We start from the raw sequence: 56,554 nt of genomic DNA on the forward strand, positions 1-56,554 counted from the left end.
CTCTTTAAATGGAAAATAAATTTATGTACAATTAGATAATTAAAGTCAGATTCTAAAGGAGCACTATATGAAGCAGGCATTAATTATCGTGGATATGCAGGAAGCATTCTTTTTGGATAGTGAAAACTATTTATTTGATTATGAAAAAGTGTTAGATAATATTAATATGTTAATAACTTGGGGACGTAATAGTGAAGTTCCTATTATTTTCATCCAACATACGGATTCAAATAAGGATGACGAATTTGCATTTGGTAAGCCAGGCTGGGATCTATATCATGGGCTTCTGCGACAAACTGAAGATAAAGTGATTCAAAAAACAACTTGGGATGCATTCTATCAAACGGAATTAGCGCAATACTTACAAGAACAACAAATTGAGCAGCTTATTTTCGCTGGTGCTCAAACAGAATTTTGCCTTGATACGACCATTCGCAATGCTTACAGCCATGGATACCATCATAATATTTTAGTTGAAGGTGCACATACCACACTACATAGTCGTGTATTAAATGCAGAGCAAATTATTAAGCACCACGAGTCCGTATGGCACAATCGATTCGTGAAAATTCAGCCAATTACTTTTTTTAAAACTACGTAAAAGAGGTTTCAATAATGCTCATAAACAGTCAAAAATTTATTGTCAATGAACTTCATTATATTATTAGATCTGCCAATCTCGAAGATGCCCAAGCATTATCAGCTTTAAGGCTACAACTTGATGGAGAAACGGAAAACTTCGATAGAGAACAAGGGGAAGGCTTTATCGATACGATAGGTTTTGAAGCGATTATTAAGGAAGACACTGAAAGTCCAAGAAATTTGTGTTTAGTGGCAGTAGTCGATAATCGCATTGTCGGATTTTCAAGATGTGCGGGATCACCATTAAAAAGAATTGCTCATAAAGTAGAATTTGGTGTAGGTGTATTGAAGGAGTTTTGGCGCTATGGAATAGGCAAAAATTTTTTAAATATTTCGATAGAATGGGCTGACGCTAATGATATTAAAAAAATGTCTTTACATGTTATAGAGACAAATGACAAAGCAATTTTGCTCTATAAGAAACTTGGCTTTGAAGTTGAAGGCGTTTTAAAAAATGATAAACTCCTTTCAGATGGCAACTATTATAATACGATTGTCATGGGAAGAATTAAGGCATAATTATACTATAAACTCAGCTAAGCAAATAGGTGCTTAGCTGTTTTTTTTTACAACAAAAACAATTTGCTATGGCAAGATGAAAGGCAGTCTAAATGGTGGTCTTCAGAAGAGAACTAAAAATAGTTTGATTAGCATAAATAATACTTAGAGTAGAAAACATTATATATTTTTTGCTGAAAATAACTTATCTATAAAAATGCCGTTATTTACAATCACTTCACTGAATTTTCTGATTATAATTAAAGAGAACAAATTATAAGGGGTTGATACAATGTCAGTAAAGGTTAATCCAAACGTTGAGCTAAGCCACCCATTATCACCATTATCTGAAATAGAAATTGAAAAAGCTGTTCAAATAGTCAAGGAACAGCAACAGTTGTCTGAACATGTACGATTTATGTCGGTGATGTTACATGAACCTAAAAAATCAGAAGTACTAAATTACAAACCAGGTAATACTGTAGATCGCCGAGTATTTTTAGTGATTTTAGATGATAAAGAATTGAAAACATTTGAAGCAGTTGTAAATTTAACTTCAGAAAAAGTTGATTCCTACGAATATATTCCTGGTGTACAACCAAATGTAGCCTTAGAGGAGTTTGAGCAATGTGAAGAATTAGTAAAGAGCCACCCTGATTTTGTAGCAGCTTTACAGAAACGTGGCATTGACAATCCTGATTTAATTATGGTGGATCCGTGGTCAGCAGGGAATTTTGGTGTTCAGGAACATGAAGGTAAACGTTTACTTCGTGCGATTTGTTGGCAAAAACAATCACTAGAAGATAACGGATATGCTTACCCTTTAACAGGTATTGTAACGTATGTAGACCTAAACAAAATGGAAGTTTACAAAGTAGAAGATCACGGGGTACGTCCAATTCCAACGACATCAGGTAATTACCATCCTGAAGTTGATGAATCAATAGTGTTTAGAAATGACTTAAAACCATTGGAAATCATTCAACCTGAAGGTCCAAGCTTTACAATTGAAGGTAATTTGATCAAATGGCAAAAGTGGAGTTTCCGCTATGGATTTACACCACGTGAAGGCCTTGTATTATACACAATTAATTACCATGACAAAGGCAAGGATCGTCCGGTTCTTTATCGTGCAGCTTTATCAGAAATGGTTGTCCCTTATGGTGAACCAACATTTTCGCATAACACACAAAATGCCTTTGATGCTGGTGAATATGGAATGGGTCAATTAGCCAATTCGTTAGAGCTTGGTTGCGACTGCTTAGGCGAAATTCAATACTTTGATGGCGTTGTAGCTGATGTTAAAGGAAATGCGCGCACGATCAAAAATGCGATTTGCTTACACGAAGAAGATTACGGGATTGGTTGGAAACATACAGATTGGCGTACAGGCCATGTAGAGGTAAGGCGTTCACGTCGACTAGTGATTTCATTCTTCTGTACAGTTGGAAATTATGATTACGGCTTCTATTGGAGTTTCTACCAAGACGGTACGATTGAAGCTGAAGTCAAGCTAACAGGTATTTTAAGCACTGGTACATGTGAAAATGGCATCCAAACGAAATATGGATCTGAGATTTCTCCAGGATTAAACGCATCACATCATCAACACTTCTTTAATTTCCGACTTGATACGATGTTAGACGGTGAAAATAATTCAGTAGTTGAAACAGAAACAGTATCAGAAACATTGGGGGAACACAATCCGAATAGTAATGGTTTCTATCCTCTTTCACGTATCTTTAAAACGGAGAAGGAAGCGTTACGTAATTTAGATTTAAAAACACAGCGTACTTGGAAAATTATTAATAAAAACTCACTTAATCGAGTGAATCAACCTGTTGGATATAAAATTTTGCCTGGTGAAAACTGCTTCCCATTTGCTCATGAAGAATCAAGTGTTATGAAACGTGCTGGTTTCCTTAAACACCATTTACACGTTACGCAATTTGATGAAAATGAAAAATATGCAACAGGTATGTATCCAAATCAACATGCTGGAGGAGATGGACTTCCAAAATACGTTGAGAAAAACCGTTCAATTGATGATGAAGATATCGTCGTTTGGTACACAATGGGCCATCATCATATTCCGCGCCCTGAAGATTGGCCTGTAATGCCAACTGCATATATCAACTTCCAATTAAAACCGGTTGGATTCTTTGATCGAAACCCGGCAATAGACGTTCCTAGACCGGACAAGAAGTGTCACACAACTTCGTCTTGTCATATACAATAAAACTCTTAAAGGAGTGTTTATATGCTACCATTCCTAAGCATGTTGGTGATTGTTACTTTTACGGTAATCACGAACCGTTTACTAAAGCAGCGTTTTGCTGATCAGGCATGGCCAAGTGCTGTATAATGCTGATTTCTATGACAATGAGTACTGCTGTTGGGATGAATATGGCTACCTGGCTTCCCGATATGGTACTAGGTGCAATAGCATCTATTATTATTTCTATTGCTTTAGGCTATTTGCTGTCAATAGGCTTACCAATGCATCTATTCATGGAAAGTGTAGCATCTAGTTTTATGGGAGCAATGATGGGCGCGATGCTAACATTAATGACTACCCAATATTTAACGTTAAGCATTATTTTCTTTACAATGATGTTTATTGTAAGTGCTATCATTTCTATCGGTGTATGGAATCGTGAGATGTTTCCTATCTTTATAAAAGCCATTCCAAAGCATATTTACATTGTGGCTGGTTTAATGATTTGTGTATTAGTAGTAAGTAGTTTTGATATTCAAAAAGAGGTACCTGTAAAAGAAGAACAGCAGCATCATAATCATCATTAAAGGGGTCGATAATTATGGTAAAGGTAAATGTTAAACCGAATATTGAAGAATCTGGCATTCAATTCAAAAAGAAATATGACAATTTTATCGGTGGTGAATGGGTAGCGCCTGTAAATGGAGAGTATTTCGATAATAGTACGCCTATCACGAAAGAAGTATTTACACGTGTAGCTCGATCATCAAAAGAAGATGTAGAGTTAGCATTAGATGCCGCTCATGAAGCCCAAAAAACTTGGGGGAAAACACCCGTAGCAGAACGGGCACGTATTTTACTAGCCATTGCTGATCGTATGGAAGAAAACCTTGAAAAAATTGCAAAGGTAGAAACTTGGGATAATGGGAAAGCGATTCGTGAAACTATGTATGCTGATATTCCATTGGCAATTGATAATTTCCGCTATTTTGCAAGTGCCATTCGCGCCCAACAAGGGCAAATGACACCTTTTGATGAGGATACGGTAGCTTATCATTACCAAGAACCTATTGGTGTAGTAGGCCAAATCATCCCATGGAACTTTCCTATTCTAATGGCGGCTTGGAAATTGGCGCCAGCACTTGCTGCTGGAAATAGTGTTGTATTAAAATTAGCAGAACAAACGCCGGTATCATTCTTATACGTAGTTGAGCTTATTCAAGACCTATTACCAAAAGGTGTACTAAATATCATTAATGGTTTTGGTGTAGAGGCTGGGAAAGAGTTAGCTTCAAGTCCACGTATTGCGAAAGTGGCCTTTACGGGTTCTACAGCTGTCGGCAAACTAATTATGAAATATGCATCTGAGAATCTAATCCCTGTTACACTAGAGTTAGGTGGAAAATCTCCTAATATCTTCTTTGAAGATGTCATGGATGCTGATGACGGATATCTAGATAAGGCGATTGAAGGATTAGTTATGTTTGCTTTAAATCAAGGTGAAGTTTGCACTTGTCCATCTAGAGCCTTGATCCATGAGTCTATTTATGATCGTTTCATGGAAAAAGCTATTGAACGAGTAAAGCAAATTAAAGTTGGTGATCCATTCGATCTTGAAACAATGATGGGTGCACAGGCTTCAGAAGAACAACATAAAAAAATTATTTCTTATTTTGGAATTGCCAAACAAGATGGCGCAGAATGTTTAATCGGTGGCGCCGAAAATCGCCTTGATAATTTAGATGGGTATTTTATTAAACCAACTATTTTTAAAGGCAATAACAAAATGCGTATTTTCCAAGAAGAAATTTTCGGTCCTGTATTGGCAGTGACTACGTTTAAAACCTTCGAGGAGGCAATTGAAATTGCAAATGATACTATGTATGGGTTAGGGGCAGCTGTATGGTCACGTAATACAAACGTTACCTATAAAGCAAGTCGAGAGATCCAAGCGGGACGTGTTTTTATAAATACGTATCATCAATACCCTGCTGGTGCAGCATTTGGAGGCTACAAAAAGTCAGGCTTCGGTCGAGAAAATCATTTAAAAGCTTTAGAATCGTATCAATCGACTAAATGTGTTTTAGCTAGTTACAATGAACAGGCGCAAGGATTCTTTTAATTTTACCTAAGAGTGAAGTGAGGGGGCGGCTTATTGAGTAGCTATTATCCAATACAACCTGAATTGGTCCAAAAAACGTATTCTTATAGAGAACTGACTCCAAACAGTAAGTTAAACCAGGATATACTATTTTATTATGAGTTTGAACCAATAGACAGTAATAGTGATATTCATGTCATTCCTGATGCTTGCCAAGATTTAATGTTTTACATGGGAAAAGATCAAAAGGTTGTCTTAGGGAATACCCCGACTACACGTGAAATTTATTCATTTACCCCAAAAGGTAAATATTTTGGTGTTCGTCTAAATCCAAAACAAACAGTTATTCAATACAATTGCGCATTAAAACAAATTATTCAACAACCGTTTGTTAATGTTGAATTAGGCTGCACACTAGACTCTAAATTTATAAAAGCTGTTTTTGAAGCAGGAGATTTCGAACAAAGAGTGCAGATTTGTAATGAGTATTTTGGCTCTCGGAAAAAGGAAAAAAGCTTGGGTGATGAAATATTCGCTACTTGTTTTGATTCTATTATTGAAAATTATGGACTGTTCTTACCAGATGTAATTCAACATAAAACAGGTTATTCTGAGCGATATATCCGAGACCTTTTCTACAAAAAAACAGGTTTTGGACCAAAAAAATTAAGCAAATTCATACGTATCCAACTCTTACTTCAACATTTTTCTTTTGAAGAGACACCTGTAAACATTGACCAATATGGTTACTATGATCCTTCACATTATTACAAAGAATTTAAAAGCTTACTTGTCATAACACCTGCTGAATATATAAAAGAATTTTTAGGTTGGAAAAATCTAAAACGAAAGTTACTATCTTATTAGCCCCTCCAAGCTTTCACTCTTTCTTATAAAAAACAACTTTGTGATTTGACCCAAAACATATTTAGTTAAGTAACTTCTAAGACCTGAGTTCGGTACTCCACCGGGCGTAGGTCTTTTTTTAGTTTTTGTTTGTGAATGTAATAGTGAAAATACAACCCCATATTTGGAGATGAACAAAACAAATGACCTTACATAATATAAAAATAAGAACTATTTATCTTTATTCAAATAAACACCTACTGAATAGAGGAACTCAGTCTAAGAACACCACGTCCTGTGGCAATTTATCTGTGCGAAATATCGGAGCGACAGCAACAAATGTTTTCTGTGCGAAAGCGGAGCGACAGCAACAAATGTTTTCTGTGCGAAAGCGAAGCGACAGCAACAATTACGGCAAGGCGAAATGATAAAAAAAGGAGGATGTATTATTTCTATAGTAAAAGTAAAAACCGGTACCCTTCCTAGCGGAGGAATACAAGACGGCTTGGAAGATGTTGTTTGGGACATTGATCGTTGGGAAAATGACGGCGGTAGAAGTATTGGCACGAGGCGGGGGTTTGGATAAGTGCCCTATATTAAATGTTGATGAAGTGGGAGGCAAGCTTGTCTCCCATTAAATATTTAGAAGGACAAGTTTCTAAAAATATTTCTATTGCCTGCCACAATCTTATGTGTGGGGCTTTTTTCAGCATGATTAAGCCTAATCCATTTCTCTGCTTTTTCATTTGGTTTACCTTCAGTTTTACAAAATTAATAAACTTGTAAGGATTGAGTAAGAAAAAAGAGACAAACGATGCGTACAATTAAAGTACGAACTGAAAGGGACTGATCTAAATGATAAAAAATAGAGGAACCGATCTTATAGCTAAAAATTTTACTGAAGAAGATATTCCATTACTTAAACAAAAGTTACGTGAAATCTGTGCACAGAGTTGGAAAGCGAAAGGGTACAAATTAACTAGCATTGCTACTCTAACTAAAGAGGTTGGCATATCAACGGAAACTTTTTTTAGGCTATATAAATCAAAAGAAGAGCTATTCCTTGAGGTGCTATCAATGATTCAAAATCAATTGAAAAAACAATGGTACTCTATGGTACAAAGTAACTCCGGTATTGAAGGGTTTAAAAAAGCTATGAACTGGCTTTTTGAAGAGTATGTAAAGCATCCTACATTATATAATTTCAATAATCCAGATTATCAATTGTTTATTATAGGGCTATCTAAAGGGGAAATTGAAGATCTAATAGAAAATGATAAGCATTTTTTTGATGAAGTTTTAGAGCATTTAAATTTAAAAATGAGAATCCCAAAAGAAAAAGCATACGGAATTTTAAGTACATTATTATATACTGCAGCGATGAAAAAAGATTCAATTTATAACAAATGCGAAATATTCAACTTTCTACTTGAGAACTCTCTATATCAAATTTTTGCAAGTTCATCTTCTTTAGCAAGCAAAAATGCAATGAAGAATCATGGTATCAATTAGCAAAACAAGGTTAAGATTGGAGGAGATACTATGGAAAATTTAATATTCAGCTACCTATCAATTGGACTTGCACTTGTTGTATTTATTATTGGATGGTATTATATTTTAAAAAAGAGAAAATATGGCATATATGTATTAGCTTCTAGCTTTTTGCTGTTAGTTAATCCAGCTATTAATATTTTATTAAAATAAATCTAACGGAGGTAAATTAAAATGATTAAACAATTAGATGCTGCTTTGAATAAGGTGAATAAGATGGTTGGGGTAAATGTGAAAACGCCAAAAGTAACAAAATCTAGATTGAAATATAGTAGGTATTTAACAACGGTTATAGGAGTAGGAGGATTAACATGGGGGATTATGAGTTCTTCGAAGTCGTTAATAGTTCTAGGAACAATAGGTATTTTAAGTGCTATTGCAACATCTATTGAAATTAGAAAAATTTAGAATGCTAAACTGCGCCAGATCAAGAGGAATAATAAACATGTATGAAGCGGCTTGAGACCTGAATTCTATAGGACTCAAGTCGTTTACTCATTTCTGGTAGCGATAGTGATTTTGGGAATGGATATAGTCATTAATCGCATAAAATGGCTTCTTGAGCTTTGTTTGTAAAGGGATTTCAATAAAAGCATAATTCTTTGAACGAAAAATTGAAACTTTTTTCCTTTTTTGTCGTATTTATTAAGAGGAATAGTAGGAGGTGAAATTTTGGAAGAAAAAGTACAGGGAAAACTAAAAAATGAGTTAATCGAATGGATAAAGGCGATTGGTTTCGCTATATTGGTGGCGTTTGTTATCAAACAGTTTTTATTTACGCCAGTACTCGTAAAAGGTGCTTCAATGATGCCGACACTGGAAGACAAAGACCGTGTTATTATTAACAAAATCGGTCCGAAATTTAAGTCGCTTGATCGATTTGACGTTGTTGTTGTTGAACATGTTCTTCTAAACAAAAACGAAGAAAAAAATATTATTAAACGCATTATAGGCCTACCAGGAGATAAAATCGAGTATAAGGATGATCAATTATACATAAACGGAGAGAAGGTCAGTGAACCTTATTTAGACCAATTCAAGAAGGAATTAAAAGGTTCTGGATCACTCACTTATGATTTTACGCTAGACCAACTTTTAGGTGAAACTACAGTACCTGAAGGACATTACTTTGTATTAGGTGATAATCGTCCTGTAAGTAATGATAGTAGAAATCCTGAGGTAGGATTCATCCCTAAAGATAAAATAATGGGTACAACAAGTATCGTCTGTTGGCCGCTTAAGCATATTGACCTTAACTTTAACTAGAATTGAACAAGACTTATCAAACATGACCACTCCAATGAGTGGTTATTTGTATTGTCTTTGCTAAATCAACCTCTGCAGAAAACAGACACACAAAATGTAAAACGTTAAATAAAACCTTCATTGAAAAGAAATGGCATAGCAAATTGAACTTTAAATATGCTATGCCATTTAAATTTATCTATCCTTTATTATTTCAAATCTATATTTCCAGACTTCGTTACAATTTGCATCTTATGATCACCACTACCTGAAATACCTTGCAACTCCTTTTTTGTCTTTGAATTGCCGTTTAAAGTTAAGTCAATTGATTGTCTACCACTGTTTGTCTTGATATCTAATTGTAAATTAGGCTGCTCTTCATCAAAATCCACTGATACTTTACCACTTGTCGTTGTTATCTTTACATCATTGTTCAATTCTATAAAATGAAGTTTAACATTACCGCTACTTGAGCGTATTTCGATGTCATTTTGAATTAATTCCTTTCCGATGATATTACCAGAAGATCCATCAAGAATTAATTTACCTTTGAATTGCATAGGTACTTTAACTTCTAAAGTCGGTTTTTTACTAAGATTAAATAATCGTGTAATATCAGTATCCAATTTAATTGATATCTGTTTTGAAGATTTCTCTACTATTGCACCCGGTCCGTCATCATTAACCGTCAAATTTGCTTCTATTTCATTTGTTTCACTTGGAGAAAATACAACATCAGTACTTGCAAAATTTATCAAAATCTCCTCAATATTTTCTACAGATTCTTTATTGACGACGACTTCTTCCTCCCTTGACGAACATCCTGCAAGCATAATTAGTACTAAAAATAAACGAATGGTTGTTTGTTTCATCATTTTCCACCCCCCTTAAAATTGATTTTATTAGATGACGTAAGGTCATTTTCAAATTTTATACAACAGAATGTGACTTGAAAGTGACGTTACGTCATCTTTTATACTGTTAGTAGAGCTCTTACTTTAAATTAACTTAAAAGGAGAATCCTGTTATGAAGAAAGACGATATTATTATTTATGCTTGCGTTATTATTGGAGCAGGAGTCGGTTTATTGATTGATAATGCTATTCCGGGGGTATTAATCGGCTTAGGAATTGGTTACCTATTAAAAACTATGTTTTTTAATAAAACAAATGAATAAGAAAGTAGGGATATTAACTTGTTTCATATTAACGAATTTAAAAAACTGAGTGGTGTATCTGTTAGAACCTTTAGATATTATGACAAAATTGGCCTTCTGAAACCTGTCTCAAAAACGGAAGGAGGTCATCGATTATACTCATACTCTGAGTTAAAAAAACTTCAGCAAATACAATTTTTAAAAACTATAGGATTTCAATTAAGTGAGATCAAAATGATGTTAGAGTCCGAAGAATGGGATTGGTCGAATAGTTTAATGAAACAACTATCTTATGTTATTAGTGAACAGGACCGTCTTTCAAAGATAGAAATTAGTTTAAGGGGACTAATAAACGGTATAACGATTGATGGGGAAGAATTTAGGATTAAAAAAATTATGGATTTATATAATAATCAGGATTCTAAAGAAGTATTAAAAAATAATCGAGATACATTAAATTTTAAAAACATGGAAGCGCTAGAAAAACTTCCGAAAATGGGTAGTAGCGATCCAGACTCTTTAGAGTGGATTGCTTTAGTAGGGCAATTAAAAAAACATATACACCTTGGTTATAGTAATACACGAATACAAAATATTATTAAGAGAATGGATGTAAAAAAAGGTGAAGACTTTAATGACGAAGATGCTTTTTTAGATAAGCTTTGGGACATTAGAATGTCACCTGAGGAATCCGAAAAATATAATTTATATCCAATGGATCAGGAAATCCTTAACTTTATGGAAAAGGCTTATATATATTATCTCGAAAATAATAGTGTACCTGGAATGTCATTTACTGAATTACAAGAAGCAGCCGCATTAGCGGATATTTTAAAAAATGGAGTTGAATAAAGATGAAATTTGGAAAAACGTTAGAACAAGTAATTGCTACAAATTTAAAAAATGGTGTGTTGGATATACATCCTTTAAAAGCAAGTATTGAAAATATCGTAGTTGCACATATTCAAAGCGCAGAGGAGTCACAACGAAAGGCCTTGAATGCTCAAAATGAAGCAGAACAAGCACTTTCTAATTTCTTTCAAGAAGAGCAACTAATCAAAGAGCAAGCGCAGCGTAGCATCCAACAAAAAATGCAAGAAATATTTGAATTGAAGCGTCAGCAAGAAATCAAAGCAAGGGAATTAGCGAAGGCTGAATTATCGGGCGATCTTAACAAGGTAGAACAATTAAAGTACGCAGTTAAAGAATTAACTGATCAATTGACTAATGAGCAAGCTTTATTACAAGGATATGATATTTCTCAAGAAGGATATTTATCATATGACCAACGTCAGGAATTGAAACAATTAATCACAGCTTATGAGAATCATTATCCCACAACATATTCAGATTTACGGAATCTTAAAGGGTCATTGGATAAACTGATTGACTTTTTACAAGATCAATCGGAGCGGTTACGGGTCCAACAATTCCAGCACACTATCCGTGATAAAAAAGCGCAAGATACTGAACGAATTTGTACACCTGAAGAAATGTTAAAAGAAGATATACTCGGCTACTGTAAAAAAGCTCAAAATAACGTTAATCTAACAGAAATGTATATGAAGTGGTTAGATGTACGTGCAGACATATCTTTTAATGAATTTACGAGTCAACAAATTGAAGCGAAAAAAGAGAGTATTCGTAAATTTCATGAGGAAGAGGCCCAACGAGAGTATGACCGTAAACAATCCATGTACGAAAGGAACACAAGAGCTACGGAAAGTGCTGAACAAAGAAGAAATCAAAAGATATAAAATTCTTCCAAGTATGTGATTGCTGGTGAATAATAATTCTGATTAGCTTGCACTGGCCACTCTTTATGAGTGGTCTTTTCAAATGGTTAAGTGTGCCAAGGTTTATAAATGAAGTTTATATATGGGTTTTTAATGAGCAAGAAGCCCGTACAACGTTTTTAATGATGAAAAGGTATAAAATATAAGCTTAATTGTCAAAAAGGCTGAAATGAAGCTCAAAACAGGTAAAAATAAATGTAGATATTCAAGTACCAGCTTCAATTGTTAGTTTTAAATACAACATGTATGTAGGTACTACACGACTTGATTGAGTAACTACACAGATGACGAAAAGAAAGTGCTTCATGAAATCTATCGTATAGCATCTAAGAAATTTCATCCAGATGTGTCTGGGGATGATGGAAGACAAATGAAGTTTCTGACTAAATTAAAAGAGCAATGGAATCTGTGAAAATGACGGACCTAATTGTATTTAATCATATAATTATCAATGACCAGCAAAGCTAATTTAGCTGAGCTGGTCATAATAAAATAATTAAAACTTGAATTTGAATTTACTATTAGATTCAGGGATTCTAATCATTAAATATTCATTACTATGACCCTGTTTTCCATAATTTTTAAACTTGTACTGTTCATAGTATTTCACTAAGCTTTCAGTTTCAGTATAAAGTACAAGTGGAAGTTGTATATCTCTAGACAATTTAATGAATTCGCTGATTATTTTGGAGCCTGAACCTTTAATTTTTGAATGTAATTGTACAATTTCTATAGCTTCTTTGTATATTTTTAACAGTCTCTCTGTGGCTTCTGTTAAAGTGGAGCAATATCTAAAATAAACCATACTTCCAAAATCTCTATTTGTTAAAGTAAAGACGCCACCTGAAATTGGTACTGACTGCAGATAATATTCTTTTTCTGACATTTGAATTGCCCATTTTACAAAAGATGCTACTTTTTTATTTATGACTGCTTTATTTTTCGTTATGTCTTCTTTTAATTGCCGACTATAAATAGGTGCATTTTCTCTAACAAATTTCATGTAATTCTGATCTTCTGTCAATTGTATAAAAACCTGATGTTCTTTATCTATTTTAGCCATTATTAAATAAATACCTCCCTAATGTTTTCAAAATTTTAAACAACTTAAAAGTGGTAAAAATAACCTTATGTATTAACCGGATGCTTTTACTTCATCATTTACCATTTTAGGTAAATGGGAGTAAAAAGTACATGCAAAAAAACAGACAACTGTGATTAGTTATCTGTCTCATCAATAGTCTTTGATTGATTGGCTTTTTCAATTACCTCCTCAAAGGCTGCTTTAATTTTCCTCGAGCGTATAATCAGCTTCCAGTAATTCTTGGGTTGTTTGTTCTAATTTGTTCATTTTGATGTCCTCATTTAAATTTTATCTATCACGAACATTAATAATATTGAAACTAGTTAGAAATATCAAAAGAGCCGTGTTTATAGAGGTATATAGCAAGGCTATAGAGCATTTAGCATAAATCATCATTTATAGAAGAAACAGTGCATAGAATGCGCTCTGTGCCGTTGTATAACGCGTGTCGATCGTACACAAATAAATAGTAGACCTAATTCAGAAAATTGGATGAAATGGTAATTATTGATGCGAATATTAAATGTGTATATAATTATTGAAAACAATTCTTTTTAGGAGGCTTTTCATGAAACTTGAAATTTCACATGATAACAATAAAATTTGTTTTAAAAATAGTGAGATAGGTTTCTATGGATATACTACATTTAACCAAGATTTATTCGAAAAAATAAATTCAGTAGGTTGGAGTGTTAATGATAAAAAATTTTTAAATAAAGAAAAAACTTATATAAAAACAGGATCGAAAAAATTAGGGAAATACCAATATCTGCATCAAATTGTTATGATTCATTGGTATGGTCTTGATAAATTCGAAGAGGCTAATCGCAAAAAGTTTATTGTAGAACATCATGATAATGATGGTTTTAATTGTCTCATAGAAAATTTATCGTTTGCGCCGGACAATGTGAATAAAGCAAAGGGATTAACATACGATCAAGAGAGACCTAATGCGTTACCAATTGTTGCTATTAATTTTTTCAAAGACTTTGATACGAAAAAATATCAAATTACTTTAGGCTTTAATATAGATTTTAGTATTAGGGAAGACGGCAAATTAAAATCAATTACGGCTTTATATTTAGTGTATGAAGACGATTTTAGGATAGTTATTAATGATGCTTCAAACTTACTTTATAATTTAATAGAATATAAAGAGTTTGATTTAAGTAAATTGCAATTAATTGATTACAAGTATACAGAGACAATTTATACTCAAAAATATGAGGATATGCCTCCTCTCATCGAAGTTGATGGGGAAATGGCGCTTGTACTAGATGAAAGGACAAGGTTAGTTTCAGTTGCACCAGACTCAGAATTGTACAAATGAAGAATAGTGATGGAAAAAGATCATTCCGTGATGAAAGGCAATAAAATAGTTTTTTTAAACACTTATCTCGGTAGGTGTTTTTTTAATTGTTAGATATTGATATATAATAATAGTAAGTGGATAGGGAGGGATATAAATGAATTATTCTCATTTTATTAATGTCACAAAAAAAGTGTATCAACTCGCTTGTAATAGACAGACCAGTAACAGTGTTGAAGCTATTCAACAATTAGAAAATTATATGTATCAACTAACATTTGATGAAATAAAGTTTATTCAAACAATAATGTATTTAGGAAGAGATACAACAGATGAAGAACGTTTGAAATATTCTAATAGGGAATTATTTGAGAGCCAAAAACGTTATCTTGAAAGGAAATCTTGGAGTAAAAGAGAGCTAGAAGCTGATCATATTATCGCAAAAACCCCTTTAGATGAGTATCTTCAAAAAGGCTTAGAAATAGTAAAAAATCTTGATACTCAATTAAGTTGTGATAATAACAATTTAAACATTGAAAATGAACAAACACATGTAAAAAACCAAAAGGAGGCTAATTTTATGTCACAATACTATAAAATCGAAGTGGTTAGTGCGAGATTTGTAAACTCATATTTAGAAAAAGGATGGGTACTCATAGATACAACTAGGGAATTATCAAGTTATGGAGAGATATCCGTTTCATATCATATGGGATACCCTATTAATTCTTATATCGCTGATTTAAAGGGGATAATAGATAAATATGAGGAATTAGAATTATTTGAAGAACTTAAGAAGCGACTGTGTGAAAAAGAAGGATTAGATCCACAAGGTTTAAGGGAAGAATCGTTTTATTTGGGGAATCACCCCAAAAATGAAACAGTAAATTTTTTAAATAATTATGTAAATGTATTAAAGAATAAAAATGGCAACTATATATATGTTGATCCTTCAAGCGAGAAAAAAGAAGAATCTAACATCAAAGAAACTGCTGTAACAGTAGATGAAGATGATTTACCATTCTAAATCTAAAGCTGCATCTAACATGGTGTAGCTTTTTATTATGTGTTTGTAATTAAAGAAAAATGTTTTTATGTATTTTGTTAATTAAACCGTATGACAATGCTTTTTCCTTTAGCATTGCCACCTTCTTAACTAGAAGAAGATTTTTTCAAGTACAAAGAAAACCAAAAGTAATTCAGAACAAGTGAGCTTTAATTCAACTTTCATATTCTCACCACCTTTTTATTCAGTTAAAAACTATTCTATGCGGTGGGGCTAAATTCTATTCTAACTAAGAAAATAATCGCGGAGGGATGCACAATGGTTGAACAAATGGAATAAAACGATTAACAGAAGTCTTTGTTTATTGGTCTTGGGTAGAGAAAATCAATTCCGGAACTATGACAAGTGGCGACTTTGCAATTTTAAACTTTTCGTTATTGTTAATAGTAAATAAAAATGTTTAATTTCCTTCTATCCATTTATAAAAGTACACACTGTGCTATATTTAAGAAAAGGCTAATTTATTTCTTTTAATGAGGGGGAGAATAATGGCTGATTATATTAAGGCTGCGAAAATAGCTACAAATATTGTATTTCCTACTTATGGCATAACTAATTTATTGACAGAATCGATGATTCAAGCAATTTCAAAATCGAATACAGTTAGTGAAAAGGGAGATATTAATGAATTAGAAAATGAAATGAGAATCCAAGAAATTGAGAACAGAATTTCTGAATTCCAAGCAAGAGTGGCACAAGAGCTAGCTATTGCAAGAAGAATTGAACACGCTGCAGAGGTTGAAATAGAAGAATTTTATGATGTTACAGGAAGTGGTGGAGTTGGATTACAAGCTTCTGAAGGTTCTTTCAATTTAGGAGCAAACGGAAATGGTAGGAAAATAAATAAGAGAGTTTATCGATTTAAAGGATGGATTGATACACAGGATCATGATAAAGCTGAAGAAAATGATAGTAAAGACATTTAATATGGAAAAAACACTTTAGACCAAGATAGCTTAATTGCCGTCTTGGTCTTTTTTTACTCATCATATAACAAATGGATACCTAATTCTTTTGCATTTTTGTACCAATCATCAAACAATAGTTCATCTCTACCTACATATTTGAACGGTATATTTATTTCTGTATTTTCTAAATATAATATTGCTTTCTGGAACAATTTAATTTCACTTCTGAAAGCATTTAATTGTTTAATGCTCTCAACAAATTTATCCGATTCGCTATCTAAAATTAGTGAAACTTCTTTTGAATTAAATGTTTTTGAAGTACCACTTATTTCAAAAGAAAAAACTTTATTAGAAATATCAATTAATTCAAAGCGAATAAATTCAAAAGTTTCAAGTTTAGTAAACATACAATCTCCCTCTTTGCTATGAATATAATGCTAATGAGTACCTGGTCTTTTTATATATTGAGATCACTCTCAGATAGGGTAATTGAAATCATAACATATCCAAAATTCTGTTCAATTTGATTGTTTATTACTTTATACAAATCAAATAATATATCTTCATTTATCGGTATAGGTGTATCCTTACTGTCTTGGGGTAATATGGCCCTTGTATACATAATTAAAAAATCATCGCAATCATGATATTTTGTGAGATAAATTTCAATATCATCTTTTGATAATACATACTTGAATCCCTGCGAAGTTGTTGTGGAGAGTTTCCAAGGCTTTAAATCATTCTGCAAACTTTCCATTTCTTCTTTTGGTCCAGAAAAAAATAAATTTCTTTTATCAGTAACAGTCAAATAAATTCTCTCCTCTCGCTTGTCTATTGTAAATGTTCCAATTTGTACATAATAAAAAGTAGACAACCTTATTAGTTATCTGCTTAAAATAGTTTTTTAATTGTTCGTTTTAATGATGGTTTGCGTTTTTTCATAATCAATGGCTTTGGTCTTAAATCTTTATAGGTTTAGCTCCAGTGGCGTGATACAATGCCTTTTTAGCTTGTTTTGAGTTGTTGCTTTTTTCTACTAAACAGTGGTTTAAACATGGTTAGTCCTACGCGATCTCAAAACCAACCATCTAGTTTTTTTAATCTTTTAAGGTCTAAACAAGCAATTTACAGGAAGTATATAATAATGCTCATGCTGAAAAAGGTGCTTGTAAGGAATACATGAGCGAGTACCATGTGATGCTGATCGATTTCATGAATAACTTGCCTTTAGCAGATAACTTGAAAAATGAATTGCATAAATGCGTTCTGGCTAGTCAGGTTCAAAATGCACCTGACTTCATTAAAGCTAAGAACGTTCTATTCAAAAATGAAATGGATATTAATGAAGGTGTACAACGGTTACTAGTAAATTAAAAGCTGTATTTGTAGGAGCATATAGTAAGGTTGTAGAGCGTTTAAGTATTAAATTGACTACTCTCTTCATCTGTGGAGGACAATGCGCACAGAGAGAGTCCAGTGCCTTTCTATAATTAGTTACGTTTTAGTTAAAATAAAATTGATTTATAGGTAAATGTTACCGAATGTTGTAGTAATGAGTTAATATTAGAAGATAATGTAATATTTTATTGAATATATTGGAGGAATTATGAGTTATAAAGATTATGAAATATTTAAAAGTATTGGTAAGGGTGGGAATGGCAAAGTATTTTTAGTTAAAGACTCTACAGGAAAAGAGTTTGCTTTAAAACGACTAAAAATAAAAGTATCAAAAAATGAATTTGAACGTACAAGAATAGAAAGATTTAAAACTGAAGCCATTAAGACAAATCAACTTTATAATGAAGGGCAAGAAGGTATTATACCTGTTTTAAATTATGAATTACCGTGTACAGAGACTGGATACTATTATTTTACAATGCCTGAAGCAATTCCATTAGAAAAAAAAATTACTGGAAGTGAAGATATTTATGAATTAGTAGATATCTTTAAAGATCTAGCTTCAACTTTAAAAGAATTACATTATAAAAATATTACTCATAGGGATATAAAACCTGAAAATATCTTATATTACAATGGCTCATATTGTTTTGGAGATTTTGGGTTAATAGATTTTCCTGAAAAAGAAGATCTGACTAGGGTAAAAGAATCACTAGGTAATAGAAAGACTATGGCTCCTGAAATGAGAACGCCGATAAATGTTGAGGATTCTCGACCAGCAGATGTTTATTCATTTGCTAAAACACTATGGATTGTTCTTACAAAAGAAGAGTTTGCATTTGATGGACAATATAATTACTTTGAGAATGGAAAGTTACAGCAAAAATATCCTAAACAACACTTAGTGGAACTGAATAAATTGCTAAGGGATGCTACTGCTGAAAGTCCGTCAAAAAGACCTACTATAAATCAATTTCTAGATAGGTTGAGTGAATGGGAAAAAATAGCGAAAGATGGTTTGCATGCATCAAAAAGTTTGTGGGAGTTTATAGAGGAGTCTGTGACACAACAGTTTCAACCTAGCACAGTAATGTGGACTAAGGAAGATCAAGTAATAGCGATACTTCAAAAATTAACAGCTTTTAATTTTAATCATACTTTTATTCATGATTCAGGAGGAATGGATTTAAAAAAAATCTTTAAAGTTGATTGGGTTAAAGAAAAAAATGTATTGGGAATAGATTTTGATTACGGTTTAATTCATTTATTTAAACTAAAACGATTAGTTTGGGAAATACCTAATAACGATGCGAGATTTAGTTATTTTCGTTTGGAGTTTGGAAAACTAAATCCTATTTTCAATAAAGAGGAAAATATTGAAAAAGAATATTTATTTATAAATAATGAAGGAGAATACGAAAAGTACGATGATAAAAGTTACAAAGAAATTTGTAGATGGACTGATGGTATATTTTTAATAGTTCCTAAACCTTCAATTTATAATTCAATTAGTGCAACATATGATGGTAGACATGGTAAATTAAGTACTGAAGAATTTAGTATGTATATGGAAATGTTGAGTGTAATTTATGACCATCATATCCTTAAAGAACATTTTAGTGAAATTGCAAATCTTGATCCAAGTGAGAACAATAACTTCGATTTCATGAAAAATTTGATTGAAACGGATGGTGAGTTATTAAAAAAATATATTAAACCCCGTATTTAATTTAATAAGACCACTCCTAATGGGTGGTAATAATAGTTAATATGCAATTAGTGTCCCATCGCAATGTCCTACCGTTGAAATACTGAAAATCATTGTGGAAGTAAGCATAAACCTATAAATTTTGAAACTTAATCATTTATTCTTTTAATCTTTTAATCTTTTAAAACATGCTCTTAATAATTAATATATATAATCAAGCAGCTGCAGAAATGTGGTTGCTTTTTATATTGGCCAAAAGAAAAACACTTTCAGCTGCTAAAGCCGAGAGTGTTTTTTTGTTTACTCTTTTTAATCAGGGGTGAATTCCAATAGTTCAGATAGCTTACAATCAAAAACCTCGCATAGTGTGATAAGCGTTTTTAAGTTTGTTGACTTCATTTCTTCATCAGTTCCCTTGTATAACCGATTAATAGCATTTCTACTAAGCCCCGACTTCTCCATTAATTCTGAAATTCCATCAATACGATGTTCAGCCATTAAAATTCTTAAATTTGATTTTATAACCATTTATAAACCCCTTTCTAAGGTTAATTATAACACTTTTGATGATAAATAGTTTTAAAAAATATAAAAAAGTGACCTTGTAAGGTTAAAAATTAACTTTACATTAACTTTTCGAAGTGATATATTAACCTTGTAGAGTTAATCGTGATAAAAAAGCAGTGTGGATTTAACCACCAAAGGTTAGTCGGTGAATGGACAAGAAATAGCCGACATGCTGCAGGGAAGAGAGGTGAAACACTTGCCATACTTTGGTTTTACAATTACGCGTAAAGATGAAGCAAATTTTCCTCATTTCTCGGATGTAACAGATGCTCGTGAGTATTTTCAAAAACGCTATGGAGACAGTTATAACCTTGGAAGTAGGGAAAGACAATTTGATGGTTACTGGGGTGGTTATATTTATTTCGATGATGTAGATGGCCAACCAGTTCAAATTGGTGAAGATGGATCCGTACATGTAGTTTATTAATTAATTTGGTAATAAAAAGCGAGGTGAAAACGATGGCATTTGAATACTTAGCAACGTACACAACATTTGAAACAGTAGCTGATATGGATCAGCATGTGGAAGAGCATATCCAGCAGCATTTTTATGAGTTAACAGAAACAGAACGTGCCATCGTTTTCAAGCTTGCTAGTCACAGCTTAGAGTATCCAGGGGCATGTCATTTGAAAGCTGCCACAATTGCTGCAGCATTGGAGATCAGCACAAAGACAGTTTATCGAGCTATTTCAAAACTGGAATCGCTAGGGATAATCAAGAAACATGAAACTACGAAGGTAAAGGGAGGTCGTGGTGCAAATATATATACTATTTTGCCCAGTCAATCTGAAACATGTGAAGATACTGACGAGCCTTTTGAGGAATGTGAGGTTGTTCCATTACAAGAAGTATATAATAACGCTCACGCTGAAAAGAAAAGAGGGTATATGAATGAGTACCAGGTGATGTTATACGATTTCATGTACTCGTTGCCTATACGTGACGAATTAAAAGACCAGCTACATAAATGTATACTGGCTACAAAAATGAACGATATACGTGATTTTGTGAACGCTAAAGACGTTTTAGCTAACATAATCCTAGATATTGCGAACGGTACGTTAACGATTGCTAGTACATTAAGAGCCATATTTGTAGGTGCATATAGCAAGGCTGTAGAGCGTTTAAATAAGAAGCCTAATAAATCATCATTTGTGGAGGACAAAGCGCATAAAGAACGTCCTGTACCTTTCTATGATTGGTTAAAAGAACGTGAAAACTACCCACAATCTGTGGGTAGTTGACCTAACTTAGAAAACCGGCTAACCGATAGAGATGGACCAACAGAAATATTTTAATAAGAAAGGAAGTGAATGCAAATGAAAGTAAAGGTTAAAGAATGGCGCGTAATGTCTGATCGTAACAAACAATTACTTTTGAGCGCAGTCGCAACTAAATAAAACATAGATGAAAAGAGGAATGAGAACATGCAGCAACAAGTACAACACACATTAAGAACAATCGCACATGAAAACAACAGCAATGCAAGTAATTTATTCGCACAATTGATTCAATTAAAAACTGTACAGAATGAAGTAGCTCGTTTACTAAATAAAATTGATGAAATAACGGAGAAAGGTTGGCATAAAGATCGTGGAATGGCTTATATGTCAATTCTAGAAATACAAGATACTGTACGTTTGATTGATATGGCATTCTTTCCGTTACTCAAGGATATGTCAGAAGAAGTTGATACTCTTAATATTCATGCACAAGAATTGTATGAGACAGTGGTTAAAAGTGAATCAGAGCAATCGGTTGATACAGCGATTAAACCAGATATCAACAGTAAGGAAGGTTGGAACGCTTTTGCTATGGAAGGCAACATAAAAACATTCACTAAAAAATTTAGGAGAGAACCTGAAAGCTTTGAGGAAGTGTAAACGTATATAACGGAAACAGTAGCGAAAGTGGTAGATACAAGCAAGGGAAATAAAAAAGTCGATGCGCTAACATCGACTAATGAAAATATTGCAAATTGACTATATCAAAGATTGTGAGCGGCTTAAAACTATTTTTGTGGCCACTTCTTACTTTTAAATCATACATACTTACGTAAGAAACAGTAATTACAGATTGTTAAATAGATACAGTTTTTGTTTTACATTATTTTCTATGAAGTGTTACTCTATTTTATGAGTAGTAACTTTAAAGGAGAGAAAAAGATGCAAGGATATTACATAGATAAAAAAGAATATAAAGCTTTGGAAGCTAAGAAATTTAGCCAATTAGATACTCTGTATAAAAAGTTTACTAAGGATTTTGGATATAAATTAGATTCTAAGTATATGGAACTGGTAAAAAATTTATACCTAAGAATCCAGGGAGCAGCTAAACCAAACATTTCAATTGGAGATAAAGAATACTTCCGCAAATACTTCTATTTTGGTGAACAATGTAACAATGATTTTTATTGTATTATTTGGGATATTGAATTTACTAAACAAATTATTACGTCTTGGAATATGAAACCTCAAAAAATAAAAATAAAAGATTTGATGGAATTTGTAGATGTTGAAAATATAGATAAATCGAAATTACAAGAAGTTAGGAAGTTGGAAAAATATGACCCAGTTATTCTAGTATCTTATAATATCTTAAATACTCCAATACTTATTGATGGGAATCATAGAGTTTATTCGAAAAAGAATCAACCTGATTTATACTTAGATGCCTACTTTTTAGATGACTTCTTATCGATAGAGTGTATGGCGGGTGATGTATTTAGATATTTATATGCCTTACATTATAATATTACCAAACTAATTAATTATGACATTGGTAATATAACGAAAGATGAATTAGATAAAATGTTAATAGACGTTAAATAGATATTTGAGCACTTATTACTTTTGTTAAGTGCTTTTTTGTTTTAAAAATCATACAACATTAATAGAAATCAAAGAGGATTGAAGCATATTAGCCTCAATCCTACTTACTCACGCATTCCTGTACACACGCTCGCCGTATTTTATTAGCCCCAATCTAGCCCCACTTAGCCCCAAAAACAAGCTTTAATATACATTAACTTGCTAGGTACACAGAGGAGCTCATTATCTAAAGCGTTGATATACCAACGTTTTGTCGGCTTTATGTGTTCAACTTACGTTCGTTTTACTTTACATTCGGATAAATCATTGTCGCAGGGTCCACATATTCATCGAACTGTTCGTCCGTTAATAAACCTGATGCAACCGCTGCTTCTTTTAATGTTGTGCCTTCTTTATGGGCTTTCTTCGCGATTTTAGCCGCATTTTCATAACCGATGTAAGGGTTTAAGGCAGTTACAAGCATTAATGAGTTTTGTAAGTTATGGTCAAGCACTTCTTTGTTTGGCTCAATTCCTACAGCACAATGATCATTAAATGATTTCATTGTATCTGCTAGTAGGCGAGTCGATTGTAAGAAGTTATAAATAATGACTGGCTTGAAGACGTTTAGCTCGAAATTACCTTGGGAAGCGGCAAAGGCAATTGTTGCATCATTGCCAACGACTTGTGTGACAACCATCGTCATCGCTTCACTTTGTGTTGGGTTTACTTTACCAGGCATAATCGATGAGCCCGGCTCGTTTTCTGGAATCGTAATTTCACCGATACCTGAACGAGGACCACTTGCTAACCAGCGAACATCATTGGCAATTTTCATTAAGTCAGCTGCAAGAGCCTTTAATGCGCCATGTGCGACAACGGCTTCATCATGACTTGTTAGTGCATGGAATTTGTTTGCGGCTGAAGTGAAATGTTTGTCAGTGATGTCACTAATTTCAGCTGCTACACGCTCACCAAATTCAGGATGTGCGTTAATACCAGTACCAACTGCTGTTCCACCAATCGCTAGTTCTTTCATATATTCAATATTTTGGACGATCATATGCTCAGATTTAGCAAGCATTGCGGCCCAGCCACTAATTTCTTGTCCTAAAGTAAGCGGAGTTGCGTCTTGTAAATGCGTACGACCAATTTTAATAATATCTTTGAATTTCTCTGCTTTTTCATCCAATGTTGCTTTTAGTAAGCGTAGGCGAGGTAGTAAATAATCTTCTACCTTTAGCACTGCTGCAATATGCAAAGCTGTTGGGAAAGTATCATTTGAGCTTTGAGATTTGTTGACATCATCATTAGGATGAATACGATCAGCTTCACCAGCATTTTGTAAAATTTGGTTTGCTCGGTGCGCAATTACTTCGTTAACGTTCATATTAGACTGAGTACCACTACCAGTCTGCCAAACTACAAGAGGGAATTGATCGTCCCATTGACCATTTAAAATTTCGTCAGCTGCTTGCACAATCGCATTTGCTTTAATATCTGAAAGCTTACCTAGTTTATTATTAGCGATCGCAGCACTTTTCTTTAAAATGGCCATTGCTTGAATTAGCTCAATTGGCATTTTTTCTGTACCGATTTGGAAATTTTCTTTACTGCGTTGCGTTTGAGCACCCCAAATTTTATCTGCAGGTACTTTAATTTCACCCATAGTGTCTTTTTCAATACGATAATCCATGTAAAACAGCTCCTTTATTTATGTAAATCTGTCCATTAATAATCATTAATTATGCATTGGCATAATTGTTTCCGATTCGGCTTTGTGCATGCACAAAAAAGTTAAAAAACGGATATTCTTAGTCTGATGTAAGAATATCCGTTTGATACATGCTTATTTCAAAAAAATAGGGGGGATTCTGAATTAAGCATGTCGGAGAAAAGAAATAATCTACCGATAATGATAATCGTTATCAATTAAAAAGTCAAATATTTAATTTTGAAATAATTATACTCATTGAGAACAATTTGCAATGGAAGTTTTGTAGAGTTCGATTCCTGCTTTTAAAAAGTTAAAACGCTACCATGAAACGATAGCGTCAGCACAATAAAAGGGAAGAGCTATCTCTTTTTCTTCCCAATTTCTTTTAGTGGTTGTTTTTTAGCTACTTTTTCAAAAATGATACTCACGTGATAGTTGTGGTCGTCTATTTGAGTAATCTGAACAATTTTTGCTTTACGTCCTTTAATTTTAATGTTTTCTTCGACAGTAGGAAGATTTACTAGTAGCTGGCTTAAAACGGACATCTTGTTTTCGTAAAAATGAGTTACAAACATAATCTCTTCTCCTTATAACTTTTTTTATTTTACGCAGAAAAAACGTTATTTGTACCTTCCTTTTAAACACCACATTGTACTTATGGAATGAAGAGAGACAGATTTTTTTAGGGGGTATTTGCAGGTAGAAGGTTTTACACAATGTATGAGAAGAGTTTGAAATATAGAACATTTCAAAAGGGTAGTAATGCTTTTAGAACTCCTAAGATACTACAGTTTTTTTAGCTCGTTTTTATGGATTGTTGAGGGCATGAGTGAACTAGTTGCAAGTAAGAATGTTATTAGTGAAATTGGCAATTTAGTTATTGATAAGGAAACAAACTAAAACAAACTATTTCGTTAAAGGTGAGAAGATTAAACAATCTAAAATAGATAATTAGCGAAAACATTTTTACTCGAAAAAATTTGATTCTGTTTCAATCGTAAATGGCGAATTAAAGCTATTTACAATAGCTTTTGATATATTCTGAATTATCGTCATTTTAATAATATTTTATATTTTCAATATTTTACCTTTATTTTTCCTGATATTTCTATTAAACTACAAATAGATTAAATCAAAAGGAGGAATAAAATGAAAAAAATTACTTTTAAGTTATTCTTTATGCTTATGTTTTTGTTAGTTCCTATGAATGTTTTTGCTGCGGAGTCTTTAGGTGAATTTTCATTTGACCCAAGTAAGGTATCTCATCCTTATGACATGGTAAACTCGAAAGGTGAAGTCATTAAGTATGAAGAGTTTAATGACAGTAATTCGCAATTAATTAACGAAATACCAAGCGTTCAAGGAACGGGAGAAATTTCACCCGTTCAGATTGATTCCATAATGGAAGGACACTCGTTTATCGACATCACACCACCTCCAGTCGTTATTAATGATTCTACTGCTAGAGGACCATTACAAATATCACCACGGATTGTCATCGGTGACGATAGTAGAAAAAAAGTAGAGAATACTAAAGAAATGCCATATAGTGCAATTACGTACATTGAAATAAATTGGCCTGATGGAAAAGGTGGTTCTTGTACAGGCTCTTTAATTGGGAAAAATAAAGTCCTAACAAATGGGCATTGTGTTATAAATCCAGAAACAAAAGAAACTATAACTAGTGCAAAGGTTTACCCTGGTGTAAGTAATAGTGTTGGATTATTTGGTTCTTATAATGTTAATGATTATTATGTAGCTGCAAATTGGGCTTCAACTGGTTCGAGCACTGAAGACTTCGCTATTCTAGTTTTAGATGTATCAAAAGACAATAAACAGGCGGGAGATGTTGCAGGTACTTTTGGAATCAAACAGGTGAATAATCTTCTTAATCAAAATATCGGTATTTATGGTTATCCAGGAGACTTAATGGAGGCAAGTGGTGAGATTTCTCAATTTGGTACGAGAGGAAATATTACAAGAGAGGATGCATCTGTAGCCTTTTATACAATTGATACAGCACCAGGACAATCAGGTTCAGCATTATTAAATACTGACAATCAAATTGTAGGTGTTCATAGAGGTTCGTTCGTTATTAATGGGAACCCTATGAATGGAGGACCTAAGATGAACTCTTATATGTTTAAATTTGTTTCCAAAGCTTTAGAGTAAAATTACTAATATTGTAGACAAACTGAGAATTTCAGTTTGTCTATTTTTTTGAATTGAAAAATAAGAGTAGATGGTAATAGCCATCCTAAACTAACAATAAGAATGTACTATTTATTTGGGAAATTGAAATAGAAAGCATTCAATTAAATGGTCTTGTATAAATCCAATGTTTTACACCGACGGATGGGAAATTGTAATAAAGATTCGTAAACAATAAAAACGAATCAATAGGGAGCTTTTTCCGAGATTAACTAGTGATTGTTATAGGTACATTTATTGTAAGTACATTAATATTAGCGGGAAATAGCAGTTCAAAGTGGGCTGTTCTTTGAATGTTTTAAGATGAAATAGACAGTTTATGCTACTACAACGATTTTTGTTAATCGCTATTTTATGGCATAATTTTATCATTTTACGTTGTAACTTTCGACATATTTTTTATTTATTTCTCAGGAAATATTTCATAGGAAATTGTAGGTTGTAGCAGTTTGTTTTATGATTTTTTATATAGTTTTTATAGTTAGGGATTAGGTTTGGTTATAGGGTAAGAAAAATGATGATTTTATGATTTGTTCTAATGGATTGATTTTTCGCGACCTATCGCCTTTTTTATAGTCATTGATATCGTAGCTTATATTTGGAAAAAAGCATAAGCGGGTTATAATAGTAGTAAGGGAGGAAACAAAATGTATTTAAAATCATGTAAGGTATTACAGGGTGATATTGAAGATAAAGACCAGTATCCCTTTAATATACCAAGTTTGCAGGATTTACAAGAGCTAGAGTTTCCTACGAATGTGACCTTCTTTGTTGGGGAAAATGGCTCTGGGAAATCAACACTGCTGGAGGCAATTGCGGATCGCTGTGATTTTAATACAGCGGGTGGTGGTCGTCAAAATTTATATGAAGTACATAAGGCGGAATCTTCACTAGGGGAATATATCCGTTTGTCATGGATGCCGAAAGTGACGAATGGTTTTTTCCTACGATCGGAAACATTTTATCAATTTGCAAGTCATATTGATTTGTTAGAAGATCCAAGAAAATATACCGCTTTTGGTGGTAAGTCGTTACATCATCAATCACATGGTGAGTCCTTTTTATCGCTATTTATGCATCGCTTTAAGGGGAAAGCTATTTATTTATTGGATGAGCCTGAAGCGGCGTTATCACCTACTAGACAGCTTAGTCTCCTTAAAATTATGAAGGATTTGGAGCATGAGGCCCAATTTATTATCGCCACTCATTCACCTATTTTGCTTGGCTATCCAAATGCGACAATCTATAGTTTTGATAATGGGAACATTGAGTCTATTCGCTATGAGGATACCATTCATTACATTGTCACGAAGCGCTTTTTAAATGCACCGGAATCCATTTTTTCAGAGTTATTTGATGAGGAGAGAGAATCATGAATCAACGTAAAGGCTTAGTCATGCGCGAAATAAGATTAGATGAAATGGCACAGTCTATCGATTTGCTTAATTATGTTTTTCAAATGTCCATGTCCATTCACAAGGATCGTCGCTTTGTAAATGCCAAAAGTAAGCAATTTAATGAGGGGCATGCCATTGGTTGGTTCGATGGTTCGCATCTTGTATCTCAAATTTTAAGCCTACCTTTTGAGGTAAATGTTCATGGTAGGATCTATGAAATGGGAGGCATTACTGCGGTCGGAACGTACCCGGAATATTCTGGGCATGGTTTGATGGAGAGCCTTATTATTGAGAGCCTGGAGCGGATGCGCAATGAAGGGCAAAGTATATCCTATTTATTTCCATATTCGATCCCGTATTACCGGAAAAAGGGTTGGGAAATTATGAGTGATATTGTGGAATTTCAGATTAAGGATACGCAGCTTCCTCACCATAAAGGCTTAAACGGTAAAATCCGCCGTGTAGATCCGAAGCATGAAGATGTTGTGAACATTTATGCACGCTATGCCAAGAAAACACACGGTGTCATGGTACGAAATAGCATTGCTTGGAATGAAAAGTTTCAAGAAGATTTCTGGGAAGAAAAATTTATAGATAGTGATGTGAACCTTCAGGCAGCCGTATATTATGATGAGGATGATCTGCCACAGGGGTATATGTTTTACCGCATTATGGAGGAAAATTACTACATCGATGAGATTGTCTATTTGCAGGAAGAGGCGCGTAAAGGCTTATGGAATTTTGTCTCAGCTCATAGCTCGATGATTTATAATGTCTATGGTAAAACAACTGGCAATGAAGCCGTTGCCTTTTTACTAGAAGATAGTGAAATTATTCAAAAGGTGTCCCCTTATTTTATGGCACGAATTGTCGATGTAAAAGAATTTCTGTTACGCTATCCATTCACGGGAAATGATTTTCAGCTTCGACTCGCTGTAACTGATCGCATTGTGGCTTGGAATAATGGCACATTTGTCATCACAAAGCAAGATGGAAAAGTCTCGGTCGAAATGGTGAGTGAGGTACAGTCTGAAAATGCTGTTCAGCTAACGGTCCAAACTCTTGCCACGATGTTACTAGGTTATAAACGACCGAGCTATTTAGAAAAAATTGAGCGTTTACAAGGCAATGCCATTGAAATTGCATTACTAGAGACCATACTACCAATTGGCATTCCAACGTTTATTGATTATTTTTAACTTATTTATTGGGATTTGTGCAGAGACAGACTGTGCAGATCCTTTTTTTTAAGGATTCAGGAGGGAATTGATCGGGTAAGCGAAAGAACTGCTTTGGAGAACTTTATTGCCTTATTAAGGAAACATCTAATTCGCTAAAATCGTTTCTTATATAAACAGATTGGGGGATATCGATGAACGAATCCGAGAAGATGCAACGCAAGAAAGTATACAAACAAACTTTTCTAGTGCTACTTATTTGGATTTTATTTTTTGTTAGTATTATAGGGTACGGTATTTATTGGTTATTTTTTGATTGGTCTAGATTTAAATAAGATTTGATTGCTGAATCTACATCACCACAAGGAACCTATACGGTGAAAGCTTATGTTTCAGATGCTGGGGCGACGACTTCTTATGCGGTATTGGGAGAATTAAGCTTAACTTCTTTCAGCAGAAGTCAACTACCTTTATCGTGATGGTGAGATGAATACAGTATTAAGTCACTTTTCAGGGGGACATACATCCGCTGAAAGAAGTTAAGGCCTCTGGCGGATGTCACGGAATCAGAAAAGGAGTTCTTTATGCATGCACAAAGCCGATTCCGGACGCAATTATGCCAAGGCATAATTGAATCATGAGAAAAGAAAATCTAAGAAGATATATTGGCAATATCGAAAAAATGAAGCTTACATTCAATGGAGCGACGATGATACGGTCAGTATTAACGGAGTGACATTGAATGTGCCAGATGAAACATATGATTATCGAGAAAATGAGTAGCCATAACGATTGCAGTTATGGCTTATTATTTTGTAATCCAAGCTTTTTTTAGTTGTTGCACACCGAGGATAAGTTCTTCCATTTTTAACTTACTAAAGCCTAATTGAATAATTGGCGCTGAACTTATCTGTTGTAGAAAATAGGGGCTCGTAGGGTAGACCTTTACTCCGTATTGTTGAGCGTTTTGGATGAGCTGTTCTTCTGAAAATTGGGTATGCACCTTGACCAAAATATAAAGTCCAGATTGCTCTCCAAGAATCGTAATTTTTTCTCCAAATTGCTTGGTAAGTTCCTCTACAAGTGTATTTATTTTATGTTTATAGGTGATACGCATTCTTTTAATATGTCGTGTCCATTCACCTTGTTCCATGAATTTCGCCATTGTTAATTGATGTAAGGACGAGGCGTTTTGTTCAAAATGAGCAAATCGTTTTTTATATGGCTGAACGAGTGCTTTTGGTAGCACCATATAACTTAAACGAATAGCTGGTAAAAATGATTTTGAAAATGTCCCCATGTAAATAACTCGTGACTTGTCGATGGAGGCGAGAGCAGGAAACGGCTGTTGCGTGTAACGGAATTCACCATCATAATCATCCTCAAGTATATAGCCATCGACGTTTTTGGCCCACTGAATTAAAGCTTGTCGCTGCTGAATGCTCATGGAAACCCCATATGGGAAATGGTGAGAAGGGGTGACATAGAGTAAACGCGAATGTAAATGCGCTAAATGCTCAAGCTGCGCACCGCTTTCCAACACAGGTAATGTCTCAATATGAAAGTCATGTAGCTTGAACGCTTCTCGTGCGCCGTTGTAGCCAGGATCTTCTAAAATAACACTTTGGAAATCTTGCTTAAATAGAAAGCCTAGATAAATTAACATTTGTTGCGTGCTACTTCCGATAATAATGTCTTCTTCGTTTACATGAACCCCACGAGCTTGAAGTAAATAATGTACAAGCTGTTCCTTTAAAAGGGGCTCGCCGAAAGGGTCGCCATATTGATAGCACTCGTTTAAAGGTAACACTTGATTAGCCATTTGACGCCATATTTTTAAAGGGAAATGCTGTTGATCGACAGCGCCAGCGCGAAAGTCAATGATGATATCTTCACGCTTATTTTTCGTATTTTGAGTAAGGCTTGGTCGTTCCTCCTGTAGAAACACTTGTTCAAATTCATTGACGAAATAGCCCTTTCGACCTTCACCACGTATGTATCCTTCCGCTATTAGCTGCTCATAGGCAGTTAACGTTGTATTTCGACTGACATGTAAAGTTTCGGTTAGCCTTCGAATAGAAGGAAGAGAATCATTTGTTTTCAATGTCCCTTGTTCGATTAACCATTTGACCTGCTGATAAATTTGTTTATACTTTGCTTCTTCTTCAGTGAATAAGAAAATAAAATCCTCCATAAAGCCCCTCCTTGACATGGCAAATGTCTAGAACTGTTTCTTTTTGAATGTCAGTTTGTTAATTATCATAATACATGAATGACATATAAAAAAGGAATGGGGAGATAAGTGAATGGAGGTTTGTTCAGTAACTTTAGCAACGGTTGGAGAGGTCGTGCCATTATTTAATGCCTATCGGGAGTTTTACGGTCAACAATCTGACTTAGAGCAGGCTAACCAGTTTCTATTAGAGCGTTTAAATAAGGAAGAGTCGGTCATTTTTCTAGCTTATATAAATGCGCAGCCAGTTGGTTTTGTTCAGCTCTATCCTACTTTTTCATCTGTTGCAATGAAAAAGGCATTTATTTTAAACGATCTATTTGTGGCTGAGCATGCTAGGAAACAAGGGGTAGCACAGGCCCTAATTGAACAGTGCTATTCGTATTGTGTACAAAACGATGCGCGTTATTTAGGTTTAGAAACAGCGACAGACAACGTGCGTGCTAAAAAATTATATGAAAAGCTCGGGATGAGAATTGATAATGGCGTATTTCATTATATTAAATATTGGTAAAAGGAGGTTTGAATAATGACCGTAACCATCAAGCAATTAACAACTCAGCAAGAGTGGATGGAAGCATATGCTGTTATGATGCAGCTCCGTACGGAATTAACAGTAGAAAAGTATCTCCTACTATTAAAGGAAATGATGCAAGATGGCTATATGTTATTTGCTTTATATGAAAATATGAACATGGTGGCAGTCGCCGGATTAAGTTGGAGAGTCAATTTTTACAGTGAACGCCATATTTTTGTTTATGATTTAGTAACGGATGAGCAGTATCGTTCAAGGGGCTATGGTGAGAAATTATTGCATTATCTTCACCAATGGGGCAAAGAAAATGGGGCGCACTATATTGCTTTAGAGTCTGGTATTCAAAGGATTAATGCACATCGCTTTTATGAGGGTCGATTAGGGTATGAAAAATGGTGCTATTCTTTTCGAAAAGCATTGTGACTCAGAAGGAATATGATTTTTTAAACTTCACACACTAATGGAAACATGAAGGAGGTTTATATGAAAGTAACGTTCAAAAAGCTTTTTCTAATAAGCATATTTATGATGAGCTTTACATCAATTGGTTATGCAAATAATGTAATTCAACAACATGCAAATGGTGAGGAGGGACAGGTTGTATACCATGTAAAGTACGATTATGCTGCTATTTGTAAAGTTCTTGGGATTACGAAAGAAGTATATGATCAATATTGGAAAGAAGGACTTTCGATTGTCGATATGGCAAAAAGGGAAGGTATTGACCAACGTGAAATAATAAATTATTTTGTGACATTTCACTATCAAGAAATGCAAAAGTGGCGAAAGAAGGGGGCGATGAACGAACATCATTATTTTGATTTAGTTTATGAATTAAAAGATGAAATTACAGATTTTATTGAGAGAAATCCGAATAAAGAATGAAAACGACTAGTGTTTTTCTAGTCGTGTTTTTTTATGGGTAAATACTGATTAGTATTTAATATTTAGTTATAAAAGATAATTATTTAATGATTATCATTAAATTTATCTTGATTTTAACGCAGCTGTTTAATATGCTTAATATGAAGAAGGACAGCTATAGAATAACGGCGGATTTCTCCATCCTAGAGGAACCTTTCACCATCGCTTGTCATTCTTCATGTAAAACACTATGAACAGGGGGAAATAATGGTTTTGCAAAGTGTAATAGATGCAGTTTTTCAGGTCTTTTTATTGTCGGCTATACCATTTGCTTGGTGGTTTTTCTCAGCAAAAAAGGAACAATCATTTTTTACATGGCTAGGCCTCCAAAAGCCTATCATTGAAAATAAAGGTAATTATATTGTGTGGTTCTTATTCATTGTTGTTTTAATAGTCGTATCACTTACTACAATTACCTATTTCTTCCTTGATAGCTCAACCTTAGCGTCAAATCGCTTTGCAGGGCTTGGTTTTTCAGCATTCATTCCTGCACTGCTCCATGCTTTTGTACAAACAGGATTGTCAGAGGAGCTGTTTTTCAGAGGCTTTTTACTGAAAAGATTCATGCATAAGTTTGGTTTTCAAATTGGAAATATCCTGCAAAGTTTACTGTTTGGCATATTACATGGATTGATGATGTTTTCTTTTATTCCTTTTGGTGTTGTAGTGTTGGTTGTTTTAGCAACCGGTTTTGCAGGATATTTAATGGGGTGGATCAATGAACGAAAATCCAATGGCTCCATTATCACAAGCTGGGGCATACATGGCATTGGCAATTTGTTGGCCGCCTTCGTGGCAATGTTTAATATGCTCTAAAGACCTAGCTCATTTGCATTTCATCATTTTCCCTTGCATAATAAAGCGGAGAGGTGATTGAAATGCAATTCATCGAGCAAGTAGTAAAAGGATGCTTGATTATCGGTTTAATATTAATGGGAGGGCGTATTATCACTTCAATATGCCGCTATTATAATATAGCATTTACGACTTTTTTCGTTGATTATCATGTCGCCTCACTAGCTATACTCTTAATAGGTATTATAGGAACAGAGATACTGAATAGACGAAAAAGGAAGGGACGAGCATAGATGACGGAATGGCCAAAGGGTGTAGCGAAGCCTGCTATACGTGCATTAAATGCGGCAGGATTTACACGATTAGAGCAATTGGAAAAGGTTGATTTATCGACGTTAAAAAAATTACACGGGATGGGGCCTAAAGCGTTAGCGGCCATTGAAGCAGCACTGAATGAAAGTAGGGAAAACAGTGAATAAACTAACATTATTATTACTGGCAATGGTGGTTTATTATATTCTTGTTGTTCTCGTAATCAGCAAGTTGTTTATTATTCCTCTCATGAAATTTATGGCGCTTATATTCTTCCTTGGAGCAGGCTTTATTTTTTCTCGAAAGATGCGAAGGAAATTACAATAGGTGGAATTATGAAAATTACAAAACTAGCCATATTTTATTTAGCCATATTTATGTTGGCACTATTACTATCACTAGCTGGAGTTAGCCAATCCATTTCACTTGGCATCATTATCCTTATCGTGATTGCAATGATTTATAGACATATACATATTGTATTCTGGACTAATAATATGAAATTGGTAGATAAGTTAGTAAAAGATCGTAAGAAGCATCCTTTTTTTGCCTACCTATATGCAGTTGCTTATGGTACAAAGCATGACCAGTTACACTCATTTGAAACAGCAATTGGAAAGTATAAGCAGCCAGCAATGAAGTATAACTGTAAATTTATTAAGGGGATCTTGGAAGAGAATTTAGAGGAAGCAAAGGATGCGGCAAATAAAATAAATAAAGAGCCTTTAACTAGCTATGCAAAATGTTATATCGCTGCACTTGAGGACGAACAACAGACATGCGAAGCGATCAACTTACAAAGCCGTGGATGCAGCCGGCAATTGAAGCAGTTTATGCGCACAAGATGAAGAATGAAGCCGCGTTTGATCAGTATCAGAAAGAAAGTATTGCCTTTGCGCGCGGCGTACAAAAATATGTGTTAATACATACCTACGAACAGATGAAAATGGATCTGTAAAAAATATAGGCTACTTGATGCTAATTGGTGTCAAGTAGCTTATTTTTTAGTATAGAAAATTCATATTAAACATACAAATCTTGTTTACTCATTCGTCTAATAAAGTAAGAGAGGTGAGAAGATGGAGTTTGATGAGCTTTATGAACAATATTTTCAACGCATTTATCAATTTATTTACTATATGGTCTCGGATCCAAGTTTAGCGGAGGATTTAACGCAGGAAACATTTATTCGGGTTTATAAAGGACAGTTTAGAAACGAGGCTGCTATGGGCACTTACATAAGGAGAATTGCACGAAACCTTGTCTACGACACCTATAGAAAAAAAGCACTTATTAAATGGCTACCATTTCAAAAAGAACATGAAAAACGGGAGACACAATATGTACCACATGATTGGATCATGCAATCTGAGGAGCGGCGACTATTATATGAAGCAATTCAATTATTGAAGCCTGAATATCGAGAGGTTCTTATTTATAGAAAAATAGAGGAGCTGAATTTAGCCGAAACTAGTGAAATTTTAGGATGGTCTACAGTAAAAATAGCGAATACACAGCGAAATGCTATAAAGGCTTTAGAGAAAATACTTGGAGGTGATGAATTTGGATTTAAACAATCGACTGAAGGAACTCAATAAATTACCGGAGGATCGTGCTGTAAAAACCCGTATTTATGAACGTATTCATCATAAGAGGAAAAAAGACTTACCGCTATGGAAAGAGAGTGTTCTACTATTAACGATTGCAATGATTGCTCTATTTTTTATTATGACACCACAAAATCCTTCACCTCCTCAAACTGCTGACCATTCCATCCAAGCAATATATAAGCATTTCGGAGGAAAAGAAGCGAAATTTTTTGCGAGAAGTTCGAGTTTATATATATCTACGGAAAAGGTTGAAGATACAATTGTGTATAACTTTTTTGAAGACTTAACAAAGTATGTTGAAGAGGCTGATGGAAAGTTGGGTAACCATATTGCAGATGTAATCGTTGTTAGAGATCGCGAAGAAGAGCACTATCAGATTTCAGATACAGGTATGCTAAATGTAGATTCTGGCCAGTTTTTTGCTGGGAATTCTGTAACGTATGATATAGTATTTCATAGATTATACTCTGTAACAACAAAACCTTGGATTTTTATCCTTCCACTTATCGTGATAGCTGTAAATATAATCTCTATGAACTATTATAAACGTCATAATCTACAAGGATCTAAACCATCTAAACATGTATGGTGGCTGTTAGTACTTGTGCTTGCGATGCTTTCTAGCATATTTGCTTGGGCAACCTGGGTCGGTCCATTGTATAAGCCTTTAATGATTACGTTTGCGCTTTTATATGGTTTCATTTTTTGGTATTTCATAATACGAGAGGTACGGACTTATGCCATATATAAAGTAGAAACAATTAAAATAAGCATTATTAGTGCAACACTTGTTTTAATTATTATTCTTTATTAACGAATTTAAATAAAACCACCTTTACTTTCACAAAAGACTATTGCGAAGGTATTCGGTGGTTTAATTATTTTTCAACGCATTATGGAGGCGAGTTGTACCTTATTCCTTTTTATTCAATAAAATCCCACGCACAATCCCCATTATAAATATTGTACCTAGTACAAATAAAAATACATAAGCATGCCACTGCTGTAAAATACGTTCATGTCCTAAAGCAACTGTTAAATCATTGAATAGTGAGTATGTAAAGTATAAGAGTATACTATTTTTGATGAGACAAAAGGTAATGATTCCATTTTGTCGCTGGATATGAGATAAGGTTGGCTTATTTTTACGTAGGATAGGATAAGCTGCTTTCATCTCTAAGTATTGTAAAAGTAAAAATAGCATTAAGGCAATGAATGGTAAATAAAAAATGGTGATTTTCGGGCCAAATTGCGCATGTTCACTCTTAAAGCTTTGCAAAACCGGTATAGAAGCGGGGAGCTTATTGTATTGGATTAGTGTTGCCGTAATGCCAGCTAAAAAAATAGTCGCAACAATAAGCGTTAGCGATTTACAAAAGCGTGGTGTAGGTGTTTTTTGTTGTTCTAGCATTTGTTCACCTCATAGTTCAATTAAAAAAGTGCAGTCTGTTATACTGTATCATAAGAATACCATCATGTGTGACATAGAAAGAAGGGTTAGATGGAATACTTGTTGTTTTTACTAATTGGAATTATCGGCAACATCATTGGCACGTTAGTTGGAGGTGGCGGGTTAATAACATTACCGACTATGATGCTAGTAGGGGTACCCGTCCATTCAGCAATCGGTGCGAATAAGGTTTCTAATATGGTAAGTGCCTTTTCAAGCTTTTACACAATTTATAAAAGAAAAGAAATAGTATGGTCAGAAATGCGTTCAGTTTTACTTGTTTCCTTAATAGGTGGTACACTTGGAGGTCTGTTTGCATCATTTATGAGCAGTCACACATTAACGTTTATCGCCATCATTTTATTAGGCTTTGCCCTTGTTATGTCCTTTTTAGGCGGAGCTGAATTTGGAGAGAAAGAAAGCTTTACAATGAATCGTAAAAACGGTCCAATCCTTTTAGGGGTTGGCTTTTATGATGGCATGTTCGGCCCTGGTAGCAGTACGCTTGCACTTTATACATATGCACATCAGAAAATCTCTTATATGAAAGCAGTAGGTTTGTCGCGTGTAGGTGTTTTTGCTATGTGCTTAGGAGCTTCGATTACGTATATTGCTACAGGTAAAATTGATTGGCCGTTGACAATCGTATTAATGGTTGGTTCTGTAATCGGTGCACAAATAGGCATTATCCTTGCCAGAAAGGTTAAGGCAAATCAAGTAAAGCTATTGCTGCGTATTGTAACCATTGTGCTGATAGTTCAGCTCGTCTATGATTTTATAAAACAGATTTAAGGAGGCGATAGGATGTTTGAAATTACACCTTATCCATCTTTTTCGTGGTCACTGTCCCGTCATAAAACGGTAACAAGCTGTGCGCGAAAATATGGCTATGAATATTATTTTTCTCATAATGGCTGGCTCAGTTACAATGTGGAGCCATATCATCAACATGTCTATCGCTTAAAAAAGCTTCAATCCATGCCGATTTTATTTGGGCAAATCGTCCATCATTTAATAGAGCAATCGATCAATGATTATTTGCAAACCCGCGAGACTACAACTGTTGCTGAACTCGTAAATCGTGCACGTGGCCAGCTTAATGCCGCTTTTATCGATTCTACACGTCATGTAGATTTATGGAGACATAAGCCAAATAAATTTTATATGATGCAAGAAATTTATTACGAAGGAAAGTTAAATCCTGAACTGGTACAGGACTATAAAGAGCGCATGACGGCTGTGTTTGACAACTTTCTTAATAGTGAAACATTCCAGCAAATTACCGCACAAAAAGGCTCGCTGCGAATCGGTGAGCCTGAACAATTTCGTTCCATGAAAATCGAGGGTGTACAAGTTTTTGTCGTAATGGATTTTCATTATTTTGATGAGATGACAGACAAGTGGATTATTATCGATTGGAAAACAGGGGGAGAGTCCGATGATGATCGCCAACAGTTAGCACTCTATGCTTACTATATTCAGCAGAAATATCGGGTTTCTCTAGACCAGATTGATGTCTATAATGAATATTTATTGACAGGCAAAAGAAAAAAATACACCTTTACAGCATATGATATGGATAATATTTTACATACGTTTCAGCGAAGTGTGCTGGAAATGAAAAAATATCAGGCGGATATTTTCTCCAATGAACCCGTGGACTTTGAGGAGTTTGAGCAAACCACTGAAAAATGGCACTGCAAAGGGTGTAATTTTAAAGAATTATGTGAGCATAATTAAGTAGAAAAATGGAGCGAGTGACCAAAAAGTGACCAATTAAATTAAGTCATCAAAATAGTCACTAGCTTTATTTTTATCTTTACTAGTTAAATGACTATAAATGTTAATCGTCATTTTTATATCAGAGTGACCTAATTGTTCTTGAATAATCTTAAAGTTGACATTTTTACTAACCATATAAGAAGCATGTCGTAAAGCATGAAAATTTAATTTAGGAAGATTATATTTCTCAATAATTCTTCTCCAAGCCGTATCTAGCAGCAGGGATTCATTCCTTTTGTCGAAATTAGATTGTAAGAGGTGGTGTATTTCAGTTGAATGCAATAAGAAATGAAAAAGTATTTACTACTAATCTAAAAGAAGCTTATGAATTTGCATATTACCTATTCCTTACTAAAGGTGTAGATAATATCGAAATAGAGCAAATTAAAGATGATTGCTATGTGAGATTTACAATGGAATATAGTCATGAATTAGGTAAACAAATATGGAATATAGTAGAGCAATTTAATCTTGAAAGCTTAGTTTTTTACGGCGTGTTTTGGGACGTTGTACGGGGATATGTAACTGAGTGAAATTTTAATCATTATGCCTTCCACAGATAATTGTGAAGGGCTTTTATTATATGGACATTGCACAATTAATTCAATATCCGTTTTTATCATTAGTACCAGCAACGATTTTATATATGTTACTTGCTTATTTTGCATTTAAAGTATTGGATTTTGCAACAGGCTTATTGAAAACATGGAAGAAGGTATCACCTTATCAAACACGGATTATGCGTGATGGTATCATTCGATGGATTAGAGAGCTGGTTGCAATTACATTTGTTATCCTATTTGATTTAATCTTTGGCTTAGATTTCTATTTAACAGGCTTCACATTAGCATTATTTTTATACAAAGAAGGTGGTTCAATCGCTGAAAACCTTCAAACATTAGGTGTAGATATGCCTGGAAGAAGGTGGGCGTAAATGACTTATACCATTGAACAACGTTTGATGTCAGGATTGCCAAATCAGGCTTTGAAAGCTGTTAAATATGTTATTGCCCATGAATCAGGGAATCCAAACAATTGTGGTCCAAACGCTTTGGAAAATGAGATAGCATACATGAACCGCAATAAAGCCAATGCATTTACATCTCACTGGGTAGGCTGTGGCGGTAAAATTGTACAAGTTGCGCCAGTTAATCGTGTGCAATATGGTTGTGACCCGAAAGGTAATCCACTTAGCTATGCACAAATAGAGTTGGCTCGTACAAATGATAAGGATCAATTTAAAAAGGATTATGCAGCTTATGTTTGGTTGTAACGTGAACTTGCTAAAGAGGCTGGAATACCTGTTGTACTCGATGGCAGTGGCAACGGTATAAAATCACACCGTTGGATTACGGACAATTTAAAAGGTACAACCCATAGAGATCCATTTTCGTATCTGCAGAGTATGGGGATTTCAGAGGAACAATTCAAATTAGACATTAAAAACGGCTTAGATAAACCAACTGAAAAGGATGATGATACAATGCAATTTACGAATAAGACAACAAAAGCAGCAGATAAAGGTTTAATTGAAAAGTAGTGGTTAGATAAATTTGATAATGGAACTATGACAAATGGTGATTATGAAGGTTTAAAACTTATCATTGCACAGCGTAGTAACTAAAATGTAAAGACCAAGATAGCTTAATTGCCGTCTTGGTCAATGTTCATTTATAATATCACTACATGTAGTGAAAAGTATCAAGCATACCAAGAACCCAAATAACCAAAATCACTACCGCCACAATTAATCCGAATGTAACAATCGGATCTGCACCCTCTTTATTTTGGATTTGTTTTTTTGTATATTCCTCGTACTCTTCTTCGTTAATCGTATTACAATACTCACATATTTCAATCACAGCCCCATCTCTATGTACTTTCTTAAATGGATTTATGGCTAAACAATTAGGGCAATTACTCAATTATATTCTCCTCACTAACCTTATCTACTAATTACCATTTTAGGAAATTTAGCGTGAATTGTATATATAAAATTAGGAAATAGTAACTGAAATCACGTTACTTAAAAATTATTTCTGTAATTACCCCTTGCTAAATTACAAACGTCATTACAACGCGACATCAGTCACCAAAATAAAGACCAGGCGCTCGATTGAAAGTGAGTACCTGGTCATTTTTTGTTTAATATTCTCTTATTTCAAATGAAGCTATTTTATCATGAACAATATATTCCGTTACTTTTTTATAAGGTGAAATTGTTTTTGAAAATTTAAATGTTGATGTGCCTTGAGCACTATCAAACCATTTCAAATAGTCATTTAATACATTATTAGTAACGTCATATTCTTTTGTAATACCGTTTACTAATGTAATGCTTAAAATAGCATTTGAAGATTCATTGCTTAGTTTCTTAACAATTACTGTACTAGTGGCCGCAATATCAGTATTTTCTATTTTTGCAGTAATAATTGCTTCACCTTCGCGAACTGCAGTTACATTTCCATCTTGATCTACAGTAGCAATTGACTTATCACTAGATGACCAGATTACTTTTGCTGTATCTGGAGTGACTGTGGCAGTTAGCTTTTCTGAGCTACCTTCAAATAATTCTAGATTATTTTTATCTAATGAAATAGATTCTCCACTAGGAATCTCGTTTTCTGATAATAAAGTTCCGTCAACATCAATGGCGTCTAGTACTAAATAAGTCGTATTCGAGTTTTCTTTTTTCTCAATTTTAACATGATGCAATTTGTTTTCTAAATTCAATTTTTCGTATGTAACTATATGGTTGTCTCCTAATGGGTTATTACTATAGTCTGAGTAATTTTCTTTTTTTCCGTCTATAGTAATATAATTTATAGAATCTCTATTATTTGCCATTGTATTAATGATTCTTAAATCTGTGCCGACAAAATAAAACTCTATAGATGAATTAACCACATTTGAATGAGATTCTGTATTATTGTATCTAGGACTTGTAGAGGTAACATGTCTCCATGATCCCTCATATTTAATGGCAGGGTTCGTGTTATCGTACCTTTTCCATCCTTCTTCGGGTTGTGGTAAATATTCTCCAATAGAAGCTGCATTAACTTCAATTGAATTATCCGTAAATAAAGACAAACTAAACATAGAAATAGCTAAAATTAAAATTGAAAAATATTTCTTCATGATTTATCCTCCTAATCAAAAAAATTCTTTTAATAACCTACAATAACAACTTTAACCATATCTAAATGTATTTACCATAATAAAAATCGTTTATTTTTAATAATAAAAAGCCACTCAATTGAGTGACCTTAATGGTCTTTCGTGTGAAAATAAGTGACTAAAAAGTGACCAACAATTGACTAAACGTTACATTCAGCTATAGTTGGTGATTATTAATGACAATACAATGATAAAAAAACATTGTTAAATCAAGCTTTTGATTTAACTTGAAACATAGCGAAAGTCCAATTTAAATATCAGGCGGATATTTTCTCGAATGAACTCGTGGACTTTGAGGAATTCGAGCAAACCACTGAAAAATGGCACTGTAAAGGGTGTAATTTTAAAGAATTATGTGTGCAAAATTGATTTTGAAAATGGAGCGAGTAATCAACTAAAAAAAGTCATCAAACTCAAAATGAAAGCGCCTTTAATTATCGGTGCTTTTTTATTATGTATAACGGGTTATAGTTTCATTTTTGGAGAAATATGCAACAAATCTAATAGTTGTATCGTTATTATATTTAATCATACTGAGAAATCAGAGTTCAATACTCTCGTTTTGTTAAGGAGTGTGAAATGGATATTAAGTCATTTCTTCAATATGTATCTTATGTAGTTTATTTTTTAATTGTGTCTATCTTAACCTACTATATGCAATGGATAACTGTACTTTTTGTGGGCAGTATACGTTTTACAGCTGCAGATAGTTTTCCAGGAGATTTGAGTCGCTCTTCTTTAGCCATAATGAGCTTCGTGTTTTCTATCATGCATTTTGTTGTATTAACAATATATTTACTTCTACATAATATACTGGTGTCTTTATTTAAAATTAAGTTTCACTATAAGATTGCGTTGGTGTTCAATACCGTTGTTGCTGTCAGTTTAATTATTTATTTTATTAATATGTTTTTATATTGAGCCAATAATCCTAACTTTATCAACATTTAAGGTTCTATAAATATGAGTACCATACTGTGCAGTAAAAACAATTTAACAAAGCAGAGGCAAAGTTATATTATTTGTCATGCAAAAATAGATGTGGCTTTTTATTATGCTCATATTTCTTGTCATTCCAATCCATTATATAGATAGATGGGAGGTGTTGACTTATGGAGTATGAATATAAAGTGAAGTTTTACTATAACGAAGGTCATGAAGAAGAGTATAAAATCAAGAATAATATTGAACAAGAAACATTTACAGAAGAAATTTCTAATGGGTTCAATGAGAAGCCTTGGTATTCATTTACTGAAACAGAGCATTATAAAACGATTTTAATTAGTACAATAGATGTTTACAAAGTGGTAGTAGAAAAAAACACTTTAGAATTTGATTAATCAAATGTATGTAGTCACATGTAGTCACACCCTCTAAAAAGGTGTGGCTTTTTTCTTTGAAAGGATGAAATAAATATTGTGCTGTTATTAAGGCAGGATTAATTTCCAAATTTGTGTAGTATCAATTTTGCCATTAAAGCGCACGAAAAATAACTATTTCATTTTTAATATACAAATGTTTGATACATGATAGCAATTAGAGAGGCGATGTCATCATTGATAGCTTCAATGTGGATGCGATTCGTTAAATTTGTATTTGTACTATCTAAATTTCTAATAGTAGCGATTTTTTCACCATTTAACTTTAATGTTCCTGCATAAGTATAGTCTTTCTCAAATTGGTACACGTCTCCGTTAAGCTTAAAAGATTGCATCTTTTCAATTAATTGCACACGATTTTGTTTAATTGCAATTTTTTTCGATGTTTTGCTACTATAAAGCGTATAACGAACACCTGTAAATACGCAATCAATTTTGTATATTGGATGATTATCGATTGAAAAAGCATTATAGCAGTAGGGCATTCCATATCGGAGAAACATATGAAACAGTTGTGTTAGGATACGATGGCGATTTTTTTTGAGAATACTAATAATTTTGTTGTCCTTGTTATAAATGGGAATACTTGTGTAATAGGAATCTAATTCTGGGATGCTATATGAATAAATCTGCAAAGATGTCTCTCCTCTATGATCTCTCTTAAATAATTACATTTTAATATGCATTGATATCCCTTTTCAAATATGTTGTACCGTAATTAGTTACGAATTGATTTTCTGTTATAATAAAATGCAGAATTTTACGACAAAAACAAAAAAATAAAGGAATGGTGCATTTTGAAAATTTCAAGAAACCCAGAAACGGTACATAAACCCGTAGCACCGTACGTACACCAAATAGAGGTCACTGGGCCTCAGAAGTGGCTTAATATGTCGGGTCAGTTAGGATTAGAAGTAGATGGGACAGTACCTGAGAATCCATTAGAACAATTACAGTTAGCATTGGAGAATATAAAAAGAAACCTTGAATCTGCTGAGATGGATGTTAGTGATTTAACAAAATTGGTTTTTTACTTAGTTGGTGACTTTGAAGCAGAGCAACGAAGAAAAATTATTGGCGATTTTTTAGGTGAACATCTCCTTTGTACGACAATGATTTATGTAGTAGCTCTGGCAGCACCAGTCTTTAAAGTAGAGGTTGATGCTTGGGCGTGTAAAGATATTTAAATTTATTGAGCGCATTATGCTAGGGGGGCTTTTCTATATAAGATGAAACTAGGAGCAAAGAAGGTTTTTATGTTTAACTATTATTTTAAAGCTACAGTTGCAATTTGACGGGATTCTCGATTGCTATGTGAAATTCAGTACCTTTCAAAATTAGTTGTCACGAAGTTTTTACGATTCAACAACGTTGAAATAAAAAATATACAATAAACGAAGTGAAGCCAAATACTCAATTAATTTTGAGCCCAAGCTTCACTTTGTTTATGGACGTAAGAGAACATCCAGTATGGTATAAAGAAGAAAAAGAATAAAGCCTTCTTCTCGTTTAGAAAGATGCAATTTTTCCGATGCGAAATGAATCACTCTATTCCCACCAATGTTTCAGTTCTGTGAAGCCTACATCCCATAGCATTATATTACCTGTGATCATAATAGTCATTTTTTTGGCTTCATAATATAACGGAATTTCTAATGGCATTTCAATTGTTTCGGATTCTTCTTTCAAATTCACTTCATTTTTTTGAAATATTACATTTCCATCCGTAATTATAGTCACTTCACCTTTGAATTCCTCTTGATCGGGAATGCCGATGTTTAGATAAAATATTAACTCCTCTTTATTTTCAATAGTATATGTATAGGTTTTGGTAGTGTTTTCTTTATTACTATATAAATTGTATTGGGGTACTATTTTATTACCAGCTACAGAGAAAGTCGGTAAATCGTTCGTTAGTGGTTTATCTCCTGTGACTTCTTTAATAGTATCCAAGGGTTGTACCGGACTTACTCGTTTATCTAAAACTTCAGAGACAATCATTACGCCAACTAACAGTATAATGGCAGTTAAGGAAGAAGCAAGGAGTTTTTTAAAAGTCAGGTTTGAAGTGAAACCAACTTTGTATACAACATATCCAATTGTTGCACCTATACTATTTGAAATAACATCATTTACATCAAAAGTCCCGAGATACATTAAAGATTGAATCGTTTCCAATCCAAGAATCACGATAATGAACCATCCTATAAATTTTTTATAATCAATTTGATTGAGTAAAGGAAATAAGATACCAAAGGGGATAAATGCTGCTATATTTCCGAAATCGTATAACCAAGAAAACGTAAATCTAGGAAAATTCAAAGGAACGTCTGATGGGACGAGCAGAAATTCGTAGCCGGCGCTTTTGTATTCTTCATAACCGTCTAGACGATTAAAGCCTAAGAACATGAAGTATAAGATCAGACCTGTGTAAAGAATAGTAATCACCATAATTAAATTTCGTTTTTTCATTTTTTTAACTCCTTTTCACACGATACCTCTTGTCATTGTACGAACTACCTTATGTACTTAACTTTTCCCCAGTATGGAGTGCTTATATTTCATGTAGTATTCTTATAAAATCAAGTGGCAGTATCATTATTATAAATGGAAATAATTAATAATTATTGAGGGTATTTATGAAGATTTCTTAAGAAATTGCAATACTAAACTTTCTATAAATGCTGTGGAGCAATGAAATGGATTGTGTAGTAGGGGGAAGTATTATTATTCAAAAAGAATATAAGTGAAATGAGGGTGAGGAAGCTAGTCTTTATTCAATAAATTTTCTTGCTAAATCAGATGTGGGGTGATGAAAGGCTAACTGATTAATGGTAAATATGTTGTATGTATCTAAGTCATTGTTGAATGGAATGTAAAAGGCGGAAGGTGTTAAGGGTATTTGTTTAATATTGGTATTTAACCCTTGATTTTACTTGTATTTGTAAATAGAATTAAATAGAGGGAGGGAATTACTTGGCTAATAAACAACATCATACTCCATTTTTGAAAAAACCTTGGGTATCTTCTATTGGTGTATTTGTATTGTCGCAAATAATCTTTGTTACATTAGAAGCAACAGGATGGATTCCTAATTATCGAGATATTAGTGGAACGCTATTTGGACGAATTACTGAATCTCCAATTTTCAAAGAGTGGTTTACCTTTTATGAAACAAAAAATTTCAATTTACTTACTATCTTTTTTGGCATTGTCTTTTTAGTGCCCGGAGTAATCGGTGCGTTCAAAAACGTCTTTTCACCAAGTCTACAAAAGTAATACTTGTTCATGTTGTGGGCATCTAACATTAGATGGAGGAACGACCGTATACATATGGAATTTGTAGGATTTGCTTCTGGGAAGATGATGGGCTTCAATTCACAAAGCCAATTCCGGACGCAATATGCAGAGGCATATATGATTCGAATTGGCGAATTTATTAATGTCCATTCTATAATCGACATATACATTAAAAGGTGCTGTGCTATAGTCAACAAAGCTATAGCGACAGCACCTAGTTATTTATTAGTGGAAATATTTGTCGACACGTTGAATGACTTCGTCAGCAGAAAGACCATCAGCGTCAATAACAGGCCCTGCCATGACAGGATCGCTAATTCCCATGATATCTCTATCTTGCCCAGTGATTACACAAGCATCACATTTTTTTGCATCCTCTTCAGTACGAAGCTGAATAACTTCATAACCTTTTGCTTTTAAAGCGTCTTCAACGTTTGTTAATGATTGTTCTACACCAATTATTCTAGTCATTATTCTTCCACCTCCTATATGTAATGTGTCATATAGGATTGCTAATTATTCACTATATTCATCTTTTTGTTATACATAATAAAAAACACCTCAAAATTGAATTGAATCTAAATCAAAAAATAAAATTTAATGTTAGGAGAGATCTATTAAATGGGAAGACTACAGAAAACAATATTTAGTCTTTTATTTATTGTCGCCTTTGTATGGATTATGATGCTAATTATTGCCGGACCACCCAAGCCTGTTGTTTTGTCAGAAGGTAAGGAAGTATCAATAGTACAAGGTTCCTATTGTTGGCAAGGCTTTATAAATAATAGATGTGTTGATAAAATTCCACCACCTGAAATTATTGCTAATAATAATATTGTTCCGTTTCCTGTTTCACCGCAAAGTGAAATTAATATTAATTTTAAAAAAGCACCTATTGAGGGAATAGAAGTTGATAAATGGTTAGGCAACGATGAAATAGAGGTAATAAAAGTACAAGGTGATGTTTTCTCTGTACCGAAAGAAAAGGGGACTTATATTTATAGTGTTTTCGGTAGTTGGGATAAGGGTAGTTCTTCTTATATTTTTGCTATAGAAGTAAAATGAATACGTTAAAAATGGCTTATTATGAAAAAAAGACACATTGAAGTTTATTTCCAATGCGTCTTTTATAAATACTTAACTAAATGATCGATTGCATAAAGTGAATAATTTGATCCTCTTGAATGGAATCAACAGCAACTTTATTTCGACTCTTTTTTTGACATTTTGTACATTGATGGATAAGTTGAAAGCCTTTTTTTCCAGTATAATCGACTCCAATTGGTCTCATCAAACCTTTACAAGTACTCGCTCTGTCACCAGGAATATTATCCATATGTTTCGAAAACAAACAATTTGGACAATGATTTCTGAAGCTGCCGTTGCTTAATGGTTCAACCATCGTACTACAATTTTTACATTGAAATGCTGTATTCTCATTTTTTCTACTCAATTGCTCTTCCTCCAAAATGTTATTTCAACATTGAAGGAAGGGTTCCGTTTTCTTTTTCTGCAATAGCAGTATCAGGCTTTTATAGGGAATGTACGAATTCACCGTCTTGCTCTTCAAAACGATTACTTCTAGTTCCTGCTTCACAAAGACTTATTTCATCCTTTGATCCGGACCACGATTGATTTTATGTTTTTGTGTCAACCACTGTAAGACGGACTGCTCCATCTTCCACTAGTAGGTGTTCTCCTATAATCACTGACTTCGGCATTCGTCCCCTAACGAGCAATTGTTTTGAATAGATCAAACGTCAATCTATCACCCCTTATAATATGGCATTTATTTAAAGGATAACAAATATATTGAAATATTTAAATAGTCTGTACATGGTGGTGAAGCAAACTTTTGATCTAAAAAGGGGGCTCCCAACGATCTTTTCTAAATAATTGTTGAGACGCCCCGATTCGTTTACTTATTGTGAAATGAAATCTTGGCCGTTAATTGTTATTTTTGAAGCAGAGATTAGATTAGCTTTATTTGCTTCAAAATATGGCTCTAAAATAGTGTAAAATGCTTCCCATTTTTCTTCAATCTTTGCTGAATCTTCTTTGCCATCTAGCTTTAAGATTTCTTCATAAAGTTGTTTTAATTGTTTGCTATCCGCTTTATTAACTTTGAATTCAAAGCTAGACATATATTCTTCAAACGTTTGAGGTATTATGAATTGACCAAGGATGTCATGGAATTCAAGCCAGATTTCACTAAATAAATCATAATTTTCTTCTCTTTCTGCTTTTCGTACATCCGCATAAATAATTTTAAGTTTTGCTATAGTTTCAGTAGGGATTTCTAATAAGTCTAAGCGTCCGATATATTCTTCAAATGTTGGAGTTGGATAAAGCTCATCAAGATATGGTTGGAGTATTTTATTAAATCCTTTCATTTTTTCCTTAGCCTTTTCCTCTTGGCCATCTTTTTCAAGCTTTACCCATTCTTCATAAATAGCTTTAAGCTCTTTTTTATCATTTTCTGCAATAACTATATTGTTCTCACTAAATCCGTAGTCTTTTAGAAACTCTTCAAAAGGTTGGGGCTGCCAATTAGCTAAATAATATGGCTTCGTGATTTTATGCATTTCTTCATAAATTTTATTCATTTCTTCATATTTCTTTTCAGCTTCGTCCATCTTTTTATTTGTTATCGCATTTGAAGCTTCTTTTTCTAGCTTCTTCACTTCACTAAACATTTTTTCTAATTTTGTTAACTCTTCATTTGGTACATTTTTAGGCAAGTCTTTTTTATACACTTCGAAAGTGTAGAAGTCTGCATAATTCTCGACTACTCCGCCTTCAACTGTGATTTCCTGTCCTGCTACTAATTTCATTTGTTCTAGTTGTTCCTCAGAAAATTTAAAGAAACTAATAAAGTAATTTTTACCATCTCTACCTTTTAAGTTAATCCCGTCTCCGTGGACGCTTTTAATCGTTCCTGTAATTTGTTGTTCCATTTGAACAGTGACACCATTTGTTGGTTCTACTGAAGTAGCTCCTGCTTGTAGAGGCGTTAGGACAGCCATTCCTATTGTTAGTGCTGATGCAATCATCCAAGATTTTTTAATTGGTTTTTTCATGATCATATCTCCCTTTTTTTTACTCTGGAACACATTGTTTCCAATATTTAGACGAATTACCAAATAAAAAGGTTCGTTATTTTTTTGGAAAGATACAATTTTCCAATTTTCCAAGATTCCATTTTAAATGTTTAAATAGGGTATAACAATAAAGCTTGAGCAGTACCAATAGTACAAGGTACATATTGTTGGAAATGAATGTGTTAATCAATTCCGCCACCAGCATATGGGTGAAATCGAAGTAGAAGGGGAGGTATATTTATCGTATTTCAGGAAGGGGGACTAAATTATTGTAGAACCAAAAAAAAGGGAATCCCAACAGTCATATTAATGATTGTTGAGACACCCCGATTTTTTTCTTATTGCGGTAGGTATTCTTGGCCGTTAATTATTAGTTTAGAAGCAGAGATTAGGATTTCTTTAGATGCTTCAAAATACGGGTCTAAAATAGTGTAAAATGCTTCCCATTTCTCTTCAATTTTTGCTTCTTCTGCTTTTTTATCTAGCTTTAAGATTTCTTCATAAAGCTGTTTTAATTGCTTGCTATCCGCTTCACTAACTTTGAATTCATAGTCAGCCATGTATTCATCAAATGTTTGAGGCTTTATGAACTGATCAATGATGTCATAGAATTCCCCGTAAAGTTTTTCTTGTAAGTCATAATTGTCACCTTTATCTGCTTTTTGGATATCCTCATAAATCGCTTTTAGTTTTGCTAAAGTTTCAGCAGGGATATCTACTAAATTGAATTCTTTCATATATTCTTCAAATATTTGAGGTGGGTTAAGTTCTTCAAAATATGGATCGAGAATTTCGTAAAATTCATTCATTTTTTCTGTAGCCTTATCCTCTTGATCATCTTTTTGAAGTTTTACCCATTCTTCATAAATAGCTTTAAGCTGTTTTTTATCATTTTCTGCAATAATTACATTTTTATCTCCGAATCCAAATTCCTCCATATATTCTTCAAACGTTTGAGGCTGCCAATTAGCTAATATATAAGGTTTTGTAATTTTATGCATCTCCTCATATACTTTTCCAATTTCCTCAAATTTCTTGTCAAACTCTTCTTCTGTCATGTCATCTGAAATTTCTTTTTGCAACTTCTTCACTTCATTAAACATTTTTTCTAATTTTGTTAGCTCTTCATTTGTTACTTCTTTAGGTAATGACCTTTTATAAATCTCGAACGTGTAGAAGTCTGTATAACTCTCTACTACACCGCCTTCAACTGTGATTTCCTGTCCTTCTACTAATTTCATTTGTCCTAGTTGTTCTTCAGAAAATTTATAGAAACTAATATAGTAGTTTTTACCGTCTCTACCTTTTAAGTCAACCCCGGATTCGCCAATGCTTTTAATCGTTCCTGTAATTTGTTGTTCAATTTGAACAGTAACACCATTTGCTGGTTCTACTGAAGTAGCTCCTGCTTGTAGTGGTGTTAAAACAGCCATTCCTATTGTTAGTGCTGAAGCAATCATCCAAGATTTTTTAATCGGTTTTTTCATGATCATATCTCCCTTTTTTTACTTTGGAACTCGATGTTTCCAATATTTAGACGAATTACCAAATGAAAAGGTTCGTTGTTTTTTGAAAAATTTTTAAACATTTCATAAAATAGTGAGTTTGTTAATAATTTTCACTACCTGCCTATGAATGTATCGAAGGAGAAGGGGTTAAATCTATCATATTTATGGAAGGTAGTTTTAAAAGAAGTTCTTTTATTGTGGAATCAACAAAAAAGGGATCCCAACAATCATTTTAATGATTGTTGAGACACCCCGATTCTTTTATTTATTGAGGTAGGTAAACTTGGCCGTTAATTGTTAGTTTAGAAGCTGAGATTAGAACATCTTTATTTGCTGTAATATACGGCTCTAAAATAGTATTGAATGCTTCCCATTTCTCTTTAATTTTCGCTTGTTCTTCTTTTTTATCTAGCTTTGAGATTTCCTCATAAAGCTGTTTTAATTGCTTTCTATCCGCTTTATTAATTTTGAATTGATAGACAGCCATGTATTTTTCAAACGTTGGAAGTACTCTAAACTGATCAATGATGTTATAGAATTCCCCCATAAGTTTTCTCATTAATTTGGAATTGTCATCTCCTACTGCTTTTCGGTAATCTTCATAAATAGTTTTTAGTTTCGCTAAATCATCAGCAGAGATATCTAAATTAATGCCTTCAATGTATTCTTCAAATGTTGGAAGTGGATGACGAAGTTGGAGATAATATGGTTTGAGGATTTTGTCTATTTCTTCCATTTTTAAATTAGCCTCATCTATTTGAACATCTTTTTCAAGCTTTACCCACTCTTCATAAAGGGCTTTGAGCTCTTTTTTATCATTTTCTGCAATAATTATATTTTTTTTACTAAGTCCGTAAATTTCTAGATACTCTTCAAATGGTTGAGGCTGCCAACTAGCTATCGTATATGGCCTTTCGATTTTATATATAGCTTCATAAATTTTTGTGATTTCTTCATATTTCTCGTCAAACTCTTCTTGTGTCATTTCACCCATTTCAGCCTTCAATTCTTTTTCCAACTTCACCAGTTCATTAAACATTTTCTCTAATTTTGTTAGCTCTTCATTTGGTACTTCTTTAGGCAAGTTCTCCTTTTTATACGCTTCGAAAGTGATAAAGTCTGAATGACTCTCTACTACACCGCCTTCAGCTGTAATTTCCTGTCCTTCTACTAAGTTCATTTTTTCCTGTTGTTCTTTAGAAAATTTATAGAAACTGATATAGTAGTTTTTACCGTCTCTACCTTTTAAGTAAACCCCGGATCCGTCAATGTTAAAGCCTGTAATCGTTCCTGTAATTTGTTGTTCAATCTGAACTGTAACACCATTTATTGGTTCTACTGAAGTAGCTCCTGCTTGAAGTGGCGTCAGAACGGCCATCCCTATTGTTAATGCTGAAGCAATCATCCAAGATTTTTTAATTGGTTTTTTCATGATTATATCTCCCTTTTTAATTTGGAAATCACATTTTCCAATATTTAGACGAATTACCAAATAAAAAGTTTCGTCATGTATTGAAAGAAGTTTAAAAGTTTAAAATGTTCCATATAAGTGCTTAAATGTTTGTATAACAATTAAATTGAATGGCGGAATTTAGATAGTATTATTTTGGATAGGTGGTGCGAACTTGGGAATTGCTGAAGTATTAACAATTGTCTTTGTAGTATTAAAACTTTCGGATGTGATTGCATGGTCATGGTGGTTAGTTCTTTTGCCAGCGATAATATCTTTTAGCATATACGCACTAATTTTAGTGATGAAGTTAGTAATGGTGTTAATAGCCGTAGTGGCAGTGAAAAAACGTAGTCGAGGAATTAAATAAAGGAGATGGATACTAATGATTAAAGCTGTGATTTTTGATTTATATGGGACATTGTTAAATCGGGATAGTTTTGTTCGCTCATTTATAGATCAGCAATACGAGCGATTAAAACCACATCTACCACATATTTTAAAAGAGAATTATGTTCATCGCTTTATTGAGCTCGATAATCATGGATATGTATGGAAAGATGAAGTCTATCAGCAATTAATCGAAGAGTATTCTATAATGTTGTCTCCGCAAAAGATGTTAAATTATGTTGTAAATGGCTTTGCAGACTTTAATGTTATAGCTAACGAGGGAACTCGCAGATGGAAAAGCACATAGACGGTGGTGAATCAAAGTATGTCTCAATTATTATTAAATCAGGTGAAATAACAAGAAAGGTATGAAATTATCAACAACATGAAAAAACAGCTGAATGCATATGTTCAGCTGTTTTTTGAGTATGTAAGATAGTAATGAACATTTGAATAGAATCCATACAAAATCCTTTTACCTCATTTATTTGTTTGATATGTTTTGACTGCAGGAGGAACATAGGCTTCACATTTATCTAGTAGTGCCGCAACGTCTTCATCGACAAGTAGTGCATTTCTAGATTGGGCTTGTAAAAATTGTTCGTTTTGCATATGGTCAAATAACCCAATGAGTAAATCATAATAATGATTGATATTTAAAATACCACAAGGCTTTTGCAGAAGGCCGATTTGATTCCAAGTGAATACTTCAAATAATTCTTCTAACGTACCAGGTCCTCCAGGTAAAGCAATAAAGCCGTCAGCTAGTTCCATCATTTTGCTTTTGCGTTCATGCATAGAATTGACGACAATTAGCTCTGTTAAATTTTTATGAGAAATTTCACGCTCCTCTAATAACGTCGGAATAACCCCGATGACCTTGCCACCTTCACGCAGAACCGTGTCTGCTACTGTTCCCATCACACCGACACTTGCTCCACCATATATTAACGTAATATTACGTCTTGCTAATTCTTTTCCTAGAAGAATTGCTCCTTCTTTATATGCCTTAGAAGCACCGATGCTTGATCCGCAAAATACTGCAATACTATTCATAATGGTTCCTCCATAACTGATAAGTTTTTTCCGCAATAACGGTTAGTGAACACTAAGTGGGGGATTAAAAAGCCCCACCGATTCACTTTTCACTTTTATAGTATAATTTAATTTTAAGAGGAAAGAAATGGAGGAAATAGAAATGGAATTAAATGAGTTTCAAAAATTCGTGAAAGATTATTATGATGCACGTGGTTGGTCTGATTTAAGTATTTTTACGCGTATTGGCTTTCTAGCTGAAGAAACTGGGGAAGTAGCAAGAGCTATACGAGCGTTGGAAATTGGTAGGGATCGACCAGATGAAAAGATTCAATCCTATGAAGAAAATAAGCAAGAACTAGTAGAGGAGCTTGGAGATGTTTTAGGGAATATTATTGTTATAGCTAATAAATATGATATTTCACTCGAAGAAATTTTCACAGCTCATCAGGAAAAACTAATGGAGCGTTATAAAGCATAGAGATACATATGGGAAGGGGAAACAAATGGATTATCAAGTAGAGATTTTATTGGAAAAACACGATGACTTTACTACGTTTTTAAATACAAAGATTAGAGAGTACAACGATGAACATTCACCGTATCATAAAGAAAGTAGAAAAAAAGGTTCTGTTCGTCCGTTAAACATAATCGTAACGGATCTTCAACAGCAATGGATTGGCGGTATCACTGCTGAGGTTTATTGGGGGTGGGTAGAAATCAATAAGTTTTGGTTCAGTCAAGAATTCCGTGGAAAAGGTATCGGGGGACAGCTACTAGCGAAAGCTGAAGAAACAGCCAAGCAAATGGGGGCTACGAAGGCTTTGTTAACTACCTATGATTTTCAAGCACGTACGTTTTATGAAGCGAGGGGTTATCAAGTAGTAGGAGAAATAAAAGATTATCCCCCTGGCAGTAGTTATTTTACCATGGTAAAAACACTGGTTTAAGTATAGAAAGGCTGTTTGATTAGCTCTTTACGACAGCCTTCTGTTATATCCTTGGATATCCACGAACCCTCATACAATAAATTCAATAACTTCTTTGACTTCCTGCAACTACTTCAGGCTTGCCATTCTCAATTATTAAGGCTGTTTTTGAAAAAGGTTTATCATTTGTAACACTAAAAGCATGTCAAGACTATTTAGACAATAAAGTCTCAGCTCTATACATCAACCCAGAAGCCGAGAGATATGCAGATAAAGGGCATTATTTGCTGAAGTGGTCAAGATAAAATCAAGATTGTTGAGTTGCTTAGGCAACTCTTTCTTCTTGCTCAATTAAAGGGGAGCGTTAATTAAAGAACATTGTGTTGCGTATGCAGCTCTTTTTTTCTTTATTCAACTATCGGGGCAGGAAGGTGGAATAAGAAATCTCTATATTAGTAAAATTATGGTATATTAAATGTAATCACATTAAAGGGAGAAATTAAATGATAAAAATCGACGTAGATTTAGTTTCGAAGTTAATAAATAGCCAATTTCCAGAGTGGTCTAATTTGGTGATTAAACCTGTTAAAAAAGGTGGAAATGATAATAGAACTTTTCACTTAGGCAACAGTATGAGTGTTAGATTACCAAGTGATGAAGCTTATGTACCCCAAGTTGAAAAGGAACAGAAATGGTTACCCATTTTAGCTAGGCATATTTCTACACCAATATCTGAACCATTAGCTAAAGGAGAACCAAGTGGGGATTACCCACATCCTTGGTCAGTCAACAAATGGCTAGATGGTGAGATATTAACTATAGAAAATATTGATGATCCAAATCATTTTGCGAATGAATTGGGGGGATTTTTAGTTGAATTACAATCTATTGACGCCAATGGAGGTCCCTTAGCTGGGGAACATAATTTTTATAGAGGCGGTGATATTGTTGTATACGATGATGAGTGTAGAGATGCCATTAATAATAATGAAACTACATTTAATAAACACCTATTGGAAGAAATTTGGGGATTGGCATTATCTTCAAAGTGGGCTAGTGAACCAGTTTGGGTTCACGGTGACATAGCCCCGGGAAATATATTAATTAAAAATGGTAAATTACGTGCGGTTATTGATTTTGGGATATTGGGAGTAGGAGACCCTTCTTGCGATGCTGCAATGGCTTGGACATTTTTTGATGATACAAGCAGAAAGACATTTAAGAATGCATTGAATTT

69 protein-coding genes and 2 pseudogenes (1 of these 71 cut by a window edge) are annotated in these 56,554 nt (G+C 33.7%); 50 read left to right on the top strand and 21 right to left on the bottom strand.

Going from position 1 to position 56,554, the window contains the following annotated elements; genetic code table 11:
* The first annotated feature begins 67 nt into the window (after positions 1-67).
* The 6 genes from B1B04_RS05290 to B1B04_RS05315 all read left to right on the top strand — a co-directional run bounded on the left by B1B04_RS05290 (position 68) and on the right by B1B04_RS05315 (position 6,326).
* Complete coding sequence (locus B1B04_RS05290) at positions 68-601, top strand: cysteine hydrolase family protein (protein WP_079560258.1); 534 nt, start codon at positions 68-70, stop codon at positions 599-601.
* 14 nt (positions 602-615) lie between these two features.
* A complete protein-coding gene (locus tag B1B04_RS05295; protein WP_079560259.1) occupies positions 616-1,161 on the top strand; it encodes a GNAT family N-acetyltransferase in 546 nt (181 codons plus the stop codon).
* Positions 1,162-1,432: 271 nt separating this feature from the next.
* Positions 1,433-3,379, top strand: a complete 1,947-nt coding sequence (locus B1B04_RS05300) for a primary-amine oxidase (RefSeq protein ID WP_079560260.1) — start codon at positions 1,433-1,435, stop codon at positions 3,377-3,379.
* A 125-nt stretch (positions 3,380-3,504) separates the two neighbouring features.
* Positions 3,505-3,945 (top strand): hypothetical protein, encoded by a 441-nt coding sequence (locus B1B04_RS05305; protein WP_079560261.1) that lies wholly within the window; start codon positions 3,505-3,507, stop codon positions 3,943-3,945.
* Positions 3,946-3,959: 14 nt separating this feature from the next.
* A complete protein-coding gene (locus tag B1B04_RS05310; protein WP_079560262.1) occupies positions 3,960-5,480 on the top strand; it encodes an aldehyde dehydrogenase family protein in 1,521 nt (506 codons plus the stop codon).
* Positions 5,481-5,513: 33 nt separating this feature from the next.
* Positions 5,514-6,326, top strand: a complete 813-nt coding sequence (locus B1B04_RS05315; protein ID WP_079560263.1) for a helix-turn-helix domain-containing protein — start codon at positions 5,514-5,516, stop codon at positions 6,324-6,326.
* A 575-nt stretch (positions 6,327-6,901) separates the two neighbouring features.
* Here the strand turns inward: B1B04_RS05315 and B1B04_RS25540 are convergent.
* Complete coding sequence (locus B1B04_RS25540; protein ID WP_170938891.1) at positions 6,902-7,051, bottom strand: hypothetical protein; 150 nt, start codon at positions 7,049-7,051, stop codon at positions 6,902-6,904.
* Positions 7,052-7,160: 109 nt separating this feature from the next.
* Between B1B04_RS25540 and B1B04_RS05325 the strand changes: the two genes are divergently transcribed.
* The 4 genes from B1B04_RS05325 (at position 7,161) to lepB (ending at position 9,122) form a co-directional block, all read left to right on the top strand.
* The gene (locus B1B04_RS05325; RefSeq protein WP_079560265.1) at positions 7,161-7,817 is read left to right on the top strand and encodes a TetR/AcrR family transcriptional regulator; all 657 of its coding nucleotides are present in this window, start codon (positions 7,161-7,163) and stop codon (positions 7,815-7,817) included.
* Between the two features lie 30 nt (positions 7,818-7,847).
* The gene (locus B1B04_RS25545; protein ID WP_170938892.1) at positions 7,848-8,009 is read left to right on the top strand and encodes a hypothetical protein; all 162 of its coding nucleotides are present in this window, start codon (positions 7,848-7,850) and stop codon (positions 8,007-8,009) included.
* 21 nt (positions 8,010-8,030) lie between these two features.
* Positions 8,031-8,264: a hypothetical protein gene (locus B1B04_RS05330; protein ID WP_079560266.1), complete on the top strand. Its 234-nt coding sequence runs from the start codon at positions 8,031-8,033 to the stop codon at positions 8,262-8,264.
* 264 nt (positions 8,265-8,528) lie between these two features.
* Positions 8,529-9,122, top strand: coding sequence for a signal peptidase I (lepB, locus tag B1B04_RS05335; RefSeq protein WP_079560267.1), 594 nt, complete (start codon positions 8,529-8,531; stop codon positions 9,120-9,122).
* A 188-nt stretch (positions 9,123-9,310) separates the two neighbouring features.
* On the opposite strand, the gene B1B04_RS05340 is transcribed toward lepB, so the two are convergent.
* Positions 9,311-9,976: a DUF4097 family beta strand repeat-containing protein gene (locus B1B04_RS05340; RefSeq protein WP_079560268.1), complete on the bottom strand. Its 666-nt coding sequence runs from the start codon at positions 9,974-9,976 to the stop codon at positions 9,311-9,313.
* A gap of 152 nt (positions 9,977-10,128) precedes the next feature.
* Here B1B04_RS05340 and B1B04_RS25550 point away from each other — a divergent pair, with 152 nt between their 5' ends.
* The 3 genes from B1B04_RS25550 to B1B04_RS05350 are packed head-to-tail and all read left to right on the top strand — an operon-like array spanning position 10,129 to position 12,014.
* Positions 10,129-10,278, top strand: a complete 150-nt coding sequence (locus B1B04_RS25550; RefSeq protein ID WP_170938893.1) for a hypothetical protein — start codon at positions 10,129-10,131, stop codon at positions 10,276-10,278.
* A gap of 18 nt (positions 10,279-10,296) precedes the next feature.
* Positions 10,297-11,109: a MerR family transcriptional regulator gene (locus B1B04_RS05345; protein ID WP_079560269.1), complete on the top strand. Its 813-nt coding sequence runs from the start codon at positions 10,297-10,299 to the stop codon at positions 11,107-11,109.
* Positions 11,110-11,111: 2 nt separating this feature from the next.
* Positions 11,112-12,014 (top strand): hypothetical protein, encoded by a 903-nt coding sequence (locus tag B1B04_RS05350; protein WP_079560270.1) that lies wholly within the window; start codon positions 11,112-11,114, stop codon positions 12,012-12,014.
* Between the two features lie 535 nt (positions 12,015-12,549).
* On the opposite strand, the gene B1B04_RS05355 is transcribed toward B1B04_RS05350, so the two are convergent.
* Positions 12,550-13,116, bottom strand: a complete 567-nt coding sequence (locus B1B04_RS05355; protein WP_079560271.1) for a hypothetical protein — start codon at positions 13,114-13,116, stop codon at positions 12,550-12,552.
* A 589-nt stretch (positions 13,117-13,705) separates the two neighbouring features.
* On the opposite strand from B1B04_RS05355, the gene B1B04_RS05360 reads away from it, so the two are divergent.
* The 3 genes from B1B04_RS05360 (at position 13,706) to B1B04_RS05370 (ending at position 16,438) form a co-directional block, all read left to right on the top strand.
* Positions 13,706-14,467, top strand: a complete 762-nt coding sequence (locus B1B04_RS05360; protein ID WP_079560272.1) for a hypothetical protein — start codon at positions 13,706-13,708, stop codon at positions 14,465-14,467.
* Positions 14,468-14,603: 136 nt separating this feature from the next.
* Complete coding sequence (locus B1B04_RS05365; protein ID WP_079560273.1) at positions 14,604-15,473, top strand: DUF3775 domain-containing protein; 870 nt, start codon at positions 14,604-14,606, stop codon at positions 15,471-15,473.
* A 527-nt stretch (positions 15,474-16,000) separates the two neighbouring features.
* Complete coding sequence (locus B1B04_RS05370; RefSeq protein WP_079560274.1) at positions 16,001-16,438, top strand: hypothetical protein; 438 nt, start codon at positions 16,001-16,003, stop codon at positions 16,436-16,438.
* A gap of 53 nt (positions 16,439-16,491) precedes the next feature.
* On the opposite strand, the gene B1B04_RS05375 is transcribed toward B1B04_RS05370, so the two are convergent.
* Complete coding sequence (locus B1B04_RS05375; protein ID WP_079560275.1) at positions 16,492-16,827, bottom strand: hypothetical protein; 336 nt, start codon at positions 16,825-16,827, stop codon at positions 16,492-16,494.
* Between the two features lie 50 nt (positions 16,828-16,877).
* Positions 16,878-17,228 carry a hypothetical protein gene (locus B1B04_RS05380; protein ID WP_079560276.1) on the bottom strand — a complete coding sequence of 117 codons (351 nt, stop codon included), beginning with the start codon at positions 17,226-17,228 and terminating at the stop codon, positions 16,878-16,880.
* A 389-nt stretch (positions 17,229-17,617) separates the two neighbouring features.
* Here B1B04_RS05380 and B1B04_RS05385 point away from each other — a divergent pair, with 389 nt between their 5' ends.
* On the top strand, positions 17,618-17,794 hold the full coding sequence (locus tag B1B04_RS05385; protein WP_170938894.1) for a hypothetical protein: 177 nt from the start codon (positions 17,618-17,620) through the stop codon (positions 17,792-17,794).
* Between the two features lie 232 nt (positions 17,795-18,026).
* Entirely contained in the window at positions 18,027-19,547 is a 1,521-nt protein-coding gene (locus B1B04_RS05390) for a protein kinase domain-containing protein (RefSeq protein WP_079560278.1), read from the top strand.
* A gap of 288 nt (positions 19,548-19,835) precedes the next feature.
* Here B1B04_RS05390 and B1B04_RS05395 read toward each other — a convergent pair whose 3' ends face one another.
* A complete protein-coding gene (locus B1B04_RS05395) occupies positions 19,836-20,054 on the bottom strand; it encodes a helix-turn-helix domain-containing protein (RefSeq protein ID WP_079560279.1) in 219 nt (72 codons plus the stop codon).
* A 184-nt stretch (positions 20,055-20,238) separates the two neighbouring features.
* Between B1B04_RS05395 and B1B04_RS05400 the strand changes: the two genes are divergently transcribed.
* From B1B04_RS05400 to B1B04_RS05415, 4 genes are all read left to right on the top strand, one after another.
* Complete coding sequence (locus B1B04_RS05400; protein ID WP_205756628.1) at positions 20,239-20,520, top strand: hypothetical protein; 282 nt, start codon at positions 20,239-20,241, stop codon at positions 20,518-20,520.
* Between the two features lie 32 nt (positions 20,521-20,552).
* Positions 20,553-21,338, top strand: a complete 786-nt coding sequence (locus B1B04_RS05405) for a helix-turn-helix domain-containing protein (RefSeq protein ID WP_079560281.1) — start codon at positions 20,553-20,555, stop codon at positions 21,336-21,338.
* 183 nt (positions 21,339-21,521) lie between these two features.
* Positions 21,522-21,977: a hypothetical protein gene (locus tag B1B04_RS05410; protein WP_079560282.1), complete on the top strand. Its 456-nt coding sequence runs from the start codon at positions 21,522-21,524 to the stop codon at positions 21,975-21,977.
* Between the two features lie 282 nt (positions 21,978-22,259).
* Positions 22,260-22,925, top strand: coding sequence for a hypothetical protein (locus B1B04_RS05415; RefSeq protein WP_079560283.1), 666 nt, complete (start codon positions 22,260-22,262; stop codon positions 22,923-22,925).
* Positions 22,926-23,208: 283 nt separating this feature from the next.
* On the opposite strand, the gene fumC is transcribed toward B1B04_RS05415, so the two are convergent.
* Both fumC and B1B04_RS05425 read right to left on the bottom strand, forming a co-directional pair.
* A complete protein-coding gene (fumC, locus tag B1B04_RS05420) occupies positions 23,209-24,600 on the bottom strand; it encodes a class II fumarate hydratase (protein WP_079560284.1) in 1,392 nt (463 codons plus the stop codon).
* A 380-nt stretch (positions 24,601-24,980) separates the two neighbouring features.
* Complete coding sequence (locus tag B1B04_RS05425) at positions 24,981-25,196, bottom strand: hypothetical protein (RefSeq protein ID WP_079560285.1); 216 nt, start codon at positions 25,194-25,196, stop codon at positions 24,981-24,983.
* Positions 25,197-25,770: 574 nt separating this feature from the next.
* On the opposite strand from B1B04_RS05425, the gene B1B04_RS05430 reads away from it, so the two are divergent.
* The 5 genes and pseudogenes from B1B04_RS05430 to B1B04_RS25560 all read left to right on the top strand — a co-directional run bounded on the left by B1B04_RS05430 (position 25,771) and on the right by B1B04_RS25560 (position 30,190).
* Positions 25,771-26,793 (top strand): trypsin-like serine peptidase, encoded by a 1,023-nt coding sequence (locus B1B04_RS05430; RefSeq protein ID WP_079560286.1) that lies wholly within the window; start codon positions 25,771-25,773, stop codon positions 26,791-26,793.
* Between the two features lie 686 nt (positions 26,794-27,479).
* Positions 27,480-28,208: an AAA family ATPase gene (locus tag B1B04_RS05435; protein WP_079560287.1), complete on the top strand. Its 729-nt coding sequence runs from the start codon at positions 27,480-27,482 to the stop codon at positions 28,206-28,208.
* On the top strand, positions 28,205-29,428 hold the full coding sequence (locus tag B1B04_RS05440) for a GNAT family N-acetyltransferase (protein WP_079560288.1): 1,224 nt from the start codon (positions 28,205-28,207) through the stop codon (positions 29,426-29,428). Before B1B04_RS05435 ends, B1B04_RS05440 begins: the two co-directional genes overlap by 4 nt.
* Before the next feature lie 191 nt (positions 29,429-29,619).
* Positions 29,620-29,886, top strand: a pseudogene (locus B1B04_RS26640) (DUF5412 family protein).
* 151 nt (positions 29,887-30,037) lie between these two features.
* The gene (locus tag B1B04_RS25560; protein ID WP_170938896.1) at positions 30,038-30,190 is read left to right on the top strand and encodes a DUF5412 family protein; all 153 of its coding nucleotides are present in this window, start codon (positions 30,038-30,040) and stop codon (positions 30,188-30,190) included.
* Between the two features lie 25 nt (positions 30,191-30,215).
* Here B1B04_RS25560 and pdxR read toward each other — a convergent pair whose 3' ends face one another.
* Positions 30,216-31,601, bottom strand: a complete 1,386-nt coding sequence (gene pdxR, locus B1B04_RS05445) for a MocR-like pyridoxine biosynthesis transcription factor PdxR (protein ID WP_079560289.1) — start codon at positions 31,599-31,601, stop codon at positions 30,216-30,218.
* 112 nt (positions 31,602-31,713) lie between these two features.
* Between pdxR and B1B04_RS05450 the strand changes: the two genes are divergently transcribed.
* From B1B04_RS05450 to B1B04_RS05490, 8 genes are all read left to right on the top strand, one after another.
* Entirely contained in the window at positions 31,714-32,154 is a 441-nt protein-coding gene (locus tag B1B04_RS05450; protein ID WP_079560290.1) for a GNAT family N-acetyltransferase, read from the top strand.
* Positions 32,155-32,169: 15 nt separating this feature from the next.
* Positions 32,170-32,598, top strand: a complete 429-nt coding sequence (locus B1B04_RS05455; RefSeq protein WP_079560291.1) for a GNAT family N-acetyltransferase — start codon at positions 32,170-32,172, stop codon at positions 32,596-32,598.
* Between the two features lie 60 nt (positions 32,599-32,658).
* Complete coding sequence (locus B1B04_RS05460) at positions 32,659-33,060, top strand: hypothetical protein (RefSeq protein WP_079560292.1); 402 nt, start codon at positions 32,659-32,661, stop codon at positions 33,058-33,060.
* Between the two features lie 246 nt (positions 33,061-33,306).
* Positions 33,307-33,915: a CPBP family intramembrane glutamic endopeptidase gene (locus B1B04_RS05465; protein ID WP_079560293.1), complete on the top strand. Its 609-nt coding sequence runs from the start codon at positions 33,307-33,309 to the stop codon at positions 33,913-33,915.
* Between the two features lie 272 nt (positions 33,916-34,187).
* On the top strand, positions 34,188-34,373 hold the full coding sequence (locus B1B04_RS05475) for a helix-hairpin-helix domain-containing protein (protein ID WP_079560295.1): 186 nt from the start codon (positions 34,188-34,190) through the stop codon (positions 34,371-34,373).
* A gap of 168 nt (positions 34,374-34,541) precedes the next feature.
* On the top strand, positions 34,542-35,054 hold the full coding sequence (locus tag B1B04_RS05480) for a hypothetical protein (RefSeq protein ID WP_240518210.1): 513 nt from the start codon (positions 34,542-34,544) through the stop codon (positions 35,052-35,054).
* Positions 35,055-35,285: 231 nt separating this feature from the next.
* Positions 35,286-35,804 (top strand): RNA polymerase sigma factor, encoded by a 519-nt coding sequence (locus B1B04_RS05485; RefSeq protein ID WP_079560296.1) that lies wholly within the window; start codon positions 35,286-35,288, stop codon positions 35,802-35,804.
* The gene (locus B1B04_RS05490; protein ID WP_079560297.1) at positions 35,770-36,630 is read left to right on the top strand and encodes a hypothetical protein; all 861 of its coding nucleotides are present in this window, start codon (positions 35,770-35,772) and stop codon (positions 36,628-36,630) included. The genes B1B04_RS05485 and B1B04_RS05490 overlap by 35 nt, the downstream gene beginning before the upstream one ends.
* Before the next feature lie 99 nt (positions 36,631-36,729).
* On the opposite strand, the gene B1B04_RS05495 is transcribed toward B1B04_RS05490, so the two are convergent.
* Positions 36,730-37,227 (bottom strand): hypothetical protein, encoded by a 498-nt coding sequence (locus tag B1B04_RS05495; protein ID WP_079560298.1) that lies wholly within the window; start codon positions 37,225-37,227, stop codon positions 36,730-36,732.
* A 90-nt stretch (positions 37,228-37,317) separates the two neighbouring features.
* Here B1B04_RS05495 and B1B04_RS05500 point away from each other — a divergent pair, with 90 nt between their 5' ends.
* Positions 37,318-38,058, top strand: a complete 741-nt coding sequence (locus B1B04_RS05500; protein ID WP_079560299.1) for a sulfite exporter TauE/SafE family protein — start codon at positions 37,318-37,320, stop codon at positions 38,056-38,058.
* A gap of 12 nt (positions 38,059-38,070) precedes the next feature.
* Positions 38,071-39,006: a PD-(D/E)XK nuclease family protein gene (locus B1B04_RS05505; RefSeq protein WP_079560300.1), complete on the top strand. Its 936-nt coding sequence runs from the start codon at positions 38,071-38,073 to the stop codon at positions 39,004-39,006.
* A gap of 36 nt (positions 39,007-39,042) precedes the next feature.
* Here the strand turns inward: B1B04_RS05505 and B1B04_RS26645 are convergent, their stop codons facing one another.
* Entirely contained in the window at positions 39,043-39,330 is a 288-nt protein-coding gene (locus B1B04_RS26645) for a tyrosine-type recombinase/integrase (protein WP_170938897.1), read from the bottom strand.
* Here B1B04_RS26645 and B1B04_RS05515 point away from each other — a divergent pair.
* The 3 genes and pseudogenes from B1B04_RS05515 (at position 39,321) to B1B04_RS05525 (ending at position 40,672) form a co-directional block, all read left to right on the top strand.
* Positions 39,321-39,581 carry a hypothetical protein gene (locus tag B1B04_RS05515; protein WP_079560302.1) on the top strand — a complete coding sequence of 87 codons (261 nt, stop codon included), beginning with the start codon at positions 39,321-39,323 and terminating at the stop codon, positions 39,579-39,581. The two genes, B1B04_RS26645 and B1B04_RS05515, sit on opposite strands and share 10 nt — an antisense overlap.
* A gap of 50 nt (positions 39,582-39,631) precedes the next feature.
* On the top strand, positions 39,632-39,982 hold the full coding sequence (locus B1B04_RS05520) for a phage holin family protein (RefSeq protein ID WP_079560303.1): 351 nt from the start codon (positions 39,632-39,634) through the stop codon (positions 39,980-39,982).
* Positions 39,983-40,672: pseudogene (locus B1B04_RS05525) on the top strand (peptidoglycan recognition protein family protein). It abuts the gene before it with no gap.
* 58 nt (positions 40,673-40,730) lie between these two features.
* Here B1B04_RS05525 and B1B04_RS05530 read toward each other — a convergent pair.
* Both B1B04_RS05530 and B1B04_RS05535 read right to left on the bottom strand, forming a co-directional pair.
* Positions 40,731-40,973 carry a hypothetical protein gene (locus tag B1B04_RS05530; protein ID WP_079560304.1) on the bottom strand — a complete coding sequence of 81 codons (243 nt, stop codon included), beginning with the start codon at positions 40,971-40,973 and terminating at the stop codon, positions 40,731-40,733.
* Between the two features lie 220 nt (positions 40,974-41,193).
* Positions 41,194-42,186: an Ig-like domain-containing protein gene (locus B1B04_RS05535; RefSeq protein WP_094075071.1), complete on the bottom strand. Its 993-nt coding sequence runs from the start codon at positions 42,184-42,186 to the stop codon at positions 41,194-41,196.
* Between the two features lie 1,151 nt (positions 42,187-43,337).
* Here B1B04_RS05535 and B1B04_RS05550 point away from each other — a divergent pair.
* Complete coding sequence (locus B1B04_RS05550; RefSeq protein WP_079560307.1) at positions 43,338-43,565, top strand: hypothetical protein; 228 nt, start codon at positions 43,338-43,340, stop codon at positions 43,563-43,565.
* Positions 43,566-43,729: 164 nt separating this feature from the next.
* Here B1B04_RS05550 and B1B04_RS05555 read toward each other — a convergent pair whose 3' ends face one another.
* The gene (locus B1B04_RS05555) at positions 43,730-44,239 is read right to left on the bottom strand and encodes a tubby C-terminal domain-like protein (protein ID WP_079560308.1); all 510 of its coding nucleotides are present in this window, start codon (positions 44,237-44,239) and stop codon (positions 43,730-43,732) included.
* A gap of 162 nt (positions 44,240-44,401) precedes the next feature.
* On the opposite strand from B1B04_RS05555, the gene B1B04_RS05560 reads away from it, so the two are divergent.
* Positions 44,402-44,791 (top strand): RidA family protein, encoded by a 390-nt coding sequence (locus B1B04_RS05560; protein ID WP_079560309.1) that lies wholly within the window; start codon positions 44,402-44,404, stop codon positions 44,789-44,791.
* 361 nt (positions 44,792-45,152) lie between these two features.
* Here B1B04_RS05560 and B1B04_RS05565 read toward each other — a convergent pair whose 3' ends face one another.
* The gene (locus B1B04_RS05565) at positions 45,153-46,076 is read right to left on the bottom strand and encodes a VanZ family protein (protein ID WP_079560310.1); all 924 of its coding nucleotides are present in this window, start codon (positions 46,074-46,076) and stop codon (positions 45,153-45,155) included.
* 504 nt (positions 46,077-46,580) lie between these two features.
* Here B1B04_RS05565 and B1B04_RS05570 point away from each other — a divergent pair.
* A complete protein-coding gene (locus tag B1B04_RS05570) occupies positions 46,581-46,883 on the top strand; it encodes a YfzA family protein (RefSeq protein WP_079560311.1) in 303 nt (100 codons plus the stop codon).
* Between the two features lie 32 nt (positions 46,884-46,915).
* Complete coding sequence (locus B1B04_RS26650) at positions 46,916-47,047, top strand: CPCC family cysteine-rich protein (protein ID WP_079560312.1); 132 nt, start codon at positions 46,916-46,918, stop codon at positions 47,045-47,047.
* 82 nt (positions 47,048-47,129) lie between these two features.
* Here the strand turns inward: B1B04_RS26650 and B1B04_RS05580 are convergent, their stop codons facing one another.
* Complete coding sequence (locus tag B1B04_RS05580; RefSeq protein ID WP_079560313.1) at positions 47,130-47,375, bottom strand: YkuS family protein; 246 nt, start codon at positions 47,373-47,375, stop codon at positions 47,130-47,132.
* Between the two features lie 150 nt (positions 47,376-47,525).
* On the opposite strand from B1B04_RS05580, the gene B1B04_RS05585 reads away from it, so the two are divergent.
* Positions 47,526-47,969 carry a hypothetical protein gene (locus tag B1B04_RS05585; protein ID WP_079560314.1) on the top strand — a complete coding sequence of 148 codons (444 nt, stop codon included), beginning with the start codon at positions 47,526-47,528 and terminating at the stop codon, positions 47,967-47,969.
* 76 nt (positions 47,970-48,045) lie between these two features.
* Here the strand turns inward: B1B04_RS05585 and B1B04_RS05590 are convergent, their stop codons facing one another.
* The 4 genes from B1B04_RS05590 to B1B04_RS05605 form a co-directional block, all read right to left on the bottom strand.
* On the bottom strand, positions 48,046-48,357 hold the full coding sequence (locus B1B04_RS05590; protein WP_240518211.1) for an RNHCP domain-containing protein: 312 nt from the start codon (positions 48,355-48,357) through the stop codon (positions 48,046-48,048).
* Positions 48,358-48,826: 469 nt separating this feature from the next.
* Positions 48,827-49,984 (bottom strand): hypothetical protein, encoded by a 1,158-nt coding sequence (locus tag B1B04_RS05595; protein ID WP_079560315.1) that lies wholly within the window; start codon positions 49,982-49,984, stop codon positions 48,827-48,829.
* Between the two features lie 359 nt (positions 49,985-50,343).
* Positions 50,344-51,492, bottom strand: coding sequence for a hypothetical protein (locus B1B04_RS05600; protein ID WP_079560316.1), 1,149 nt, complete (start codon positions 51,490-51,492; stop codon positions 50,344-50,346).
* 286 nt (positions 51,493-51,778) lie between these two features.
* The gene (locus B1B04_RS05605) at positions 51,779-52,945 is read right to left on the bottom strand and encodes a hypothetical protein (RefSeq protein ID WP_079560317.1); all 1,167 of its coding nucleotides are present in this window, start codon (positions 52,943-52,945) and stop codon (positions 51,779-51,781) included.
* A gap of 193 nt (positions 52,946-53,138) precedes the next feature.
* Between B1B04_RS05605 and B1B04_RS05610 the strand changes: the two genes are divergently transcribed.
* Both B1B04_RS05610 and B1B04_RS05615 read left to right on the top strand, forming a co-directional pair.
* The gene (locus tag B1B04_RS05610; RefSeq protein WP_079560318.1) at positions 53,139-53,333 is read left to right on the top strand and encodes a transmembrane Fragile-X-F protein; all 195 of its coding nucleotides are present in this window, start codon (positions 53,139-53,141) and stop codon (positions 53,331-53,333) included.
* 15 nt (positions 53,334-53,348) lie between these two features.
* On the top strand, positions 53,349-53,660 hold the full coding sequence (locus B1B04_RS05615) for an HAD family hydrolase (protein WP_079560319.1): 312 nt from the start codon (positions 53,349-53,351) through the stop codon (positions 53,658-53,660).
* A 173-nt stretch (positions 53,661-53,833) separates the two neighbouring features.
* Here B1B04_RS05615 and B1B04_RS05620 read toward each other — a convergent pair whose 3' ends face one another.
* Positions 53,834-54,409 carry an LOG family protein gene (locus B1B04_RS05620; protein ID WP_079560320.1) on the bottom strand — a complete coding sequence of 192 codons (576 nt, stop codon included), beginning with the start codon at positions 54,407-54,409 and terminating at the stop codon, positions 53,834-53,836.
* Between the two features lie 142 nt (positions 54,410-54,551).
* Between B1B04_RS05620 and B1B04_RS05625 the strand changes: the two genes are divergently transcribed.
* The 3 genes from B1B04_RS05625 to B1B04_RS05635 all read left to right on the top strand — a co-directional run.
* Positions 54,552-54,869, top strand: coding sequence for a MazG nucleotide pyrophosphohydrolase domain-containing protein (locus tag B1B04_RS05625; protein WP_079560382.1), 318 nt, complete (start codon positions 54,552-54,554; stop codon positions 54,867-54,869).
* A gap of 25 nt (positions 54,870-54,894) precedes the next feature.
* A complete protein-coding gene (locus B1B04_RS05630; protein WP_079560321.1) occupies positions 54,895-55,338 on the top strand; it encodes a GNAT family N-acetyltransferase in 444 nt (147 codons plus the stop codon).
* Positions 55,339-55,820: 482 nt separating this feature from the next.
* Positions 55,821-56,554, top strand: the 5' portion of a protein-coding gene (locus tag B1B04_RS05635) for an aminoglycoside phosphotransferase family protein (RefSeq protein ID WP_079560322.1). The gene runs 160 nt beyond the window's last position; only the first 734 of its 894 coding nucleotides appear in the window; it begins with the start codon at positions 55,821-55,823; its stop codon lies beyond the right edge, outside the window.

This window comes from Lysinibacillus sp. KCTC 33748 (genome assembly GCF_002237755.1).
In the GTDB taxonomy this organism is placed as follows: domain Bacteria; phylum Bacillota; class Bacilli; order Bacillales_A; family Planococcaceae; genus Lysinibacillus.

Bases quoted from the DNA above. Each gene is read 5' to 3' on its own strand.
- B1B04_RS05455 (WP_079560291.1), top strand. From the start codon at position 32,170: ATGACCGTAACCATCAAGCAATTAACAACTCAGCAAGAGTGGATGGAA.
- B1B04_RS05435 (WP_079560287.1), top strand. From the start codon at position 27,480: ATGTATTTAAAATCATGTAAGGTATTACAGGGTGATATTGAAGATAAA.
- B1B04_RS05535 (WP_094075071.1), bottom strand. From the start codon at position 42,186: ATGAAGAAATATTTTTCAATTTTAATTTTAGCTATTTCTATGTTTAGT.
- B1B04_RS25540 (WP_170938891.1), bottom strand. From the start codon at position 7,051: ATGAAAAAGCAGAGAAATGGATTAGGCTTAATCATGCTGAAAAAAGCC.
- B1B04_RS05520 (WP_079560303.1), top strand. From the start codon at position 39,632: ATGGACATTGCACAATTAATTCAATATCCGTTTTTATCATTAGTACCA.
- B1B04_RS05480 (WP_240518210.1), top strand. From the start codon at position 34,542: ATGAAAATTACAAAACTAGCCATATTTTATTTAGCCATATTTATGTTG.
- B1B04_RS05500 (WP_079560299.1), top strand. From the start codon at position 37,318: ATGGAATACTTGTTGTTTTTACTAATTGGAATTATCGGCAACATCATT.
- B1B04_RS05580 (WP_079560313.1), bottom strand. From the start codon at position 47,375: ATGACTAGAATAATTGGTGTAGAACAATCATTAACAAACGTTGAAGAC.
- B1B04_RS05410 (WP_079560282.1), top strand. From the start codon at position 21,522: ATGCAGCAACAAGTACAACACACATTAAGAACAATCGCACATGAAAAC.
- B1B04_RS05475 (WP_079560295.1), top strand. From the start codon at position 34,188: ATGACGGAATGGCCAAAGGGTGTAGCGAAGCCTGCTATACGTGCATTA.
- B1B04_RS25550 (WP_170938893.1), top strand. From the start codon at position 10,129: ATGAAGAAAGACGATATTATTATTTATGCTTGCGTTATTATTGGAGCA.
- B1B04_RS05415 (WP_079560283.1), top strand. From the start codon at position 22,260: ATGCAAGGATATTACATAGATAAAAAAGAATATAAAGCTTTGGAAGCT.
- B1B04_RS05430 (WP_079560286.1), top strand. From the start codon at position 25,771: ATGAAAAAAATTACTTTTAAGTTATTCTTTATGCTTATGTTTTTGTTA.
- B1B04_RS05595 (WP_079560315.1), bottom strand. From the start codon at position 49,984: ATGAAAAAACCAATTAAAAAATCTTGGATGATTGCATCAGCACTAACA.
- B1B04_RS05355 (WP_079560271.1), bottom strand. From the start codon at position 13,116: ATGGCTAAAATAGATAAAGAACATCAGGTTTTTATACAATTGACAGAA.
- B1B04_RS25545 (WP_170938892.1), top strand. From the start codon at position 7,848: ATGGAAAATTTAATATTCAGCTACCTATCAATTGGACTTGCACTTGTT.
- B1B04_RS05600 (WP_079560316.1), bottom strand. From the start codon at position 51,492: ATGAAAAAACCGATTAAAAAATCTTGGATGATTGCTTCAGCACTAACA.
- B1B04_RS05450 (WP_079560290.1), top strand. From the start codon at position 31,714: ATGGAGGTTTGTTCAGTAACTTTAGCAACGGTTGGAGAGGTCGTGCCA.
- B1B04_RS05485 (WP_079560296.1), top strand. From the start codon at position 35,286: ATGGAGTTTGATGAGCTTTATGAACAATATTTTCAACGCATTTATCAA.
- B1B04_RS05425 (WP_079560285.1), bottom strand. From the start codon at position 25,196: ATGTTTGTAACTCATTTTTACGAAAACAAGATGTCCGTTTTAAGCCAG.
- B1B04_RS05625 (WP_079560382.1), top strand. From the start codon at position 54,552: ATGGAATTAAATGAGTTTCAAAAATTCGTGAAAGATTATTATGATGCA.
- B1B04_RS05300 (WP_079560260.1), top strand. From the start codon at position 1,433: ATGTCAGTAAAGGTTAATCCAAACGTTGAGCTAAGCCACCCATTATCA.
- B1B04_RS05330 (WP_079560266.1), top strand. From the start codon at position 8,031: ATGATTAAACAATTAGATGCTGCTTTGAATAAGGTGAATAAGATGGTT.
- B1B04_RS05390 (WP_079560278.1), top strand. From the start codon at position 18,027: ATGAGTTATAAAGATTATGAAATATTTAAAAGTATTGGTAAGGGTGGG.
- B1B04_RS05465 (WP_079560293.1), top strand. From the start codon at position 33,307: ATGGTTTTGCAAAGTGTAATAGATGCAGTTTTTCAGGTCTTTTTATTG.
- B1B04_RS26650 (WP_079560312.1), top strand. From the start codon at position 46,916: ATGGAGGAACGACCGTATACATATGGAATTTGTAGGATTTGCTTCTGG.
- fumC (WP_079560284.1), bottom strand. From the start codon at position 24,600: ATGGATTATCGTATTGAAAAAGACACTATGGGTGAAATTAAAGTACCT.
- B1B04_RS05340 (WP_079560268.1), bottom strand. From the start codon at position 9,976: ATGATGAAACAAACAACCATTCGTTTATTTTTAGTACTAATTATGCTT.
- B1B04_RS05395 (WP_079560279.1), bottom strand. From the start codon at position 20,054: ATGGTTATAAAATCAAATTTAAGAATTTTAATGGCTGAACATCGTATT.
- B1B04_RS05360 (WP_079560272.1), top strand. From the start codon at position 13,706: ATGAAACTTGAAATTTCACATGATAACAATAAAATTTGTTTTAAAAAT.
- B1B04_RS05305 (WP_079560261.1), top strand. From the start codon at position 3,505: ATGCTGATTTCTATGACAATGAGTACTGCTGTTGGGATGAATATGGCT.
- B1B04_RS05370 (WP_079560274.1), top strand. From the start codon at position 16,001: ATGGCTGATTATATTAAGGCTGCGAAAATAGCTACAAATATTGTATTT.
- B1B04_RS05350 (WP_079560270.1), top strand. From the start codon at position 11,112: ATGAAATTTGGAAAAACGTTAGAACAAGTAATTGCTACAAATTTAAAA.
- B1B04_RS05550 (WP_079560307.1), top strand. From the start codon at position 43,338: ATGGAGTATGAATATAAAGTGAAGTTTTACTATAACGAAGGTCATGAA.
- B1B04_RS05495 (WP_079560298.1), bottom strand. From the start codon at position 37,227: ATGCTAGAACAACAAAAAACACCTACACCACGCTTTTGTAAATCGCTA.
- B1B04_RS05565 (WP_079560310.1), bottom strand. From the start codon at position 46,076: ATGAAAAAACGAAATTTAATTATGGTGATTACTATTCTTTACACAGGT.
- B1B04_RS05605 (WP_079560317.1), bottom strand. From the start codon at position 52,945: ATGAAAAAACCAATTAAAAAATCTTGGATGATTGCTTCAGCATTAACA.
- B1B04_RS05630 (WP_079560321.1), top strand. From the start codon at position 54,895: ATGGATTATCAAGTAGAGATTTTATTGGAAAAACACGATGACTTTACT.
- B1B04_RS05585 (WP_079560314.1), top strand. From the start codon at position 47,526: ATGGGAAGACTACAGAAAACAATATTTAGTCTTTTATTTATTGTCGCC.
- B1B04_RS05440 (WP_079560288.1), top strand. From the start codon at position 28,205: ATGAATCAACGTAAAGGCTTAGTCATGCGCGAAATAAGATTAGATGAA.
- B1B04_RS05385 (WP_170938894.1), top strand. From the start codon at position 17,618: ATGCTGATCGATTTCATGAATAACTTGCCTTTAGCAGATAACTTGAAA.
- B1B04_RS05505 (WP_079560300.1), top strand. From the start codon at position 38,071: ATGTTTGAAATTACACCTTATCCATCTTTTTCGTGGTCACTGTCCCGT.
- B1B04_RS05615 (WP_079560319.1), top strand. From the start codon at position 53,349: ATGATTAAAGCTGTGATTTTTGATTTATATGGGACATTGTTAAATCGG.
- B1B04_RS05405 (WP_079560281.1), top strand. From the start codon at position 20,553: ATGGCATTTGAATACTTAGCAACGTACACAACATTTGAAACAGTAGCT.
- B1B04_RS05375 (WP_079560275.1), bottom strand. From the start codon at position 16,827: ATGTTTACTAAACTTGAAACTTTTGAATTTATTCGCTTTGAATTAATT.
- B1B04_RS05325 (WP_079560265.1), top strand. From the start codon at position 7,161: ATGATAAAAAATAGAGGAACCGATCTTATAGCTAAAAATTTTACTGAA.
- pdxR (WP_079560289.1), bottom strand. From the start codon at position 31,601: ATGGAGGATTTTATTTTCTTATTCACTGAAGAAGAAGCAAAGTATAAA.
- B1B04_RS05620 (WP_079560320.1), bottom strand. From the start codon at position 54,409: ATGAATAGTATTGCAGTATTTTGCGGATCAAGCATCGGTGCTTCTAAG.
- B1B04_RS05310 (WP_079560262.1), top strand. From the start codon at position 3,960: ATGGTAAAGGTAAATGTTAAACCGAATATTGAAGAATCTGGCATTCAA.
- B1B04_RS05460 (WP_079560292.1), top strand. From the start codon at position 32,659: ATGAAAGTAACGTTCAAAAAGCTTTTTCTAATAAGCATATTTATGATG.
- B1B04_RS05295 (WP_079560259.1), top strand. From the start codon at position 616: ATGCTCATAAACAGTCAAAAATTTATTGTCAATGAACTTCATTATATT.
- B1B04_RS05290 (WP_079560258.1), top strand. From the start codon at position 68: ATGAAGCAGGCATTAATTATCGTGGATATGCAGGAAGCATTCTTTTTG.
- B1B04_RS05365 (WP_079560273.1), top strand. From the start codon at position 14,604: ATGAATTATTCTCATTTTATTAATGTCACAAAAAAAGTGTATCAACTC.